Origin of the sequence: Embleya sp. NPDC005971 (assembly GCF_040629175.1) — a bacterium.
Classification (GTDB): domain Bacteria; phylum Actinomycetota; class Actinomycetes; order Streptomycetales; family Streptomycetaceae; genus Embleya.
Genome location: NZ_JBEXUX010000063.1, coordinates 1 through 57,671, shown reverse-complemented (window position 1 = coordinate 57,671; position 57,671 = coordinate 1). Strand labels below are relative to the sequence as shown.

Here is a 57,671-nt window from a genome sequence, read left to right as displayed (position 1 = left end):
CGAGGAGACCGCCGCCCGGCGCGGTCGGTCGACCACGGGCCACTCCCGCGCCCGGGTCAACAACTCCACCGCGCCCGCCGACCAGTCGATGTGCGGCGACGGCTCGTCGGCATGCAGGGTCCGCGGCAGGATGCCCGCGCGGATGGCCATCACCGTCTTGATCACGCCGGCGACACCGGCGGCGGCCTGCGCATGGCCGATGTTGGACTTCAACGAGCCGAGATACAGCGGCTGTTCGTCGCCACGGTCACGGCCGTACGTGGCCAGCAACGCCTGCGCCTCGATCGGGTCGCCGAGCGTGGTACCGGTCCCGTGTGCCTCGACCGCGTCGACGTCGGCGGCCGACAGACCGGCGCTCGTCAGTGCCTGGCGGATCACCCGCTGCTGCGAGGGGCCGTTCGGCGCGGTCAGCCCGTTGCTGGCACCGTCCTGATTCACCGCGGAGCCCCGAACCACGGCAAGGACCCGGTGGCCGTGGCGCTCCGCGTCCGAGAGCCGCTCCACCAGCAGTACACCGACGCCCTCGGACCAGCCCGTGCCGTCCGCGGCGGCGGAGAACGCCTTGCACCGGCCGTCGGGCGACAGACCCCGCTGGCGGCTGAATTCGACGAACATGCCCGGCGTGGACATCACCGTCACGCCGCCGGCCAGCGCCATCGAGCACTCGCCGCCGCGCACGGCCTGCACCGCGAGATGCAGGGCCACCAGGGACGACGAGCACGCCGTGTCCACGGTGACCGCGGGCCCCTCGAAACCGAAGGTGTAGGCGAGGCGTCCGGAGACGACGCTGCCGGTGTTGCCGGTGAGCAGGTAGCCCTCGGAGCCGTTGGCTGCCTCGTCGAGCCGCGCGCCGTAGTCCTGGTTCATCGCGCCGACGAACACACCGGTTCGGCTGCCGCGCAGCTCGGCCGGGTCGATCCCGGCCCGCTCGAACACCTCCCAGGAGGTCTCCAGCAACAACCGCTGTTGCGGATCCATCGCCAACGCCTCACGCGGCGAGATCCCGAAGAACTCGGCGTCGAAGTCGGCGACGCCGTGCAGGAAGCCGCCGTGCCGGGCGTAACTGGTGCCGGCTTTCGCCGAGTCGGGGTCGTAGAGTCCCGCCAGGTCCCAGCCTCGGTCGTCCGGGAACGGCGTGATGGCCTCCCCGCCGGCGGCCACCAGGCGCCACAGATCCTCGGGCGAGGCGATCCCGCCGGGCAGTCGGCAGGCCATGCCGACGATGGCGATCGGGTCGTCGTCGGTCGGTGATCCGGCCGCCTGCTTCGTCCCGCTTCCGGGCGCGGACCCGGCGACGGCGGTCGGGTCGGCCGCCGACTGCCCTCCCGTGGCCTCCGCGATCAGGGCGGTGAGGTGGCGGACGACGGCGACCGGCGTGGGGTGGTCGTAGGCGAGCGTGGTCGGCAGCCGGAGCCCGGTGTCGGTGTTGATGCGATTGCGGAATTCGACGGCGCTCGGCGAGTCCAGGCCCAGTGCCTTGAACGTCTGCTCGGCGTCGGCCGGGCCCAGCGCGCGGCGGCCCAGCACGGTCGCGGCATGGGCGAACGTCAGTTCGCGGATCGCCTGTTCCCGCTCCTCCGGGGGCAATGCCGCCGGCCCGCCGACCGGTGCGGACGGCCGCGACCCGTCGTCGGTGGGCGCGTCGACCGCGGAGCCCAGCCAGTGGCGTTCGCGCTGGAACGCGTAGGTCGGCAGGTCGACCCGGCAGGCCCCGGCGACGAGGGCGGGGTGCCAGTCGACGGCGACCCCGCGGACGTGGGCTTCGCCCAGGGCGGTGCGAAAGCGCTCGGAGCCACCCTGGTTGCGGCGCAACGTGCCGAACGCGGCGGCGTCGGACCCGGTGTCCTCGATCGTCTCCAGGATGCCGGTGGTCAGGACCGGATGGGCGCTGGACTCGATGAAAACGTCGTGGCCCAGGCGCAGGAGCGTGCGCACGGCCTGGTCGAAGCGCACGGTCTTGCGCAGGTTGGTGTACCAGTACCCGGCGTCCAGGGCGGCGGTGTCCAGGAGTTCGCCGGTCACCGACGAGCAGAAGGGGATGTGCGAGGTACGGGGCCGGATCCCGGCCAGGGCCCGCAGCAGGGTTTTCCGGGTTTTGGTGACCTGGGCGGAGTGCGAGGCGTAATCGACCGGTACGCGCCGTGCCCAGGTGCCCTGTGCCTCGCAGATGGCCAGGAATTCGTCCAGGGCGCCCTGCGCGCCCGAGACGATCACCGACGCCGGACTGTTGATCGCGGCGATCGAGAGTCGTTTCTTGAACGGGGCGATCAGTTCGGTGATCCGGTCGGCCGAGACGCCGACCGAGACCATGCCGCCTCGGCCGGACAGGTCGAGGATGGCCTTGCTGCGCAACGCGACGACGGTCGCGCCGTCCTCCAGCGAGAGCGCGCCGGCGACGCACGCGGCGGCGATCTCGCCCTGGGAGTGCCCGACCACGGCGGCGGGGCGCACCCCGAAGGAGGCCCAGAGTCCGGCGAGCGAGACCATCACCGCCCAGAGCACGGGCTGCACGACGTCGACCCGCTCCAGCCAGTCCTCGGAGTCCGAGCGCAGGGTCGCGGTCAACGACCAGTCGACGTGCGGCGCGAGTGCCGCCTCGCAGTCGGCGATCCGCGCGGCGAAAGCCGGTTCGGAGTCGAGCAGATCCGCGGCCATGCCGAGCCACTGCGAGCCCTGGCCGGGGAAGACCAGCACCGGGCGCGCGGTGGATCGGGCCCGGCCGGCCACCACGCCCGGCGCCGGTTCGCCGGCGGCGAGCGCGGTCAGGCCCTCGACCAGGTCGGCCCGGCCGCCGGCGATCACCACGCCGCGGTGGGCGAGCAACGAGCGTGTCGACACCAGCGAATGGGCGAGGTCGGGCAGGTCGAGTTCCGGCCGGTCGGTGACGAAGCGGGCGAGTCGGGCGGCCTGTGCGCGCAGCGCCGAGTCGGTGTGGCCGCAGACGAGCAGGGGCAGGGGGCCCGCCGCGGGACCGGGGGTCGCGCCGGCCGGGGCCGGAGTCCCCTGCTCGACCACGGTGTCGGCGTCGGTGAGCACGACGTGGCAATTCGTCCCGCCCATGCCGAACGAGCTCACTCCGGCGATCCGCGGCCCGGCCGCGGCCGGCCAGGCGATCGGCTCGGTCTGCACCGTCAGGCGCAGTTCGGCCAACGGGATGTCGGGATTGGGCTCCACGTGGTTCAGCGAGGCCGGGATCTCCCGGTGGGAGACCACCAGGGCGGCCTTGACCAGTCCGATCACCCCGGCCGCGGCCTCCAGGTGGCCGACGTTGGTCTTCACCGAGCCGACCGGAAGGGGCCGGTCGGGCTCGCGCGCGGCGCCGAGCACGGCGCCCAGCGCGGCGGCCTCGATCGGGTCCCCGAGCCGGGTGCCGGTTCCGTGCAACTCGACGTAGCCGACCCGGGCCGGGTCCACGTCCGCCTGCCGGTACGCCCGGCGCAGCACGTCCTGTTGTGCGCTCGCGCTGGGTGCGGTGAGCGTCTGGCCGCCGCCGTCGTTGTTGACGGCGCTGCCGCGCAGCAGGCAGTGGATCCGGTCGCCGTCCGCGAGCGCGCGCCGCAGGGGCTTGAGCACCACCACGGCGCCGCCTTCGCCGCGGACGTAGCCGTTGGCCCGGGCATCGAAGGTGTAGCAGCGTCCGTCCGGTGACAGTGCGCCGAAACGTTCCATGCGTTCGGTGGACTGCGGGGTCAGGATCAGGTTCACCCCGCCGGCCAGGGCCGTCTCGGACTCGCCGGAGCGCAGGCTCTCGCAGGCCATGTGCACGGCGACCAGGGAGGAGGACTGGCCGGTGTCCACGGTCAGGCTGGGGCCGCCCGCGCGCAGGAAGTAGGAGACCCGGTTGGCGATGATGCTGCGGTGCAGGCCGGTGGTGCTGTGCGCGGTCACCGCGTCCGGACCGTCGGCCTGGAGCAGCAGCGAGTAGTCGTCGGAGAAGGCGCCGACGAACACGCCGGTGCGGGTGCCCGCCAGCGTGTCGGCCACGGTGCCGGCGTCCTCCAACGCCTCCCAGCTCAGTTCGAGCATCAGCCGCTGGTGCGGGTCCATGGCGGCGGCCTCGCGCCCGGAGATGCCGAAGAAGGCCGGGTCGAAGCCGTCGACGGAGGCGAGGAAGGATCCCCGACCCGATACGCCGCCGATGCCGGCGCGGTCGGCGGCGGGCGGCGCCACGGTGTCGGCGCCCGCGCGCAGGAGCCGCCACAGGTCCGCCGGGCCGTCCACCCCCGGCAGCCGACACGCCATGCCGACGACGGCGATCGGCTCGTGCCGGTCCGGACCGGAACCCCGGTTCGCGGACGAGTCGTTGCCCAGGCGGTCCCCACGTACCATGTCAAGCCCTTCAGTTCTCAGCCGGTTCGCGGTTGTGGCCCGATGGCCGGGCCGGGACTCACTCGGTGAGCTTGACCGCCCCGGACGGGCAGAGCCTGGCCGCCTCGCGGACGGCCTCGTGGCCTGCGTCGGGCGGCTCCGGCAGCAGCAGCACGACCAGGCCCTCCGTTTCGTCCTGGTCGAAAACCTCCGGTGCCTCCAGCGCGCACATCCCGGCGCCGCAGCACAGGTCGCGGTCCACCTCGATCCGCATCGGCCCGCCTACCAGGCGACCGGCATCGAGGCGACGCCGTAGATCAGCATGGTGTCCCGCATCCGGACCTCTTCCGCGGGAACGGCCAGGTGCAGTCCGGGGAATCGCTCGAACAGGGCCTCGAAGCCGATCCGCATCTCGATGCGGGCCAGTTGTTGGCCGATGCACTGGTGGATGCCGTGTCCGAAGGAGAGTTGGCCGCGGCCGCCGCGGGCGAAGTCCAGGCGGTCGGGGTCGGCGTAGTGCTTGGGATCGCGGTTCGCCGCGAACGCGGACAGGGTGACCGTCTCGCCGGCCTTCATCGGACAGCCCTCGAACTCGAAGTCCTCCAGGACGCCGCGGATCGGGCCGTAGTGGTTGACCGTCAGGTAGCGCATCAGTTCCTCGACGGCGCTCTCCATCGTGGTCTCGCCGGCACGCAGCGCGGCGAGCTGATCGGGGTTGGTGAGCAGGGCGTAGGTGCCCAGCGAGAGCATGTTGGCGGTGGTCTCGTGCCCTGCGGCCAACAGCAGGAAGCAGACGTTGGTGACCTCCTCGACGGTGAGTTCCTCGTGCGCGGCCAGGCCGCCGAGGATGTCGTCGGAGGGGTCCGGGCCGCGGCGCCGTTCGACCAGGCCGGCCAGGTACTTCTGCATCGCCTCCAGGGCGGCGTAGGCCTGTTCGATCGGGGTGTTGGTGTCCTGGATGACGGTGGAGTTGTGTTGGAAGACCTCGCGGTCCTCGTAGGGCACGCCGAGCAGTTCGCAGATCACCAGCGACGGGACGGCCAGCGCGAAGGCGGGTACCAGGTCGACCGGCGGGCCGGCCTGTTCCATGGCGTCCAGCGCGTCGGCGGCGATCTCCCGTACACGGTCCCCGAGTTGGTTCATCCGCCGGAGCGTGAACAGGCCGGTGAGCAGGCGACGGTAGCGGGTGTGCTCGGGCGGGTCGGTGTAGACGAAGAAGCCGGGCTTGGCGGCGGTGGGCTCCTGCGATTGGATCGGCGAGCGCAGCAGGTCCTTGCGCGAGCTGAAACGCAGGTCGGCCAGGGCCGCCCGGACCTGGTCGTAGCCGGTGATCAGCCAGCCCTCGCTGCCGTCGGGGTACAACAACCGGTCGACCGGGCAGGCCCGTTGCCGTTCGAGCAGTTCCGGCGGCGGGTCCAGGGGCGTGGTGCGCGTGACGGGCAACGGCTTGGCCTGGGCCGGAACCTCGGTCATGTCGTGATCCTTCCTGTCGGCGGTGTATCGCGGTCTCCGGCGGTGCCGGTGCCAGGCGTGGTCCGCGGCACCGGTGACGCCCGGTGCCGCGCCTGTGGTGGTGCGGTCAGCCGAGCACCCTCATGTCGGTATCGCCCCACAACGCACGGAAGTCGCCCACCAGGCCGTCGTCGCGGAAGCGGACGATCCCGATGATCGAGATCTCGATCCGCTTCGGATAACTGCGTGGGCTCAGTTCGATGGTGGCGGGCAGCACGACGGTCTCGCCGTCGTGGGCGGCGACCGGCGTGCCGGGGCGTTCCCGGGCCCGGTCGTCGACGATGGCCCGGGTGATGTGCGCGCGCAGAGCGTCCCGGCCCACCTGCTCGCCGGAGCCGACCGGATCCTCGAATACCACGTCGGGGGCGAACAGTTCGAGGACGCCCTCGACGTCGCCGGCGTTCATCCTGCGGCAGTACTCCAGTGCCAGGGCCTTACGAGTCACCTCGTCGGGCACGCCGACTCCTTCCGGGCGGGTCAACGGCGAAGGCGCGGGCGCGAAGGCCCGCGCCGGACCGGGAAGCCGGTCTCACACAGGACCCAGTGTTCGATCGCCCTTGCGGACGACACCACCCCTGTTTCCGACCCCTGTCCACCCCGGGGGTCGTCCCCGTGGGCCGCCGACCTGCGTGGGAGCAAAACCGGGCCGGCGCGTTCCGGCGGCCGGGCAACGTCGCCCCATCGGTCGAACCTGCCCGCAAAATCGGCGAGTTCGTCGGTGCGCCGAAGTGTTTCGTGTCACTGCAAGGCCCGCGTCAAGGAGTCTCGAACGTCGCCCGAATCCCTGTTAACGTGATCTGACGGTAACCGTCGACATGCGCAGCGCGACCCCTGGCCAGGGAGTCGGCGGCAGATCGCATGGTCGACGTCCGGAACGTCGGTGCTACAGCGTGGTACCCCTCGACGTTTTCGTGTCCCCATCACTGCTGTGAAGGAAGGTACATGGAGACCATCGTGCGCCCTCATCGTCTGCACACCCCGTCCACGAGACTCGCGCCGCCTCCGTCCCCACACCCACGACATCGCCAGGCACCGACCGGCACCGTCCGTGACGAGACCAAGACGTGAACACTCGGGAGCGTTCACATGCGGCGGCCGTACTGGCCGAACTCCTCGACGGCGCACTCGCGGGAGAAAGCGGAATCGCCGTCGTCGGTGCCTCCGTGGCCATGGGCAAGACCACACTGCTGGCCACGTTCACTCATCGGGTGCGGGCCGCGGGCGGCCTGGTCCTACCAGCCGTGGCGTCCGAGTCGGAGGCGGGCATCCCATTGGGGGTGATCGGCCAACTACTCCAGGAGGCTTCGTTGTCGCCCCCGGTCCGCGATCGGGTGGGCCGACTGCTCGCGACCGGCCGGGCGCAGATGACGGCCGCGCCGCACGGGCCGCCGGGCCGACTGTCCGCGGCGGACGCCGAGATCGTGGAGTCCCTGTGCACGGTCCTGCTCGGCCTGGCCGGGCCTCGACCGCTGGCCATCGTGGTGGACGACGTCCACCATGCCGACCCGGCCTCGCTCGCGTGTCTCGCCTATCTGGCGCGCCGCATGCACAACACACCGCTGCTCGCGGTGTTCACCCACCACGACGCGGCGAACGACCGATGCGCGGACTTCGTCGAGCAGTTGCTCCGGCTGCCGCATGCCCGCGGGGTGCATCTGGCGCCGCTCGACGTGGACCGGGTGCGGGCCGCGGCGGTGGCCAGGCTCGGCGCGGACCGGGCGGAGCAGGTCACGGCCCGGGCGCTGTGGCTGAGCGGCGGCAATCCGCTGCTGCTGGACGGGGTCCTGGACGACTTCCGGCTCGGCGGGCACGCGACGTCCCCGGGCTATGCCCGGGCGCTGCTCTCGTGCGTGCATCGCAGCCCGGCGCCCACGGCGGCGGTGGCCCAGGCACTGGCCGTGCTGGGCACCCCGGAACCGATCGCCCGATTACTGGGACTGGCGTCCGGTACGGTGACGCGGTGCCTGACGGTGCTCGACGCCTCGGGCGTTCTGGACGGGGGTCGCTTCCGCCATCCCGCGGCGGCGGCGGCGATGTTGACGGGCCTCGGCCCCGAGGCCACGGCGGCACTGCACCGGGACGCGGCGGAGTTGACGTACGCGGAGGGCGCCACCACCACCGTCGTCGCCGAGCATCTCCTGGCGGGCCGAGGGGTGCGTACACCCTGGGCGGTACCGGTACTCGACGCGGCGGCCTCGTCGGCGCTGTCCGAGGGCCGGGGCACCAGGACAGTCGACTATCTGCGCCTGGCCTGCACGTTGAGCGCCAACGCGGGTGAACTGGCCCGAACCAGGGCGGCGTTGCTCCAGGCGGAGCGGCGGATGGAACCGGGCATTCCGGAACGACAGATCCCCGATCTCCTCCAGGCGGTGCGCACCGGCTGCCTGGGCAGCGGCGAAACCCTGGCGGTGATCCGGGCGCTGTTGTGGACCGGTCGTTTCGAGGCCGCCACCGAGGCGTTGCGGCATCTGACCGACTCGGGTCGGGCCACGACCCCGGAGACGGCGATGGAGTTGCGCGCCGCCCGGATGTGGATGCGCTGCTCGTACACCCCGTTGCTGGGTCTGTTGCCCAGTGCCGGTGAGGACGAGGGCGAGTTGCCCGGCCTGCCCTCGACGACCGAAAGTCGCCGTCGCTACGACGCGGCGACGGTGCTCGACTCGGTGCTGACCAAGGGCTTTTCCGACCGCGCGGTGCCCAAAGCGGAAAGGATTTTGCACGGCACCCGTCTGCACGGCACCGATCTGGACACGATCGAGTGCGCGTTGCTCGCGTTGACCTACGCGGAGCGCCCCGCGCTGGCGCTGCCGCACTGCGACGAACTGATCGTCACCGCGCAGGAACGCGGCGAACCCGGCAGCGAGGCCCGACTGCACGCGCTGCGGGCTGAGATCTGCATCCGCCTGGGTGATTTGCCCGGGGCCGTCACGCACGCGACCAAGTCCTTCGACGTGGTTCCGATCGGCGAGTGGGGAGCGGCGGTCGGCTTGCCGTTGGCCAGCATGCTGATCGCGCTCACCTCGATGGGGCGTCACGACGAGGCCGCGGAACTGCTCTATCTGCCGATCCCGGACCGCATGCTCCAGAGCCGACCGGGCCTGCACTACCTGCATGCGCGCGGCCGGTACAGCATGGCGGTCCGGGACTGGGACGGGGCGCTGTCGGATTTCCGGGGCTGCGGCGAGCTGATGGCCCGCTGGGGCATGGACGTGCCGGGGCTGATCGCGTGGCGCAACGATGCCGGTGAGGCGTGGTTGCGGATGGGCGAGCGCGATCGGGCCCGGACGATCCTGGAGGAGCAGTTGAGCCGCAGCGAGCACGGCGGTTCACCACGCACCCGCGGGGCGACGCTGCGCCTGCTGGCGGCGACCCACGAACCGCACCGGCGGCTGGCGCTGTTGCGGCAGGCCGTCGACGCGTTGCAGGAGAGCGGGGACCGTTACGAGTTGGCCCGCGCGCTGGCCGACCTCACGGACATGTACAACGCCGTGGGCGAGACGCGGCGGGCCCGGGTGATCGGCTCGCAGGCGAAGATCATCGCGGACAAGTGCCAGGCGGAACCGCTGAGCAGGCTGCTGCCCGCGGACCGTGACCGCCCCGACGCCGAGCCCAAGGGTCCGGCCGCGTTGCTCACCGACGCGGAGCAGCGCGTCGCCGACCTGGTGGCGCTGGGCCATACGAACAGTGAGATCGCCAAACTGCTCTACATCACGGTCAGTACGGTGGAGCAACATCTGACGCGCATGTATCGCAAGGTCGGGGTCAACGACCGGGCGCAACTGGCCTCGGCGCTGTTCACCGGTCCGCACACCCAGGCAATCGGGGCCTGACGAGCGGAGCTTGGACGATCGGGGCCGGGAACGACACGGCACAGCGCACCGCGACAGGCGCCCGGCCGGAATTCGGTCGGGCACCTGGGCGGTGTTCCGTGGGTGTTCCCCGGGCGCTCCGGCGACCGTTGCCCGGCGCCGGTGGGCGGATGCGAGTCAGGCGAGCAGATCGCGGCGACGGAAGGCGGTCACCGCCGCGGCGACGCCGACCAGGGCCAGGGCGCCCATGACGACCAGCGGCGTGGCCGGGACCGCGTTGCCGGGGAGCTTGGGCACGTGGCTGAAGGGCGAGAGGTCCAGGACGTACTGGCTGACCTTCAACTGGGGGCCGACCAGGGTCAGGAAGGCGAACAGGCCCAGCAGTCCCCATCCGGCGGCGGTCCAGCGGGGAACCGCGGCGAACAACAACACGGCGAGTGCCACGATCAGCAGTACGGCCGGGAGTTGCACGAACACGGCGCCGAAGACCCGGCCGAGCGTGGCCGCCACGTCGTGCGCGCCCAGCCCTGCGGACAAACCCATGCCGAATCCCGCGGCGACCAGGATCAGCACCGCACCGAGCACCGCGAACACCAGGTGGCCGAGCAGCCAGCGCGCGCGGCTCGGCGTGCCGGCGAAGACGAGTTCGATCCGGCCGGCGGCCTCCTCCGCCCGGGCCCGGACGATCACGGTGAGCGCGAAGACGGCCGCCATGATCCCGAACACGCCCACCACGGAGGACACATACGCGTCGGCCATGTCCTGTGAGCCGCCCAGATCGGCCATGATCTCGCGTACCCGGTCGCTGTCCGTGAGGACGTCGACGTCGCGGACGAAGGAGCCGAAGACCAGCGCCGCGGTGAGCACGCCGAGCGTCCAGCCGAGCATCGAGACGCGGTGCATGCGCCAGGCGAGGCCGAGGGTGCCGCGGGTGTCGGCACCCCCGTGCGCGGGTCCGGGCCGGGCGGGCAACACCCCGGAGCCGAAGTCCCGCGCGTTCAACAGTCGCAGCGCCACCACGATCAGCACGGTCGCGGCAACCGCGGGCACCGCCAGCACCCACCACCGGTCGCCCGCGTAGGGCCGCACCTCCTCGGTCCAGCCGATCGGCGAGATCCACAACAGCCACTCGGCGCCGTGGCTCATGTCGCCCACCGCACGCACCAGGTAGAACGCGCCGAGCAGGGTCAGCGAGACCGCGTTCGCGGTGCGCGAGGACTCGAAGAGCTGGGCGCAGACCGCCGCGATGCCGGTGAAGGCGATGCCGCAGGCCGCGATCGACAGGCCGAGGGCGAACGCACCGGCCGCCGGCAGGCCGACCAGGGGCAGTACGCCGCCGATGACCACGCCGACGGCGAGATTGACCGAGATCACCAGTTGCAGTGCGGCGACCAGTGGCGCCGCCCGGTCCACGACGCCCGCGGCGACCAGTTCCTGACGGCCCGTCTGTTCCTCCGCCCGGGTGTGCCGGACGACGAGGAGAATGGACATCACCGCGGCCAGGACGGCGCCGAGCACCGCCGAGCGCCACGTGGTGATGGCTCCGGGAGAGGTGTCCAGGATCCGGCCGTAGAGCGCGGCGGCGCCGGACGCGGCCCGGATGCCGTCGACGAACTCTTGCCGCGACGCCTGGTCGGGGAAGAGGCCCTTGATGCTGTAGGCGGTCGAGGCCGCGCTGCCGATCAGGGCGTACGCCCACAGGGGCAGGATGATCCGGTCCCGGCGGGAGGCGAGCTTGGACAACTCGCGCAGGCCGGCGAGCCCGCCGCTCACTGCTTGTCCCCGGAGTAGTAGCGCATGAACAGTTCTTCCAGCGTGGGCGGCCGGCTGGTCAACGACTCCAGGCCCGCGTCGGTGAGCAGGCGCAGCGTCTTCTCCAACGCGTCCGGATCGACCTGGAAGCTCACCGAGCGCCCGTCGACCTGTAGTTCGTGCACACCTCCGATGGCGTCCAGGTTGCCCGGCGACCGGAACACCGTCGCGGTGATGGTGGTGCGCGAGAGGTGGCGCAGGTCGTCGAGCGAGCCGGAGTCGACCCGGCGTCCCTCGCGGATGATCGAGACTCGGTCGCAGAGCTCCTCGACCTCGCTGAGGATGTGGCTGGAGAGCAGGACGGTCGCGCCGCGCTCCTTGGCCTCGGCCACGCACGAGCCGAAGACCGCCTCCATCAGCGGGTCCAGGCCGGAGGTCGGCTCGTCGAGGATGAGCAGTTCGGCCTCGGAGGCCAGGGCGGCGACGAGCGCCACCTTCTGTCGGTTGCCCTTGGAGTAGGCCCGGCCCTTCTTCTTGGGGTCCAGTTCGAACCGCTCCACGAGGGCGTCGCGACGGGCCTTGTCCAGGCCGCCGCGCATCGAGCCGAGCAGGTCGATCGTCTCGCCCCCGCTCAGATTGGGCCACAGGCTCACGTCGCCGGGCACGTAGGCCAGTCTTCGGTGCAGCGCCGTGGCCTCCTGCCAGGGGTCGCCGCCGAACAGGGTGACGGTGCCGCCGTCCCGGCGCAGCAGGCCCAGCAGGATGCGGATCACGGTGGACTTGCCCGCGCCGTTGGGGCCGAGCAGTCCGTGCACCTCGCCCTGGGCCACCTGTAAGTCCAGCCCGTCCAGGGCGACTGCCTGCCCGAACCGTTTCTGCAGCCCTGTGGTGCAGATCACGTCGATTGCGTTCACCCCCCGGATGCTACTGTTACTTCACGTGTTTGTGAAGCTTCATAACGTAATGTATATACGCCCGCAGGCTCCCGCCGAGGGCGACCCACCGACGCGGCGGAGGAGCTGATGGGCGTGGCTGACGGCCGGGACGAGGAGGCCGCGCGGCACTTCATCGAACAGATGGCGATGTTGTTCGCCGACTGGGGTTTCCCCAGGATGAGCGCCCGCGTACTGATCACCTTGATGGCCGCCGAGGAGCGCGGGTTGACCGCCGGCGAGCTGGCCGACCGGCTGGCCGCGAGCCCCGCCGCGATTTCGGGCGCGGTCCGCTACCTCGCCCAGGTCGGACTGGTCACCCGCGAGTCGGTCCTGGGTTCGCGCAGCGATCTGTACCTGCTGCCCGACGACGCCTGGTACACCGGCACCGCGACCAAGCAGGCGCTGTTCGCCCAGCTCATCGCCGCCACCGACAAGGGCATCGGACCGCTCGGCGGCCCCGGCACGAAGGCGGGTGCCCGGATGGCGGAGATGCGGGACTTCTTCGCCTTCGCCCAGCAGGAGATGGCGGGCGTGCTGGAGAAGTGGCAGGCCCTGCGCGGCAAGCCGCCGGCGCGGTCGTGACCCGCTCCCGACTTCGGCCCGCACCGCCGTCTCGTCCCTGCCGGTTCGGCACGGGCAGCGGTCGGAAAATCCGATGAGGGGGGCCGGCGGTCCGCTCTAGGATGATCGCCGCAGTGTCGCCGAGCGGACAGAGACGAAACGAACCATGAACACGCCGACGGGCCTTTCGCGTCAGGTCCTGATCTTCGACGCCGACGACACGTTGTGGGAGAACAACGTCCTGTTCGAGCGGGTCATCGAGGACTGGCTCGACTGGCTCGACCACCCCACGCTCGACCGGACCGAGATCCGCGCGATGCTCAACGACATCGAGGCCGCGAACGCGATCACGCACGGCTACGGCAGCAAGATGTTCCTGCGCAGTCTGGGCGAGACGGTGGCGCGGCTGCACGCGCGGCCGGCCACCGAGGCGGAGCTGCGCCACATCGGGCAACTCGCGGTCGCACTGCTGGAGAACCGGATGGAACTGGTTCCCGGCGTGGTCGAGACGCTCACCACGCTCGGCGCGCGCCACGACCTGATGTTGCTCACCAAGGGCGACACCGAGGAGCAACAGCGCAAGATCGACGCGTCCGCGCTGGCGCACCACTTCCGCAGCGTGCACATCGTGCCGGAGAAGGGCGTCGACGCCTACCTCGATCTCACCCGTGCGCACGGGCTGGTGCCGGAGACGACCTGGATGATCGGCAACTCCCCCAAGTCGGACATCCTTCCCGCGCGCGGCGCGGGGCTGGGCGCGGTGTTCATCCCGAACGCGCACACCTGGGTCCTGGAGCAGAGCGAGTTGGACCCGCACGACGATCGGGTGCTCACGCTGACCGCGTTCCCCGAGTTGCTGAAGCACTTCTGATGGCGACGAACCGGCCGGGCGGCCCGTCCGTGTCCTGTGTGTTCATCTGCCACGACGGGGCCGGGCGGGTGTTGTTGGCGCGTCGCTCGGCGGCGGCCCGGGACGAGGCCGGCACCTGGGACACCGGTGCGGGCGCGTTGGAGTGGGGCGAGACGTTCGAGCGTGCGGTGGCCCGCGAGGTGCGCGAGGAGTACTCGACCGAGGCGTTGTCGATCGAGACGATCGGGGTGCGCAACGTGCTGCGCGGGGACCCGGTCGCCTCGCACTGGGTCGCGGTGGTGTTCGCGGTCGAGGTCGAGCCGGGGCGGGTCGCCATCGGCGAGCCGCACAAGTTCGACGCGCTGGAGTGGTTCGCGCCCGACGCCCTGCCGACCCCGCTGCACTCGCAATGCGCGGCCGGCCTGGCCCTGTTCCGGGATCGGCTCGACCGGACTCGATAGCCGGGTCGGCTCGGGCCGGCACCGTCGCGGCGGGCGGTGCGGGCTCAATGGCCCTGGGGCATGCCGCCCGGGTCGGCGTGCGCGGCCAGGTCCTGTTCGATCATCGCGTCCGGACCGGCCGCGATCCGCGCGGCCAACAGGCGTTCGTTGGACGCCTGTTGCTCGGTTCCGTCGTACGGTGTGCGGTGCTCGAAGTGCAGGCAGCTCCAGGATCGATCGAGCTGCCGGCCGCGGCGCAGCCGGGTGTGCGCGGCGACCTTCGCGAGCAGGTCGACGTCCTCGCCGCCCCAGCCCAGATATCGCGGGCAGTACCCGCCCACCCCGTCGAAGGTCCGGCGGTCCACCAGCATCGCGCCCCACTGGTAGGGCGCGCGCCACAACCGGCTGTGGGGTCCGTAGGGCGCCCGCGCCCGCGGCGGCGGCAACGCCCGCGGGGTGGCGCCCTCCGGTGCCCCGGCCCGCGGCGGATCCCAGACCAGCCGCTCGTCCGGGAACCCGCGCAGCACGCCGTCCGGGTCCTCCCGGACGAAGCAGAACGGGTCCTCGCCCACCGGCACCAGGTCCACCGCGGCCCACCCGACGGGCAGTTCGGCGGCGCCGACGAGCCGGTACATCCACGGCTGGGCCAGCGCCCCGCCGGCCGCCAGCTCCAGCGCGCGGGCCACGAAGTCGCGCCCGAGCGGAGCCACATCGGCATCGGTCAGGTACAGCACCGGCGCCCTGGCCCGAGCCGCCGCCACGTTGCGCAGCAACCCGGCGGCCAGGCTCGTCTCGGGGGCCCGGATCACCCGCACCCGGCGACGCGCGTCCAAATCCGGCGGTACGACCGGCACCGCGTCGCCGGCCGTCGCCAGCACCACCTCGCAGCACACGCTCTGCGCCAGCCACGCCGCCGCGACCGAGGCGAACACCCCGCGCGCCTCGTGGTCGCCGTAGAGCGGGACGACGACGCTCACTTCCGGCATTCCCGATCTCCCCTCACCCGATCGCACGGCACCTCCCCGGATCCGACCCGCACGCCGAGCAGGTGCGCGTCGGCGGCGGCTGGATCCGGGTCGGCACCACGCCCGCGGGGGTTCACGTGCGTGGCGTGCCCGGTCACGAGCCACGGCCTGCACCGGGTCACGGCATCGAGGCGCGGGAGGTCCCCGGCTCGACGAGGCGCGAATCTCCAGAGGATCGGGCGGGCCGTGCTCGACCCGACTGCCAGGTGTACCGGGACGGCGACATCACGGTCAAGAGTCCTCCCGTCACACATGGTGCACATCGACGCCCGGAATCGTTGCCTCCGGGCGAATCGGGCGAATCCCCGGGCCCGGCGCGCCGCGCGTCACTCCATCGCGGGCCCGGAGAACAACAGGCCCGTCAGCGACCGGAAGGTGCCCGCCGGATCGGCTCCCGCCGGGATGCCACCGGACAGGCACAGGGTGGCGTAGCCGTGCGCGAGCGACCACGCGGCGAGCACCGCCTGGTCCGGATCGCCCCGGCGCTCGGCCGGCACCCCCGCGACGCCGCCGCGCAACGACTCACCGGCCCGGGCCCGCTGCCGCAGCAGTTCCGGGTCGGCGCCGTCGACCGCGTGCGGACGGTTCATCACCTCGAAGTGCGCGGGATGCGCGAGCGCGAAGCGCACGTAGCGCACGCCGAGTTCGCGCAGGGCGTCCGCGTCGCCGGGCACGGCCTCGGCGAGCGCGTCGGCGAGCAGGCCGTAGCCCTCGGCGGCGATCGCGGTGAGCAGCCCGGTCTTGTCGCCGAAGTGGTGCGCGGGGGCGGCGTGCGACACGCCCGCGCGGCGGGCCAGATCGCGCAGGCTGATCGCGCCGATGCCGTCCGAGGCCACCACGTCCAGCGCGGCGGCGAGTACGGCGCGGCGCAGATCGCCGTGGTGATAGGGGCGTCCAGTGCTCATGGGTCGATGCTACCCGGGATCTAGGCATTGACAAGTTTGCAGCACGAGAGCAATCTTGTCAGTGACAAGTTGCCCGCCGGGCGAGCCGCTCGGAAGTCGGAAAGAGGACTGCACGACATGAGCACGACGAACGAGACGAACGAAACGAACAAGGCCCTGGACGCCGTGCTGGTCCGCCGGATATGGCAGACCCTGGAGCCGTTGCACGCGCTGCACTACTACTCGCCGAAGATGTTCGAGGAGTTCGCGGCGCTCGGCTACGCGGTGGACGAACGATGGCCGGCCTACTTCGCGATGCGTGCCGCGGCCCTCGGGACGGCCTCCGCCGAGTTGGTCACCTCGACCTTCTACAGCTTCAGCCCGGCAATGGTCGCCCGGTACGTGCCGAGGGTCTGGTCGATCGCCGACCCCGCCGACGTGCTCGCGGCCCGGCTGCGCGCGGTCGACGCCACGCTGCGCTCGGCGCTCGGCGAGCGGGTGCACGCGCCGGAGATCGCCGAGGCCGCCGCGCTGACCCGGCGGGTGGCCGAGGCCGCCGACACCGTCGGTCGCCCGCTGGCCGCCGCGCATGCCGCACTCCCGTGGGCGGACGAGCCGCACCTGGTGTTGTGGCAGGCGATCACCCGGCTGCGTGAACACCGGGGCGACGGGCACATCGCGGCGCTGCTGGCACACCGTCTGGACGGCGTCGAGGCGCTCGTCTCGCACAGCGCCGCCGGTGCCGCTCCGGCCGAGGTGTTCGCAAGCCGACAGTGGAGCGCCGACGAGTGGGACGCGGCGCGCGGGCGCCTGGTCGCCCGGGGGTGGCTGAACGCCGACGGCACGGCCACCGAGGCGGGTCGCAGCGGCCGCGACTCGGTCGAGGCGCTGACCGACGAACTCGCCGCCCGGCCCTGGGAATCGATCGGCGCCGCCGAGGCGGCTCGACTGGCCGACCTGATCCTGCCCGCCGTGCTGGACACGATCGGCACCGGCCTGCTCCCGATGCAGTCCACGCTCGGAATCGGCATGAGCTATCCGCACCAGGGCTGATCGCGGGCCCACGAACGGTCCCGCCGCCGGCCGCCGCGACCGGCGGCGCGGGTGGGATGTGTGGTCAGCGCGGGCCCCTTCGCCCCGGGCCCGGCGTGGATCCGGGCTTGGTCGGCGGCCGGCTGCCCGGCTTGCCGCGGATCGGCCGGCCGACGGGTCGGTCCGCCCGCACCACCGCGGGCCGCGCGGCGTCGGCGGCGGGCTCCGGTACCGCCGGATCGGCCCGTCCGGCTTGCGCCTGTGACACCGCCTGCGCCTGCGCCTCGCGGAGGCCGTGTTCGATCGCGTGCAACGTCGCCCCCAGCCGGGCCGGTTGTGCGGCGGCGGCCGCCGCCCCGTGCGGCAGCTCGGTGCAGCCGACCAGGCGTCCCGAGCCCGCGAACGGGCGCAGTTCCACCTGCCGGGTGCCACCCGGTTCGAACCGAATCGAGGTACCCGCCGCGATGTTCGGCCGCATCCCGAAGGTCGCCGCCCGGTCGAAGACCAGCGTCGGGTCGACCTCGAAGAAGTGGAAGTGCGACCCGACCCGGATCGCGCGGTCGCCGGTGTTGCGCACCGCCACGATCGAGGTGCGGCGATCCGCCGCCGCCTCGGCCGGGTGATCGCGGTAGAGGTAGCGCTGTGGTTGGGCCGTGACCATGGGCTCGGACCTCCTAGGCGACGGGGAACGCGGGCACGGATTCGCGACCGGGCGGGCGGACCGGCGGCCGCGCACGATCCCGCGCGTCCGAGTGGGCGGGCGGCGTTGTGCGCGGGCCGATCCCCGCGAGGCCGTCGTCGCCGTGCACCCGCAGGCGCTCGACCGCCGAGCCGACCCGGGCCGCCAGCACCCCGGCCGCCGCCGGCCTCGACAGCAGCGGGGCCACGCCCGGCACGGCCGGCAACACGAAGGACGCGGCCAGCGCCACGGTCCGGGCCGCGCCCAGTACCCGGCAGCGCTCCAGGGCCCGGCCCAGATCCGGGTCACCGCCGATCAGCGCGACCTCGACGATCCGGTGCGGGCCGTGTTGCCACACCAGGCGCGCGATCCGATACAGCTCGGCGTCCTCGTGCCCGTCCCCCGCCGGCGCCGCCACCAGCAACGCGGCCCGATCCGGCACCCGCGCGGCGGCGGCGCGCAGCCATTGGGTGAGCTGCTCCGTACCGGCGAACGGGCGGCTCAGCAACACCCGGCCCCGCTCCGCCGCCGGCAGCGCGAGCAACGTCCGCGCCGCGGCCCCGGCCAGGCCCGGGTCCCGGCCCAGCGTGACCGGCACCACGCACACCCGCTCCGCGCCCGCCCGCAGCGCCGCGCCCACCGCCCGGTGCAGTTGCCGGCCGCACGCCGCCGAGATCACCTCGGCCCCGAACAGGTCGGGCAACGCGGCGCCGTTCGCGCTCTCGTGCCCGCCGACCACCACCACCGCCACCCGCTCCGACACGACTCAGCCGCCGATCGGGTCGACGCCGGAGCACGGCCCGGTGCCGACCGGCACCGACACCGCGCACTCGTCGATCTCGCCGGGTTCCGCATTCATCGTGGATTCCTTTCTGCGGCGGGTACGACCGAGGGCCCCGACCCCGGCCCCGGGCGTGCGCGGCCCCGAACGGCCGTACCCGGGCCCGACCGACCCGGGTACGGGCGCGCCGAGTCCCGGGCCGCGAACACACCCGCGCCGCGGACCCGGGACGGACGTGCGGGCCCCGACGGGCCCTCGGTCGACGGTTGTCTCGTCCCGGGTATCCACCGAACCGAACCGCCAACCTCACGCATCGGAGTGAAATACGACTATCCGTTCGCGCTCCTCGGGTCGATCCCGTCCGCGAGTTCGTCGACGGCCAGGTCCCCGGTCGGCAGTTGCGGCAACCGGTACACCGCGCGGCCCACCAGGTGGGTCGCCACCGGAACGGTGGTCAGTTGGAAGAACGCCACCATCACCAGCATCCCGATGTCGATCCCGTGCCGCAGCCGCAACCCCAGGCCGAGCGTGACCAGCAGCAGGCCCAGGACCTGCGGCTTGGCCACGGTGTGCATCCGCGACAACGTGTCCGGGAAGCGCAGCAGTCCCACCCCCGCGACGAACGCGAGCGCGCAGCCCACGAGCAGGCACACCGCGGACGCGCCGTCGGCGAACTCGCCGGCCCGCACGTCAGTCGCCCTCGCGCGCCGAGAAGCGCACGATCGACACCGAACCCAGGAAGCCGACCAGGGCCAGGGCGAGCAGTACCGGGACGGTCGTGGTGTGCCGATTCAAGGTGGCCTCCGCGGCGACCGCGGCCAACATCACCGCGAGCAGCATGTCCACCGCGACCGCCCGGTCCAGCGTCGATGGCCCGCGCACGAGCCGGATCAGGGCGAGCACCGCAGCCGCGCCGAGCAGCACGATCACAGTGCCGCCGATGAGCGGATTCATGAACCACCTCCGGGAGTTCCGGTCGAACGGGCACGTTCGGCGCGGGTGCCGAACGCGGCGAGCACACGGGCCTCCAGGCGCACCACCGCCCGCCGCGCCGCTTCGACCGAGGCAGGCGTGTCGGCGCCCAGCGCGTGGATGAACAACACGGTGGGCCGACCCCGGCGAATCTCGATCACGATGCTGCCGGGCATCACGTTCAACGCCAGCACGGTCAGGGTGAGCAACAGGTCCGAACGCGAGGCCAATTCGACCCCCACCACCGAGTTGCGCGGCAACCGCCCCGGCCACAGCGCCTGCCAGGCGACCCGCAGCGAGGACAGCACCAGGTCGAGCACGAACAGCACCACGAACCGGACCAGTCCCCACGGCCGGAAGGCCAACCCGTCGTGCGCCGGCGGCAACGGCAGCAGCACCGACGACAACACCGCGATCACGAGCCCGGTGAGCAGGTTGGCGACGGTCAGGGTGCCCCACAGCGCGACCCACACCGCGATCAACCACCCGACCAGCAGCGGCGAGATCCGTCGGGTCCGAGGCCGGCTCCGGAACCGGCGCACGGTCACCGACCCGACCCTCGGGCGAACCCGCCGGGCAGCGGCACGGCGTCGATATAGACGACCCGATCCACCAGTTCGCTGCCCGTGCGCTCGGTCAGCGCGACGAGCGGCCCGGCCAGCACGGTGAACGCCACGCCCAACGTGACCAGCGCACAGGTCGCCAGCGTCATCGCGCGCGGCAGCACACTGCTGGTGGCCGCGACGTCGCGTCCGCTCAGACTCGCGCCGAAGGAGTACGCGGTCGCCCCCGAGGTGTCCGGCGAACTGCCGAACACCTGCCCCCACACCCGGGCCATCGCGTACAACGTCAACAAACTGGTGGCCACCGCCGCGCCGATCAACAGGTACGACGCCACCGAACCGATCTCCGCACCCGCCCGCAACAACAACCACTTGCCCAGGAAGCCGGACAGCGGCGGGATCCCGCCCAGGTTCATCGCGGGTACGAAGAACAACACCGCGAGCGCCGGCGCCATCCGCGCCAGCCCGCCCAGTCGACCCAGGTCGGTACTGCCACCGCGCCGCTCGATCAGCCCGGTGACCAGGAACAGCGAGGTCTGCACGGTGATGTGGTGGACCGCGTAGAACACCGTGCCGGCCAGGCCCGCCGCGCTCGCCAGCGCGATCCCGAAGACCATGTACCCGATGTGGCTGACCAGTGTGAAGGACAACAGCCGGTTCAGGTCGCTCTGCACGATCGCGCCCAGGATGCCGACGATCATCGTCGCCGCGGCCACCACGAGCAGCAGTTCGCGCAATCGCCCGTCCGGGAACAACAACGTCTGCACCCGGATGATCGCGTACACCCCGACCTTGGTGAGCAGTCCGGCGAACACCGCGGTCACCGGCGCGGGCGCGGTCGGGTACGAGTCGGGCAACCACGCGGACAGCGGGAACACCGCCGCCTTGACCCCGAATCCGATCAACAACATCGACTCCAGGACCAGTTGCACGCCGGGGTCGACCTCGGGCAGCCGCACCGCGAGCTGGGCCAGGTTGACCGTGCCGGTCGCCGCGTACACCATCGCGATCGCGGACAGGAACACCACCGAGGACAGCAGGCCGACCACCACGTAGCCGGCGCCCGCGCGCACCCGGGCGGCGGTGCCGCCGACGGTCAGCAGCACGTAGCTGGCCGCGAGCAACACCTCGAAGCCCACGTAGAGGTTGAACAGGTCGCCCGCCAGGAACGCGTTCGCCACGCCCGCGACCAGGATCAGATAGGTGGGGTGGAACACCGACAGCGGCGTGGCCTCGTCCTCGTCCGCGCGGCCCTGGCCGATCGAATAGACCAGCACGCCGAGGGTGACCGCGCAGGAGACCACCAGCATCAGCGCGGACAACCGGTCCGCCACCAGCACGATCCCGGTCGGCGCGGGCCACCCGGCCATCCGGGCCACCACCGGGCCGTCCCGATCGGCCGCCACCAGCAGGGCGATCGCCACGCCGAGCACGGCGGTCAGCACCCCGACGCTGATCAGCCGCCGGCCGCGCGGCAGTCGGCCGCCGATGGCCGGCATGAGGCCGGCGCCGAACAGCGGCAGCAGGACCGGGAGCGGCACCAGGTGGTTCATCGCGCGGGCCGGTCCCGACCCCGCTCGGGACCGGCGGGTTCTCCGGCACCGCGCGGGAACTCGGTGTCGGGCACCGCGTCCACCACACTGTCCGCGCGGGCCACGGCCGCCCGTTCGGCCCGCGCCTGCCGATTCAACTCGCGCCGCGCCCGCCGGAACCTGGCCCGCAACTCGGCCTGTTGGATCCGGTGTTCGGACTTGATCCCGCGCAGTCGCCGGCGCAGTTCCGCGCGTCGTTCGCGGGCGATCCGCTGCGCCTCCGGTCGACCGCCGTGCCCGTTCCGGTCCACCCCGAGTCGTCGGCACTCGGCGTCGTAGTTGGCCCGGGCCTCGATCCCCAGGCGCCGCACCACCGCCCGGCGATCCGCGGTCTGCCGGCGCAACTCCCGTCGCAGTCGCCGATGTTCGCTGCGCAGGTCACCCCGCTCGGCGCGGCGGGCCACCCGCAGGTCCTCGGTGTCGTCCTGGATCTCGTCGGATCCGGTCAGTTCCCAGTGTCGATGCACCATCGACAACACGAACGCGGTCACCGCGAGCGTGATCACGATCGCGGTCAACACCATCGCCTGGGGCAGCGGGTCGTTCATCGCGAACGGCAGCGTCACCCCCAGCACCGGCGCGCCGCCCGCGCGACCGCCGCCGGCGAGCACGATCAGGTTGGCGCCGTTGCCGATCAGCACCACGCCGAGCAACACCCGGGTCAGACTGCGTTCGAGCACCAGGTAGACCCCGGCACCCACAAGCACGGCGGCGGTCAGTACCAGGATCATGGTCGGGCTCTTCATACGATCACCGTTCGTTCGGCGTCCCGGTCCCGGGTCTGTTCGATGCGTCGGTCCAACTCCGCGCCGAGCGCGCTCAGTACGTCCTGCACGAGGCCGACCACGAGCAGGTAGACGCCGATGTCGAAGAACACGGACGTCGCGATGTGCACGTCGCCGAAGGGCGGCAGCGTGGCGTCCAGCACCGTGCTGCGCAGCACCGAGCCGCCCGCGATCAGGCCGACCAGACCGACGCCCGCGCCGATCACCAGGCCGGTGCCGAGCAGCCGGCCGGGGGGCAGCGGCGCGGCCTCGGCCAGTTCGTACCGCCCGCCCGCGAGATAGCGCACCAGCAGGGCGAGTCCGGCGGTGATGCCGCCCGCGAATCCGCCGCCCGGCGTGGAGTGTCCGCTGAACAGGAAGTACAGGGACAACACCAGGACGGTCGGGAACGCGACGCGCGCGACCACTTCGAAGAGCACCGTGCGCCGCTCGGGGGCGAGCGTGTCGGCGGCGGCCAGCCAGGGCACCCGCGCCGGCGGCGGGGTGGGGGCGGGCGCGGGTACCGCGGGGCGGTAGGCACTGCTTCCGGTGGTACTTCCGGCGGTGCTCCCGGGGCCGCTTCCGCCGGGCTCGGCCGGTTCCGGAGCGCGGTCGCCGAGTCGGGGCAGGCCGCGGTCGCGGCGGACGAAGATCAGACTGGTCACGCCGATCGCGGCGACCGCCAGCACGGAGATCTCGCCCATCGTGTCCCAGGCGCGGATGTCCACCAGCAGCACGCTGACGATCTCCTTGCCGCCCGCCTCCTTCGCGGCGGCGGCGAACACCCGGGACACCGGCGGCCGGGTCCGGGCGGCGAACGCGGAGACGGCGACGCCCGCGAGCACCGAGCCGGTGAGTACGCCCAGGGCGATGTGCACGGCCCTGCGGCCGGGCCGGGTGGTTCGGGCGAACCGGCGCGGGAGTCGGCGCAGCACGAGCAGGAACACCACCACGCTGACCGTCTCGACCAGGCCCTGGGTCAGGGCGAGGTCGGGAGCGCCCTGGAGCACGAACAACGTCGCGCAGCCGTAGCCGGTGACGCCGACCAGGAGCACCGCGGGCAGCCTGTCCCGGGTGCCGGCGGCGATCAGCGCGGTGCCCATGACGAGCAGGCCGACCACGATCTGCGCGGCCGAGTCCGACCAGCGCGGCGAATGCGGGAACGGCAGCGGGAGGTTGCCCAGCGCGGTCGCGGTGGTGATCGCGATCAGGCTGAGCAGGATCACCCCGAGGTAGACCGGCATCGAGCCGCGTTGGGTGGTGCCGGTCAGTTGCAGCGCACCCCGGTCCACACCGTGCACGAGCGCGTCGTACAGGCGCGAGGGTTCGATCCGGGCGGTGGCCGATTGCAGGCGCAGCACCGGTTCGCGGGCCAGGAACAGCCCGATGCCCACGCAGATCGCGACGGCGGACAGGGTCAGCGCGGTACCCGGGCCGTGCCACAGGGCCAGGTGGTAGTCGGATCCGGTGGACGGGAACAGGTCGGCGTACGAGGAGATCCAGTGGTCCAGCGACTGCGCGGCGAATCCCAGGGCCGGGCAACCGACGCCGAGCAGGGCGGCCGGGCCGAGCAGCAGTCCGCCCGGCGGTTCGCATCGGGTGTCGGCCACGTCGGGTTTGCGGGCGAAGGCGCCCCAGACGAAGCGCAGGCTGTAGGCGGCGGTCAGCGCGGACCCGGCGACCAGCACGCCGAGCACGATGGTGTCGGTGCGACCCCGGTGCAGGAACGCCTCGTAGACCGCTTCCTTGGCGACGAATCCGACCATCGGCGGCAGTCCGGCCATGGACAGCGCGGCCACCACCGCGACCAGGCAGGTGATCGGCATGGTCCGGGCCAGGCCGGAGAGTCGGCGCAGGTCCCGGGTGCCTGCCGCGTGGTCGATGACGCCGACCACCAGGAACAGCGTGGCCTTGAACAGGGCGTGGGCGACCAGCATCGCGATCCCGGCGAGCGCCGCGTCCCGGTTGCCCGCGCCGGTGACCACGATCAGCAGGCCGAGTTGGCTGACCGTGCCGTAGGCGAGCACCCGCTTGAGGTCGTCCTCGCGCAACGCCCGCCAACCGGCCAGGAGCAGCGTCGCGCAGCCGGTGATCAGCACGATCGGTCGCCACGGCGCGAGTTCGGCGAATCCGGGGGCCAGCCGGGCGACCAGGTACACGCCGGCCTTGACCATCGCGGCGGCGTGCAGGTAGGCACTGACCGGGGTGGGCGCCGCCATCGCCGCGGGCAGCCAGGAACCGAACGGCACGATCGCCGACTTGGACAGCGCGCCGACCAGGATCAGCACGATCGCGGTGGTGACCACGGTGCCGCCGGGCGGGGCGGCGAGGATCTCGGAGAGCCGGTAGGTGCCCGCCTTCTCGCCGAGCAGGATCAGGCCGACCAGCATCGCCAGGCCGCCGAACGTGGTCATGGTCAGCGCCTGCATCGCGGCCCGGCGCGAGCCGCGGTGTTCGCTGCGATGGCCGATCAGCAGGTAGGAGAAGACCGTGGTCAGCTCCCAGAACACGTACAGCAGGATCAGGTCGTCGGTGGTGACCAGGCCGATCATCGCCCCGGCGAAGGCGACCAGGACGCCGGCGAACGCGCCGAGCCCGGGCTCGTCGGTGGCGAAGTAGCGCGCGCAGTAGACCAGGACCAGAACTCCCACGCCGGCCGCGAGGAAGACCATCAGCAGCGCGAGCGCGTCGCAGCGAAACGCCAGGAAGACGCCGAGTTCGGGAATCCACTCGCGCGATTCGAACTCGGGCCGGCCGTCGAACACCGAGCCGGCCCGGGCGAACGCCCACCCCGTGGTCGCCGCCGGCAGCGCGGCGAGCACGAGGAAGGCGTTTCGCCCGAGGCGGCGGACCAGCCACGGGGCGATGGCCGCGACCACGAAGTACGAGGCCACCGAGAAGATCATGACGTCAAGGTATGCGGCAATACACCCAAATCACCTTAACCAGACAAATGTCTCGCGTTTTCCACCCGCTCCGCCGAGCGCCGACCACATCCTTCGGACCATCGGGCCGCCCGGCTCGGGGCGGCATCGTCAATCCAGAACCGAGCGGACCGCCTCCGGCGTACGGGCCACCACGGCACTGCCGTCGTCGGCGGTGATGATCCGCCGCTGGATCAAAATCGGGTGCTCCGCCAACGCCGCGATCCAGCGCCCCCGTTCACCCGCCTCCCGCGCCCACTCCCGGAGCCCCAACTCCCCCGCAACCGCCTCCCCGGTCCGCACGATGTCCCACGGCTCCAGCCCCAACCGATCCAACACCGCCTCCAACTCGACCACCGTCGGCGGCTCCTCCAAATAGCGCCGCACGGTGTACTCGGCCCCCTCCGCATCCAACATCGACACCGCCGACCGACACTTCGAACAACCAGGATTGATCCAAATCTCCATAACCCCCGACCGTACCCCCCACCCACCACCACCCAACCCAACCCACAACCCCACCCCACACACCCCCACCCCAACCAACCACCGACCCACCCAACGCACGAACCCACCCCAACCCAACCAACCACCAGCCTGGCCAGCGCTTGAGGCCACTCAGGCCGGCCGGCGCTTGAGGCCAACTCAGCCCGGCCGGCGTTTGAGGCCACTCAGCCCCGCCGGCGCATGAGGCGAACCCAGCCCGGCCGGCGCATGAGGCCACCCAGCCCCGCCGGGGCATGAGGCGAACCCAGCCCGGCCGGCGCATGAGGCCAAGCAGCCCCGCCGGCGTTTGAGGCGAACCCAGCCCGGCCGGCGCATGAGGCCAAGCAGCCCCGCCGGCGCATGAGGCCAAAACAGCCCGGCCACGCAACACAACGCATCGGACTGCCCCGACGCGGCCCCGCAAGTCGAAGGACAACCTGAGCCGTCAGACGCCGCCCTCGTCCGGCCCACCGAAGGAGTCGGCCCCGGCAGCGAAGGCACGCGTGTAGGCCGAAGGGCCAAGGCGCTCCCGGGCCGCCGCCACGATCCGCGTCACGTCGCCGAGTTCGCCGGCCGGCAACGGCGCACCGATCGAGGCACGGAGCGCGTCCGCGCGACCCAGCAGGGTGGCCGCCTCCGTGTGCCGACCCGAGATCGCCTCGACCCCGGCCAACCCCTCCCACGCCAGCGCGACCGCACGCGGATCGCCGGACGCCCGAGCCGCCGCGAGCCCCTCGGAGTGCGACGCCCGCGCGCCGACCGCGTCCCCACGCAGTTCGGCCACGAAGCCCAACTCGGCCAGCAGCAGCGTCACCCCGTAGAACGGCACGCCGTAGTCCTCGTGCAGCCGACGATTCCACTCCAGCGCATTGCGCAAGTGCCGCTCGGCCGCCCCCAGGTCGCCCGCCCGGCGCGCCCCCAGCCCGAGCCCGACCTCGGCGAACTCCTCGGCGAACCGGTCCGACTGCTCGACCGCGAGCCGCCGCCCACGCTCGTGGAACTCCTCGGCCCGCACGAAGTCACCGCGCAACAGCGCGATCCGACCGAGCCCGGACCACCGGTACGACACATCCGTCCACAGGCCCAACTCCTCGGCCCCGCGCAGCCCTTCGCGATGCAGCTCGGCGGCGCGGTCGTACTCGCCGGACACCTCGGCCAAATAGGCCAGTTGGTCCGCGGCCTGGACGATGCCCCACCGCTCGCCCAGCGCGGCAAACCGGGCCGCCGCGTCCTCCGCCGCCGTGCCGGCCGCGACCAGATCGGCGCGGAACATCGCCGCCTTCGCCCGGCCGGTCAGCGCGGCGGCGATGCCCCACGCGTCGTCCGCCGCGCGGAAGCCCGCGAGGGCTCGATCGATCAGGGCGCCGCCCGCATCCGCATCGCCCACATGCAGGTGCGCCAGGCCCAGGAACCATTCGGCCCGGGCCCGCCCCGCCGCGATCCCGTCGAAGGCCCGCAGCGCGTCCCGGCTCTGCCGCACCAGGTCGCTGCCGTCCCCGATCAACATCGCGAACCCGGCCCGCCAGGCTCCCGCCGCCGCCCGAACCGGATCCCGCCCACCGGCGCCCGTACCCGCACCGACCGCCAACGCCGCGTCCAACGCCCGCCACGCCTCGCGGTAGCGCCCCCGCAGGAACCGGTACCACGCGGCCCCACCCGCCAGCCGCAGCGCGAGCCCCGCGTCCGCGCGCCGCACCGCGCCGTCCAGCGCGGCACCCAGGTTCGCGCTCTCCGCGTCCAGCCGGATCAGCCACTCACGCTGATCGGGGCCGTACAAACGCGGCCCGGCATCCTCGACGAACTCGGCCAGACAACCGTCGTGCCGTCCCTGTACCGCGTCGAACTCACCCGCCGCGTGCAGGTGTTCCACGCAGTACGCGGCGACGGACTCCAGCAGCCGATACCTCGGCCCGTACCGCCCCTCGACCACCACCACCAACGACCGGTCCACCAAGCGCCCGACCAGATCGAGCACGTCGGCACGCGCCACGTCGGTCCCCGAACAGACCGCCTCCGCCGCCTCCGCCGCACAGCCGTCCACATGGATCGCCAACCGACGCAGCACGATCCGCTCCGCCTCGCCGAGCAGTTCCCAGCTCCAGTCGATCATCGCGCGCAGCGTCTGCTGCCGGGCCGGCACCCCGCGCCGACCCACGCCGAGCACCCGGAACCGGTCGTGCAATCGCGCCGCGAGCCCGTGTACGCCGAGCCCGCGCACCCGGGTCGCAGCCAGTTCCAGGGCCAGCGGGATGCCGTCCAGCCTGCGACAGATCGCCGCGATCGGGTCCGCCGTATGCGCGTCCAGGACGAATCCGGGAGCCGCGGCGGCGGCACGGGCCACGAACAGCCGCACCGCCGTGGACTCGGCCAACGCCGCCGGTCCCGCCCCGGCGGCCGGCAGCATCAACGGCCGCACCACACACAGCACTTCGCCGCCGACGGTCAGCGGCTCCCGACTCGTGGCCAGGATCCGCAGTCGCGGAGCGGCGCGCAGCAGCAGATCGGCGAGTTCCGCGATCGGTTCGATCACGTGTTCGCAGTTGTCCAGGACCAGCAACAGCGCACGGCCACGCAGCGCGTCCGCCAGCCGGGTCCGCGACTGCGCCGCACGATGCCCGGCACCGGCCGCGACCTCGTCCCGGATGCCCAGCGCGGAGGCGATGGCGTCGGCGAGGTCGTCGCCGCTCGGGTCGCGCCGACCGGCGAGTTCGACCAACCACACCCCGTCCGGGAAGGCCGGGTCGTCGACCACCCGGGCCGCACTCTCCAGCGCGAGCCGGGTCTTGCCGACGCCGCCGGAACCGGTCAGGGTCACCAGACGGGCGCTCCGGAGCAGCCCGTCCACCTCGGCCATCGCGTCTTCGCGACCGACCAGTTCGGTCAGCGCGGCGGGCAGGTTGCTCCGCACCCGCGCCGGCACTGCTGTGCCGACGGGCGCTGCAATCGCGCCGGTCGCGCCGATCGCCGCACCGACCTGCCCCCGGGCCGGCGTCACGACCGGAGCCAGGCTCGGATCCTGGGCCAGGATCGCCCGATGCAGCGCGGCCAACTCCGGCCCCGGGTCCAGGCCCAGCTCCTCCGCCAAGCGCTCGCGCAGCTCGGCGTACCCGGCCAACGCCTCCTCCTGGCGCCCGGACCGGTACAGCGCACGCAGGTGCACCGCGCGCAGCCGCTCGCGGACCGGATGCAGCGCGACCTGTTCCCCCAACTCGTCGGCGAGCAGCGTGTGTTCGCCCAGTTCCAGACGCACCTCGGCGTAGTCCTCGACGACCGTCAGCCGCTGCTCGTCCAGCCGGGTGATCGCCGCGCGGGCGAACTCCTCGTCCCGGAAGTCGGCGAACGCCGGCCCCCGCCACAGCGCGAGCGCATCCGCGAACAACCCGGCCCGGACGCGCACATCGACATCGGCCCGCGCCTGCGCGGTCAGCCCGACGAACCGATCCGCGTCGACGGCGTCCGTGTCCACCCGCAGTTGATAGCCGGGAGGGCGGAAGGCGACCAGTTCGCGGCCCCCGGGCTCGGCCGCCTCCAGCGCCCGACGCAGTTGGGAGACCTTGGTCTGCAACGTATTGGCCGGATTGCCGGGCGGGTCCGCACCCCACAGATCCTCCACCAGCAGGTCCGCCGAGACCGGACGACCGCGGTTCACGAGCAGGTCGGCGAGCAGCGCACGCACCTTCGACTCCGGGACCCGAACCGGCCGGCCATCCGCGGTCCACACCGCCAGCGGACCCATCACCCCGAAGCGCATGACGCCACGTTAGCGCAGGTCAGCCGGGCTCTGATGGTCGCCCGCCGGCGCCCGTGCGTGGACCCCCAGCATTCCGTGCGCGGCCGACGGCACTCTCCTGTCATCGAGTTCGGAACGGCCGAACGAGACACACCGAACCGGGAGCCACACCATGTCCGTCACCACCTCCCCCGTCGCCACCGGCCGCGAGATCCGGCTGGCCTCCCGCCCGGTGGGCGCCCCCACCGCCGCCGACTTCGAACTGGTCACCGCCGCGATCCCGGCCCTGGCCGAGGGCCAGATCCTGGTCCGCAATACGTGGATGTCGGTCGACCCGTACATGCGCGGTCGCATGGACGACGTCGAGTCTTACATCCCGCCGTTCGAACTCGGCGCCGTGCTGGACGGCAGCGCGGTCGGCGAGGTGATCGCCTCCCGCGCCGACGCGATCCCGGTCGGCGCGACCGTGTCGCACTTCGCCGGCTGGCGGGAGTACGCGGTCGTGGACGCGGCGACCGCGATCGTGCCGGACATCTCCTCGGTACCCGCCCAGGCGTACCTCGGTGTCCTGGGCACCACCGGCCTGACCGCGTAGCGGCGCTCACCGAGGTGGCCCCGGTCCGCGAGGGCGACACCGTGTTCGTCTCCGGCGCGGCGGGCGCGGTCGGCAGCGTGGCCGGCCGGATCGCCCGCAAGCTGGGCGCGGCCCGGGTGATCGGCTCCGCCGGCGGCCCGGTCAAGGCCGCCCGGTTGCGCGACGGGTTCGGCTACGACGTCGCGCTGGACTATCGGGCCGGCGCGATCGCCGACCAACTCGCCCAGGCGGCGCCCGAGGGCATCGACGTCTACCTCGACCACGTCGGCGGCGACCACCTCGAAGCGGCCATCGCGAACGCCAGGGTCGGCGCCCGGTTCGCCCTGATCGGCGCGATCAGCGGCTACAACGCGACCGAGCCGGTGCCCGGCCCGAACAACCTCTTCCTCGCCTACACCCGGCGCCTGAACCTGCGCGGCCTGTTGGTCACCGACCACTTCGGGCTGTTCCCGGAGTGGACCGAGCGCGCGATCGGCTGGCTCGGCGACGGTTCGCTGCACGCCGAGGAGACCGTGTTCGAGGGCATCGAACAGGCTCCCGCCGCCTTCCTCGGCGTCCTGAACGGCGCCAACACCGGCAAGATGCTCGTCCGCCTGACCGACTGACCCCTCGCCCGTCCCCCGTTTCCACCACCGAAAAAGGCCACGCCATGACCACCGAAGCGCCGCACGCCCTCGTCGTCCACGCCCACCCGCGGGCCGACTCGTTGACCGCCCGGGTCGCCGCCCGGGTCCGGGCCCGGCTGTCGGCCGACGGCCACACCGTGGACGTCCTGGACCTGCACGCCGACGGGTTCGATCCGCGGATGACCGTCGAGGACGAACCCGACTGGGCCGACCGGGACAAGGTCTACAGCGCGGAGGTACGCGCGCACATGGCCCGGATCGAGGCGGCCGACACGATCGTCGTGGTCTTCCCCGTGTGGTGGTTCGGCCTGCCCGCGCTGCTCCAGGGCTGGATCGACCGCGTCTGGAACCACGGCTTCGCCTACGGCCGCAGCCGCCCACGACTGGCCGGCAAGCGCATGTTGTGGCTCGGCCTGACCGGCTACTCGCACGAACACTTCGCCAAGGGCGGCTGGGACGACCTACTCGACCGCCGCCTACGCATCGGCATCTCCGACTTCGCCGGCATCGAAGAAACCCGAGTCCACCTCTTCCACGACACCCTCGCCACCGCGCCCACACCACCCCCCTCCTGACCGCCACCGAATCCGCCCTGACCACCTTCATCCACCCCGCCCGCCCCCAACCCACCCACCCTCAAAGCCGGTTCACCCCCACCGACGCTTGACCAACCTCGACCGAGGCCACCCAGCCCCGCCGGCGTTTGAGGCGAACCAGCCCCGCCGGCGCTTGAGGCGGCCTCGGCCGAAGGCCAGGCAACCCAGCCCCGCCGGCGCCCGAGGCCACCTCAGTCCCGCAACCCCATCATGTCCGCAGGATTCCCCCGCAACGCCACGCGCCCCGGCACGACCGTGGCCACGAACGCCAACCCCGTCGCCGCAACCAACACCGCCGCATACGTCAACGGCGGCGCATACGGAGCCGCACGCGCGGTCATCCCCACGCTGTAGGCCGTCAACGTCGCGTAGGCGACCAGAGACCCCAACACCGCAGCCAACAACAACACCGCCCCGGTCTCCCAGCGAAGCATCCGAAGCACCTGGCGCCGAGTCGTCCCCACCAGTTGCAGCAGCGCGAACTCCCGCCGCCGCGCCGACGTCGCCATCACCAACGTGTTCACCACCGCAATCCCGGTGAACGCGATGATCAGCCCCATCGCCACATAGTTGACCTGGGCCTGGGTGCCCGCCCGGTCCCGACGCGCCTGCTCGACCTCGCCCCGATCCAGCACCCGGACCCCGGGGAACTCGCCCATCGCCCGCTGCAACGACTCCCGCGCCAACGCCGCCGTACCGGAAACGAGCACCGCCTCGGCCGCCGGCCGATCCACGTGCGCCGCCACCACCGCATGAGGCAGCGTCAGATCACCGAACCCCAGGCCGCGTTCGTACACCGCGACCACCTTCAGGGTGACCACGACCCCGTCGCCCATGGTGATCCGCAGATCGTCGCCGACGCCGACCCCCTTGGTCCTGGCCGCGAGTTCGCTCACCGCGACCGTCCCGTCGGCGAGCGCCGCGAACGAGCCGGACCGGGTCTTCGGGTCGAGTGTGCGCTGCACGCCCTGCGGGGTGACTCCCTGAGCCGCGAACTTGTCCCGGCCCGCCCGAACGAGCGTGTGCAGGACCTCGGTGACCACCTCGACCCCGGGCACCGCCCGCGCCGCCTCCGCCGCCCGCCCCGGCACGCCGGGCTTCGCGACCAGCGTGTACGAGGCCAACGTGCCCGCCTTCACCTGCTCCCCCGCGGCATGACTCGCCGTGGTCTGGGTGAACAGGATGGTGGACGCCATCGCCACCGCCAGGCTCAACGGGGTCACCACCGCGGCCACCCGTTCGGCCGCGGCCCGTGCGTTGCGCGCCGCCAGGAACCCGCTGATCGGCGACAGCCGCCCGACCACCAGGCCCAGTACCGCCGTTGCCGCCCGGGCGAGCAGCGGTCCGAGCAGCGCGATCGCCACGGCGGCCAGGATCACCGTCAGGAAGGTGACCGGCGTGGACTTGGGTTCGGTGTCCAGCGTGCTCAACACCAGCAGGAGTACGCCGTAGCCCAGCGCCGCGAGCACCCCGCCGATCGTGCGCGCGACACCGAGCCCGGGCCGCTCGATCGCCGCGTCCGCCAACGCCTCGGTCGGTCGCACCCGCGCGGCCCGCCGTACCGACACCCGCGCCGCCGTCCAGGCCGCGAGCAGCGTCAGCAGTACCGCGCCGATCAGCGGGATCGGGCTCAGCTTCAGGGCGAGCGTGTCCGGCATCGCGCCGAACGCGACGAACCGTCCGTGCAGCCAACGGGCCAGCCCCAGCCCGGCGAACGCACCGAGCGCGCCCGCGATCAGACCCACCACCAGTGCCTCGCGGCCCACCATCCGGCGGATCTGCCGAGGCGTCGCACCGATCGCGCGCAACAGCGCGATCTCGCGCCGGCGTTGCTGGATGGACAGCGCGAACGTGCCCACCACGACCAGGATCGCGACCAGCAGCGAGGTGCCGCCGAGCGCGCCGCCCAGACTGACCAGGGTCACCCGCGCCTTGGCCGCGGCGGGGAACTCGGCCGGCCCACGATCGGTACCGGTCCGCACCTGCGCGCCGGTGCCCGCCAGGGCCTTCCGGGCCGCCGCGCGCACCGTGCCCGGGTCCGCGCCGGGCGCGGCGAACAGGCCCACCGAGGCGACCTGTCCGGGGTGTCCGGCCAGCCGTCGGGCGTCCACGTCGGCGAAGAACACACTGGCCTGCCGGGCCAGCGCGTCCCGACCCGGCGGTGCCGCGATGCCCACCACGCGGTAGCCGCCCGGGGCTCGGCCCGCCTGCACGGTGACCGTGCCGCCGACCCGGACGTCTGCCCGGCGGGCCAGATCCGCGTCCAGCACGACCTCGCCGGCCGCCGTCGGCGCCCGCCCCTCGCGCAGCGCGAACGGGGTCAGCCGGGCCGACTCCCAGGCGTGGCCCCACGCGTTGCCGTCGGTGTCCAGGGACCGGCCGCCGGCGGTGAGTACGTGGGCGGAGAAGGTCAGTTCCGGGACCACCTCGGCACCGGGGATCGCGCGCAGCGTGTCCACGGCGGTCGCGTCCAGCCACGCCCGCTCGGTCAGCGGCTTCGACTTGGTCTTGGTCTTGCCCTTCTTGTGCTTGGTCCAGTGCAGGTTCTGGTCGGCGGTGACCACGGTGTCGGTACCGGCGTAGCGCTCGATCCGGATGTCGCCGCGCAGGCCGGTCTCCAACAGCGCGCCGCACGCGGTCACCAGCGCGGCCGCGCACACCAGCGCGACGAAAGCGCCGGCGAAGCCGCCCTTGCGGGCGCGCAGGGTTCGCAGGGCGAGGAAGAGCATCAGGCCCACGCGCCCAGGTGCGTCATCCGGTCCGCGATCCGGTCCGCGCCGGCCCCGGTCAGCGTGTCGGTGATGCGTCCGTCGGCGAGGAAGAGCACCTCGTCGGCGTAGGACGCGGCGACCGGGTCGTGGGTGACCATGACCACGGTCTGGCCCATCGCGTCCACGGTGTCGCGCAGCAGCACCAGCACCTCCTTGGCGGTGACCGTGTCCAGCGCGCCGGTGGGTTCGTCGGCGAAGACCACCTCGGGCCGGGTGACCAGCGCGCGGGCGATCGCGACCCGCTGCTGCTGGCCGCCGGACAGCTCGGCCGGCCGGTGTTCGGTACGCCCGGTCAGGCCCACCCGCTGGACGATCTCGGCCAGCCAGGTCCGATCCGCCTTGCGGCCCGCCAGCCGCAGCGGCAGCGTGATGTTCTCCAGCACGGTCAGCGAGGGCATCAGGTTGAACGCCTGGAAGACGAAGCCGATCCGCTCGCGCCGCAGTTCGGTCAGGCCGGTCTCGGACAGCCCGGACAGGTCGGTCTCGCCGAGCCGCACACTGCCGCTGGTCGGCCGGTCCAGCCCGGCGGCGCACTGGAGAAACGTGCTCTTCCCGGAGCCCGAGGGCCCCATGACCGCGGTGAAGCTGCCGCGCCGGATGCCGACGGTGACGTCGTGCAGGGCGGTGACCGCTGCGGTGCCCTTGCCGTGGATGCGCCCGACGCCGGTCAGCGACACGGCATCGGGTATCTGGTCGTGCGTACTCATGGTGCGGTGCCGCCCTTGTCGTCTCTTCGGATGGGGATCGATGCCAAGCCGAACGCATGCCGGAGTCGCCGAACCGTGCACCGGCGCATGGCGCATCGACGGCTCGGTGCCAAAGGTTCGGTAGCCGGGATTCGGTGCCCGGGTCGGGGTGCAGCGCTCGCGTCTCGAATTTCCGGGTCGATGCCAGGGCCGCGGCCTCGGCATCGGTGGCTCAGGGCCGGACGGTTCCGGGCCCACCGCCGTCCGGCTCGGCGCCCGCCGCTGCCGCGCCGTCGCGCACGTCGTCGTCCCGTTCGTCGTCCCGCCCACCGGTCGTGGTCGGGAACGCCAGGAAGCGCGTCTGCACCGGGCGCGCCTCGGCCGGCAGCGGTCCGGCCCGCTTGTACCGGTTGAGGAGCGCGATGTACTCCTCGAAGAACTCGCCCAATTCGGCCGGCGTGACGTGGATGGTCCCGCGCGAGTACGGCATGTCCATCCCCTCTTCGGTCGCGGTCTGCGCCTTGCGGTACTCCTCCAGGTCGGCCGCGAAGGCCAGGCGGTTCATCTCGTCGACGACCGGCCGGATCTCCTCGCTCTGCTCACTGCGCGGCGGAAACCGCAGGTCCCGCTGCACGGCGCGCCACCACCGCTCGCGGCCGTGCGCGTGCGGATCCACGAAGTCCTCGACGAACCCGTGTCGGGCCAGCTCCCGGAGGTGGTAGCTGGTCGCGCCGGTGTTCAATGTCAGCGCCCGGGCCAGCGACGCGGACGTCGCGGGCCCACCCGCCTCCAGTTCCCGCAGGATCCGTTGTCGCCGGGGGTGCGCCAAAGCCTTCAGCGCTTCGAGTTCGCTGACATCTCGGCGTTCCGGTGACACGGCCACCCATGCACAATAATCTGTGCACAGGAAATTGTGCAATGGTTTCGAGCCCGGTCGCCCCGGTCTCACCCCGCCATGGCGAGCAGCTTGGTCACCGTGTTCCAGTTGCGGACGGTGGCCGTGTCGCCGAGCTTGCGGGCCAGGATCGGCGACAACCGCGCCCGACCCAGGCCGTCCGGGAAGTACATATACAACTCGCGTTCGCCCAGCCGCAGTTCGTCCGGCGCGTAGGTGGCCGGATCGACCGCGCCGAGCACCGCCGGATCCGCGGCCGGGCTCAGGAACGCCACCGCGAGCTTGGCCGGATCGACCACCTCCAGCGGATTCGCCGCGACCACTGCGCGCAGTTCCGCGCCGCTGCGCACCATCACGTCCACCGCGAACCCGAATTCGCCGAGCAGCCCGGCCTCGATCGCCGCGACCAGATCGGCGGCCGGCTGCTCGGCCGCCTCGAACACCGCGTTCCCGCTCTGCAACAGCGTCTTGACCTCGGTGTATCCCAACTCGGTCAGGACCCGACGCAGATCCGCCATCGGCACCCGCCGGTGGCCACCCACATTGATGCCGCGCAACAGCGCCACGTACTTCGTCACCACGCACCTCGCCTTCCCGACGGCCGGGACCACCCGTACGGCGGCCGCCGACCGCTCCCGCGCACCATGATCGAACCGATCGCCGCCGATTCCACCGCATCGCGCGAAGACGCGCCGAAGCGGGTCCGGTCGCCATGGACCTCGCGGCGGGCGCGCAGGCCCGGTCCACCCGGCCCGGGTCCGCCGAGCCGGTTCGGTCGGGCCGGTTCGGTCGGGCCGACTCAGTTGGGTCGGGTCAGTCCGGCCGCGTCAATCGGGCCAGTTCATCAGCGCCACGTGCAGCGCCTCCACCGCCCGATCGAAGGACTCGCTCGGCCTGCGCACGTGCCCGAACCCGCCGTTGCCCTCCAGCACCGCGAAGCCGTGGAAGACGCTGCGCAACAGCCGTCCCGCATCCGTCAGGTCCGGTTCGTCCAGGCCGTAGGCGCGCAACATCGCGTAGGTGCTCTCGATGTTGCGCCGGTAGCCCTCGGAGGTGGCCAGCAGCGCCGGGTCGATCCGCGCCTGGGTCGCCGCGTAGCGGCCGGGGCGCTCCAACGCGAACTCCCGGTACGCCCGGGCGAAGGCGATCAGCGCGTCCTTGCCCGCCCGACCCGCGACCGCCGCGCCGATGCGATCGGCCAGTTCGCCGGCGGCCAGCATCGCGATCCCCAGCCGCAGTTCCTGGAGGTTCTTCACGTGCGAGTACAGGCTCGCGTCCTTGACCCCGAAGCCGCGCGCCAGCGCGGTCAGGGTGATGTTCTCGAACCCCACCTCGTCCGCCAGGTCCGCCGCCGCGCGGGTCACCCGTTCCGCCGTCAGTCCCGCCCGAGCCACTCGCCGGCCTTTCTTCGAGACGCCGTCAGCGCGCCGTCCGCGCTTCCTAGAGCCTCTAGGTATTTGCCTAGGATACCTAGGCACTGTTAGTTTCCGCCGCATGGACCCACTCACCGAGCAGGTAATCCGTACGTCGTTCGTCAATTGTTCCAAGGGAGCGGCCCAGCGCCTGCCCATGCCCCGTGACCTGGCCGAACGCCCGTGGGCCGACCTGGATTTCCTGGGCTGGGGCGATCCGGGGGCCCCTGATCGCACCTATCTGGTCACCGAATACCAGGGTCGGCTCGTCGGCCTCGCCCTGCGCTTTCCCGCCCAGCAGCGAGGCTACCTGCACCGCAGCATGTGCTCGTTGTGCCTGACCACGCACCCGGGCCGCGGCGTCTCGCTGATGAGCGCCCGCAAGACCGGACAGGCCGGCCGGGACGGCAACTCGTTCGGCATGTACATCTGCACCGACCTCGCGTGCTCCCTGTATGTACGCGGCCTGAAGGCGCCGGCGCCCGGCGGTCGGTTCGAGGAGTCGCTGACCCTGGCCGAGCAGATCGAACGCACCCGGGGCAACCTGGCGGCGTTCCTGGCCAAGGTCATCGAGTAGGTCGCTCCCGCCGCCCGCGGGCCGAACACCTTGACCTCACGTCCACTGGAGGTTGCAGGATCGTCCGAGGAGGCGGGACCCACCGCCTTCGTCGGGACACGAGGGGCTGCACATGATTCTGGTGACCGGGGCGACCGGAAACGTCGGCCGGCAGGTGGTCGGGCGACTCCTGGCCGCGGGAGTCGAGGTACGGGCGTTGGCGCGCCGTCCCGAGGCGGCCGGATTGCCCGCCGAGGTCGAGGTGGTGGGCGGCGACCTGGCCCGGCCGGACACCCTCGCGCCGGCCCTGATCGGGGTCGACGCGGTGTTCCTGGTCTGGCCCTTCCTCACCACCGACGGCGCGCCCGCCGTGCTGGACGCGGTGACCGCGCACACGGGCCGCGTCGTCTACCTCTCCTCCGCGCGGGTACGCGACGACGTCGACCGCCAGGCCGACCCGATCAGCGGGCTGCACGCCGAGCTGGAACGGGTGATCGCCGAATCGACCACCGAGTGGACCTTCCTGCGCGCGGAGACCATCGCGAGCAACACACTCGGATGGGCCGGGCAGATCCGCGCCTCCGGCGCCGTCGGCGGCCCGGATCTGGCCGCCAAGCCGGTCGTGCACGAAGGCGACATCGCCGCGTCGGCGGTCCGGGTGCTCACCGAGGACGCCCACACCGGTGTCACCTACGTCCTGACCGGTCCGGAGGTCCTCAGCCGAGCCGACCAGGTCCGGCTGATCGGCGCCGCGATCGAGCGCCCGCTGCGCTTCGAGCCGATCCCGGTGGCCGCCGCGCGGGAACGCATGCTCGCCGACGGCCGCCCGCCGGCCCTCGTCGACGCGCTGCTCGCGGGCGCCGACGCAGCACCCGAGACGCCGCTGATCACCACCGCGGTCCGAGACCTGACCGGCGCCCCTGCCCGCACCTTCGGAGCCTGGGCCCGGGAGCACCGCGGCGACTTCGGCTGATCCGCCGGCACCGGACCCGCGGGCACCGAACACCGCGTCCCCGCCCGGGATCCGGGCGGGGACGGGGGCGGGGCCGGCCCCGGGCCGTCCGGGTCAGCCGCCGATCGCCCGGAAGACCGCCGCCGCCGGCCGGGTGTTCTCCGGGGCCGCGCCGCCCGGATGGCCGAAGCGGCGGCGGGTGTAGGCGTAGGCGGTGCCGGACCGAGGGTCGGCGAAGGCCAGTGCGCCGGACGCGCCGCTGTGGCCGAACGCGTCGTCGCCCAGGAAGTCGTAGCGCAGGCCCAACGCCTCGAAGCCCAGCGCGAAGTGGTCGTGCTCGCCGGTCACCAGGTCGGTACCGCCCCAGTGCACGTGCGCGAACTCGGCGACGGTGCCCGGTTCGAGCAGCGCCGGGCGACCGTCGAGCCCGGAGATCGCGGCCGCGTACATCCCGGCCGACCCGCGTGCGTTGCCGACGCCGCCCGAGGAGGCCGGACCCAGTGCGCGCACCTCACGGGTGTTGACGAAGCCGACCAGGTCGGTGGGCGGTTCGGCGTTGAGGTTGAAGGCGACCCCGGTGCGGCCGAATCGGTCGGGCGCGTGGGCGGCCGACCGGGCCTGCTGCTCCGGGGTGGGCAACATCGGCAACATGTCGAGCGTGCGGGCCTCCATCGCGACCGGCAGGCCGAGGTACATGTCCAGGTCGTGGGGCGCGCGCACGCGCTCCTCGTAGATCTCCTGGAGCGAACGCCCGGTGGCCCGGCGCACCACCTCGCCGGTGAGCGCGCCGATCACGAAGGCGTGGTAGCCGTACGCCGTGCCCGGCTCCCAGAACGGCCGGTGGGCGGCCAGGCGTTCGGCGAGCAGTCGGTCGTCGGCCAGTTCGGCGACGGTGAAGCCGCCGTCCACCCCGATCGCGCCGGAGCGGTGCGCGAGCAGCTCGCGCAGGGTGTCCCGCCCTTGCCGTGCGCGGCGAACTCCGGCCGGTAGTGCGCGACGGCCCGGTCCGGATCCAGCACACCGTCCTGCACGAGCAACGCCACCACCAGATGCGCGGCGCCCTTGGTGGTCGAGAAGACCGGGGCCAGCGTGTCCCCCGTGACCTCGTCCCCCGCCCACAGGTCGACCACACGACGACCGTCGCGATACACCGCGAGCCGCACCCCCGGCGCGTCCGGCAATTCGGCCCGGGCGGCGGCGAGTTCGGTCCGAACCTGCTCGAATCCCGCCGCGACGCTGCCCGATACCGCGATCCCACTCGACATGCTTCCCCCATGATCTTGAACCTTCACCGACGCCAAACCCGACGGGCACCGCCGAATTCCGGCCGCACCCTGGACGTCGACTACCCGCAGTCGTATATTCGGTGACGAGTAATCGGAATTCCCCGGAGGCGGCCGTGGCCAGACGCAGGGTCGGCAACACACTGGCACTCGCCGTGCTGGCGCTGGTCGCCGAGCAGCCGCGCCACCCGTACGAAATCGCCCAGGTGTTGCGCAGTCGGGGCAAGGAAAACAGCATCAAGATCAACTACGGCTCGCTGTACACCGTGGTCCGCAACCTGGAGAAACACGGTCTGATCACCGCCACCGGGGTCGACCGCGAGGGCCGCCGGCCGGAGCGCACCACCTACGCGGTGACCGAGGCCGGCGATGCCGAGATGCGCGAGTGGCTGGGCGAGTTGTTGTCGGTCCGGGTGCACGAGTTCCCGCGCTTCGAGGGCGCCCTGTCCCTGATGGGCGTGCTCGACCCGGACCAGGTGAGCACGCTGCTCGAACGTCGGGTCGAGGCCATCGACGCCCACGTCGCCCGCGGGCGCGCCGAGTTGGCCGAACTCACCGGCCGGCTGCCCAGGGTGTTCCTGGTCGAGAACGAGTACGAACTGGCCATGGCCGAGGCCGAGGCGCGGTGGGTGCGCGGTCTGCTCGACGAGATCGCGGACGACAGCCTCTCCGGCGTCGCCGAGTGGCGCCACTTCCGAGCCACCGGCGAGGCCCCGGCGGCCTGGGTCGACATGGACGCCGCGGACCGGGAGCTCGCACCCACCGAAGCCGCCGAACACGATCAGGAGGCCACCACCGACGACCCCACCGGGTAGATCCACGATCCCGGACCGAAAAAGGCCCCCGGGCGGTGCTCGAACACCGCTCCCGAGGGCCGGGAACCTCGCACCGAAACCCTGTGGCAACAGGGACCGGCACATACGAGGCGCACCGAACCCATCGTATCCCCGGTCCTCTTGTCGCAGGTCGGCGAGCCACTCGGCATCGCCGTACCGCATGTCGACCGGAGGGATCCACTCCACCATGAAGCACACCGAGCGGACGGCGGCTACCGTCCACGACGGTCGCACGCCCGGACACACCGGCCCCGCCGGCACCGGCGCGCCCGCGATCGAGGCGCACGACCTCGTCAAGACCTATCCCGTCAAGGGCCGCCCGCAAGGTGTCCGGGCACTGGCCGGGCTGAGCCTGAGCGTGGCACCCGGCACCGTCTTCGGCCTGCTCGGGCCCAACGGCGCGGGCAAGTCCACCACCGTCAAGATCCTCACCACGCTGGCCGCCGCCGACTCCGGCACGGCCCGGGTCGCGGGCCACGACGTGACCCGGGACCCGGCTCGGGTCCGCCGGGCCATCGGCGTGGTCGCCCAGCGCTCCGGCGCCGATCCGGCCGCCACCGCTCGGGAGAACCTGATCCTCACCGGGCACCTGTTCGGCCTGCGCGGTCGCGAGCCCGGCCGGCGCGCCGATCACCTGCTGGATCGCTTCGGCCTGACCGAGGCCGCACACCGCCCGGTGCGCACCTACTCCGGCGGCATGCAGCGCCGACTGGATGTGGCACTGGGCCTGGTCCACCACCCCGAGGTGCTCTTCCTGGACGAACCCACCACCGGCCTGGACCCCGAGGCCCGCGCCGACATGTGGGAGGAGATCGGCCGGCTGGCCGGCGAGGGCCTGAGCATCCTGCTCACCACGCACTACCTCGACGAGGCCGACCGGCTCGCCGCGCGGCTGGCCATCGTGGACCACGGCCGGGTGGTCGCCGAAGGCGCTCCCGAACAGCTCAAGTCCCGATTGCACGGCGACGCGGTGCACGTGGACCTGCTCGACCCGGCCGGGCCCGAGGTGCGCGAGGCGCTGGCCCGGGTGCCGGGCATTCGGGAGATCACCGTCGAGGCCCGCGCGGTGCACGCCCGGGCGGACCACGGGGCCGCCGCGGTGCCCGAGGTGTTGGCCGCCCTCGACCACGTCGGTGCCCGGGTCGGCGCGGTCACGGTGGCCCGCCCCTCGCTCGACGACGTCTACCTGCGGCACGCCGGTCGCCGCTTCGACGCGACGAACCCGGCCGAGGCGGGCGGCGACGCCGCGCCCGTCGAGGACGCCGAGGTCGCCGACGCTTCCGACACCCGCGAAGGAGAGACGCGATGACGACCGCGACCACCGCGACGGGCACCACTCGTGTCCCGAGCCCGCCGAGCGTGCCGATCCTGCGCGAGACGATCACCCACACCTGGTACATGACCGCCCGTCAGTTCCGGGTCTTCCTGCGGCAGCCCGTCTACCTGGTGATCACCCTGATCCAGCCGGTGATCTGGCTGTTCCTCTTCGGTCAACTCTTCCGCGACATAGCCGAATTGCCCGGCTTCGGCGCCGGGACCTACCTCGACTACCTGATCCCGGGCGTCGTGGTGATGAACGCGGTGTCGGCCAACATGTGGGCCGGCATGGGCATCCTGGAGGAGATCGAACGCGGCACGCTCAACCGCTTCCTGGTCACCCCGCTCCGGCGCAGCGCGCTGGTCAACGCGAACGTGGTGGCCCAGGGCTGCTCGACCGCGTTCCAGTCGCTGGTGATGGTCGGGCTGGGCAAACTGGCGGGCGCGCACTATCCGGGCGGCTTCGCCGGGGTCCTGGTCCTGATCGTGGTGGCCTCGGTGCTGGGCACGGTCTTCGGCGCCTTCTCCAACGCGGTGGGCATGGTGGCACGCGAACGCGAGACGGTGATCGCGCTGAACACCTTCCTGCTGCTGCCGCTCACCTTCATGTCCTCGGCGTTCATGCCCCCGTCCCGGATGCCGGATTGGATGCGGGAGGTCGCACGCTTCAATCCGCTCGACTGGGCACTGACGGCGACCCGTTCGGCCATGCGTGCCGACCCCGACTGGGCCCTGGTCGCCGAACGCGGCGCGGCCCTGGTCGGGTTGGCCGCGTTCGCGGTGTGGTTGTCGATGCGCACGTTCCGCGCGTACCGCAAGTCGGTGTAGGCCGGCGGGGGTACGCCGCGGTGTCGCCTCGGCTCGGCTCGGTCGGCGGCCGGCCGAGCCGGGGTCGGCGCACGTCGAAGGCCGGCCGAGCCGGGGTCGACGTGCGTCGTCGAAGGTCGGCGGCCACCGGCTAATCTCACCGACATGATCAGCACCGACACGCATGTACGAGTCGCCCGCCCCTCGCGCGACCTGGCCGCCGCCGAACGCTTCTACGTCGAGGGCCTGGGCCTGGAGGTCCTGTGGCGCACCACCGAGCGCGTCTCGGGCGAGTGGGATCTGGTCATGGTCGGTCTCCCGGGCGGCAATTGGCACTTCGAGCTGACCATCGACCCGGAGCATCCGCTGCCGCCCACGCCCACGGTCGAGGACCTGTTCGTGCTCTACCTGGGCGAGCCGATCGACCCCGCGCTGATCGACCGGCTGGTCGCGGCGGGCGGCACCCGAACCGCCGCGCACAACCCGTACTGGGACACGTACGGCGTCACCATCGTCGATCCGGACGGCTACCACCTGGTGTTGTCCACCCGGAACTGGACTGTCTAGGGCCTGACTTCGGCCGGCTGTGTGTGCGCGGGCACCGGTCGGCCGGCGGCGAGTGCGCGGCCGAGCGGGTAGGCGAGCGCGTTCGGCGGCAGTGTGCCGGGGCGTCCGCTGAGGGTGACCTCGATCGTGCCGGGCGGCGCGTCCGGGTCCTCGGTCAGGCCCAGCCGGCGCAGCGTCTGCCGGGCGACCGCCTCGGCGCTGTCGTACAACCCCACCCCGGCGGGCAGCGCGGCGGCGATCCGGTCGGCGACGAGGGGGTAGTGCGTACAGCCCAGCACCACGCCGGCGCAGTGTGCGGGGGTGCGCCGCGCGGCGTCGGCGATGGCGGCCTCGACGGCCGGTCGATCGGCCCGGTCGATCGCCTCGGCCAGGCCGGGGCAGGCCACCCGCTCCACGGTGTGCCCGGCGGCGAACTCCTCGATCAGGCGGGCCTGGTACGCACTCGCGGTGGTGGCGACGGTGGCCCACACCGCGAACGGGGCACCGGACCCGGCGGCGGGCTTGATCGCCGGCACGGTGCCCACCACCGGTACGGCGGGCTCGCAACGGGCCCGCAGCGTGTCCAGGGCGGTCACGGTGGCGGTGTTGCACGGCACCACGATGCCCTCGGCGCCGCGCTCGGCGGCCAGCTCCGCGGCGGCCAGCACCCGTCGGGTGATGGTCGCCTCGCCGCGGTCGCCCCACGGCATGTGGTCGGGGTCCATGCACAGCAGCAGGTCGAGGTCCGGCCGCAACCGTCGCAGCCACCCCGCCGTTGGCAACAGTCCCGTCCCGGAATCGATCAACGCCACAAGCATGCCGTCCAACCTAGCCGCCCCGGCGCACGGGCCCGAACAGGGGCGCGATCGTGGGCGTGGTGCACACCGCCCACCGGCTCGGGCCGGCCGTCGCGACCCGGCACCCGGTCCCGACCGGCGGATCCGTGCCCGCCACCGGCCGCCCGCTCACCCGACCGGCGGTCCGCCGGCCTCCGGAGCCGCCACGACGCGCGGCACGACCGGTTCGACGTCACCACGCGGCACATCGCTCGCGAAGTCGTCGTACGACGCGGCTTCGGTGTCGACGATCGCCGACGCCGCGCCGCGGTCGACGGCGGTGGCACACACCGCAGCGGCCGGCTCCACCCGCGGCGACGTGCCGACCACCGAGAGGAAGTCCGCCGCCCGCACCGCGTCGGCGGCCCGCCCGTACACGTCGCCGTCGGGGGCGCCGAACGGCACCATGTCCGGCCGCAGGACCCCCGTGGCGCATGCCGGACCCGCCGGTTCGGCGGCACCCGCCCGGACCGCCCGGAGCGTGTCGTCCATCGGCGCGGGGCGCCGGCGCCGCATGCAGCGGGCCCGGGTGATCGTGCCGTGCGGTTCGTGCACCCGATCGGCCGGGCTTCCCACCGCCGGGTGCGGCCCGTCGATGCTCCGCGTGACGACATGTGCCCGCGCCCGCGCCGCGGTCACCCGGCGAGGCCCTCCTCGGCGAGGCGGGCGGTGAGGGCCTCCAGGTCGGCGCCGAACCACACGTGCCGGCCCCGGTTGCATTCGCGGACGAAGTCGGTCAGCGGCTCGCTCGCGGCGGTGTACTCGGTGATGTCGCCCAGGATGGCCACCCGCATCCGGTAGTCGGCGAACTTCTGCAGCACGTCGCCGGCCACGCCGGTGCGCAGCCGGAAGAAGTCCGGGTCCAGGCGCGCCGCCGGCAGGACGACCCAGCTCGCGCCCCGGTAGCCGGCCTCGCCGATCAGATCGAGTGTGTCGCGTACCGTACGGATCGGCGTGCCTTCGGCGGCGCAGATCCACACCGAGGTGTCGTGCAGGGTTTCCATGGCGTCCGGCCTGTCGGGCATGTCGAGCGATGTCCTTCCGGGTTCCGTGCCGCGCTTGTGTGTTGCGCCGCCTGCCTTCGAGTCTGGTCCTCGGCCCGCCCCGACGCATCCGAAATTCCGGCCGTCGAGCCACCGGACCCGACCGAAAGGCCCTGCCCCGGTCGCGGACGGCACCCGCCCGGACCGCCCGCCTCAGCGGACCCGGAACACCGGCCCGCGTGCCGTGAACGGCAGCCGGGCGCCGGCCGGGACCAGGAAGGCGTGTTCGCGCCGCACTCGCAGCACGTCGCACTGCCCGTCGGTGACCACCAGGATCGGACCGTCCGCAGGAAAGTCCGCCGCGCCCTCCAACAGCCGGATCCCCGGCTGCAACACCGTGCCGCCGCGCCCGCGCACCCGCACCTTGCGCGCGATGTCCTCGACCGGCAGATAGCCCGCGTCGTAGGCGGCGGCGTCGCAATACACCACCCGCGCGGCCGGCACGTCACGCGCGGTGGCGTACGAGGCGATCGCGCCCAGCGCCTTGCCGAGCAGCACCGGATCCATCGACCCGGAGGTGTCCAACACCACGCCGAACGTACACAGCCGGTCCACGTCCAAGGGCCGGATCCGCCCGGGCCGAGGGATGTCGGGCGTCGACGCCTGACGGCGGCTCGCCCGGGTGTAGCTGCGCACCGACTCCGGCCGACGCACGTGCTCGTCGAACCAGCGGGCCAGTCGTACGTCCCAGGCCGGCGGCGGTTGTTCCAGCGTGCGGATCTCCTCGATCAGTCCGGCGGGCAACAGCCCTCGGTCGAGATCGTGGTAGGCCAACCCGGCGGAGAGCGCGCGTCGATAGAACGCGTCCAGGTCGACGAACGAACCACCGGACCGACCCGCGCCCGGGAGCGGCCCCGACCCCGTCCGCCGGCTCGAACGCCGGGCCGCGGCGGCCGGTTCGGAGAGCCAGTCGCCCAGGATGTCGCCGTGCTCGCGCGAGCCGGGGGTGCGCAGCTTGCGGGCCCGGCGCAGGTCGGTGGTCAACGTGTCGTACACCGACTCGGCCGACAACCCGGCCAACCGCGCGTCGTACAGCAGCCCGTCCGGCAGCACCCCGACACCCATCTCCACCAGCCACCCGTTGATCACGTAGTCGCAGGCCACGTTGAACAGGTGGGCGTCCCGGTGCTCGCGCCGGCGGTCGTGGCGCAGCGCGGCGTGCAACATCTCGTGGGCGAGCACGAAGCGCCACTCCTCGATGCTCAGGCCGGCGTGCGGGTTGACGTAGATCTCGCCGTGCTCGGCGTCGACGGCGGCGATGGTGATGTCCCAGGAGCGGGCCAGTTCGGCGTCGGCGACCAGGGTGAGGCCGGCGGCGAGGGCGCCCAGGAGGGGATAGGAGGAGACGAACCAGGACAGTGCCCGGTCCCAGGGGCCGTCGGGGCGCGCGGTCCGGCGGCCGTGCTCGCCGGCGGCGGAGTCGAGCGAGGCGGCGACCATCCGAACCAGGCCGCGGGCCAGCACTGCGGGCCAGTCCGGGCGTGTCGCGGTGGTCGGGTCGACGGACGGTGAGCGGCGGATGCACGGGGAGGTGCCGTTGGTGCCGATCCGGCGCAGCGCCTCGGGGACGCCTTCGCGGCGCCAACGCTCGGTGAGTTCGCGCTCGTTGCCGACGGGCAGGTCGGGCAGTTCGGCCAGGGGCGTGCCGATGCCCAGGCCCAGGCCCTCGGCGAAGCGGTGCACCGCGACACAACACGCGGTGTTGTAGGCGGCGTCGATCTCGGCGTCCGGATCGCCCAGGCCGACCTCGGCGAGGGCGTCCTGGTCCAGGTGGCCCATCGCCAGGTGCATCAGCAGGTGGGTGTAGACGCGGGACCAGGTCAGGGGCGGCACGTAGCGGTGTCGGTCGACCACGAGGGTGCCATATTCGGTGACGTGTCCCAGCGCGCCCGCGTCGTGTGCGGCGTAGGTGTGGCGGACCTGTCGCGCGACGATGTCCAGGGGTGCGACGCAGGCCGCCCGCCAACCGGCTTCGCGTGCTTTTCGGGCCCGTTCCTCGTGGTCTGCGGCGGGGTTGCGGGCCCGGCGGGCGGACATCGGCGCGGCCGATTCAGCGCCGCGCGCCGACCAGGCGCGGCAGGTCGCGGGCGGTCTCGACGAGGAACCACGCGGGCAGCGGGGCGCCGCCGGCGGTGTCCTCGGCGATCACGAGTTGGGCCATCTCCAGCGATATCTCGGCGAGTTCGACCAGGAGGGCCTTGGCCCGGAAGGCGAATTCGCGCAGTGCGGGCGAGACGTGCCGACGGTCCGCGGGCAGATCCTTGGCCAGTCGGGCGCGGAAGCTCTCCACGAGGAAGAACAGCAGGTCGCGGTCGGCGGGCGCGGCCGGCCAGCGGGCGTCGCCCTTGACGATGGCGTCCAGCCCGTACGCGTTGCGCACGGTCTTGAGAAAGCCCAGGAACGCGGCGGCATGGGTGGGGGTGAGCGTGCCGTGCGCGAGCAGCCGCACGTGCTCGTCGGTGACGTCCGGACCGAAGGAGTACAACCCGTCGGAGAGCATGTGCCACGCGCGCGGTGTGGAGAACGCCTCCTCGGTCTTGGGCGGCAGGCTCCACAGGTGGTCCGGTCGGGCCCGCACGTGGTCCAGGATCCACGGGTGGATGCCGTTCCCGAGGGCCCACGTCAACCAGTCGTCGACCGAGGCGCGCAGGTGGATGTGCACCAGGCGGTTGATCAGCGCCGAGGACATCGGCCGGGCCAGCGCGTTGTCGCTCGCCCGGTTGCCCGCGCCGATCACCACGGAGCCGGCCGGGAGCGTGTAGGAGCCGATCCGGCGGTCCAGGATCAGTGAATAGAACGCCTTCTGCACGTCGGGTGAGGCAGCGTTGAGTTCGTCGAGGAACAGGCAGTACGGCTCGTCCCGGGCGATCTGCTCGGGCGGACAGAACCGGCTGCGCCCGTCGACGATCTGCGGTACGCCGATCAGGTCCTCGGGAGCCAGTTGGGTGCCCAGCAACGACACACACTCCAGCCCGAGGGACTGCGCGAAGTCCCGTACCAACGAGGACTTCCCGATCCCGGGCGCTCCCCACACGAACACGGGCCGCACCAGCGCGGTATGCAACAGGACTTCGGGCAGGGCAGCGGGGGTGATCGTATGGGCGGCCTGCACGGCAACCTTTCGGCCATGACACGGAAACGGAGGTCGGACCGGCAAACACCACCGAAGGGAACAGCGGCGGCCGGCTCCCGAATGATGCCGTTGAACGCGGAACCTGTCGCCCAGTTTTCGGCTCCGGCCGAGGCGCGGACGGGCGGGAGCGGGGCCTGCGGGTGGGGCCTGCGGGTGGGGGCGGATCCGCCCGTGACCCGCCCACGATTCGAAGCGCGGGGTCCGCATCGCGGTCCCGGGAACGCGCCCCCTCCGTCGGAGAGTCGGCGAAACGTCTCCGGTCGACGAAACGCCTCGGCGGCGACCACCCCGGTCCGGACGCATGCTCGGGCATCGGCATGATGAGGGGCAGCCGACCTACCCGGCGGCACGCACACAACGTCCGGCATCGCGTGCACCGCGCACACACCGCGCACACCGCGCACGCATCGTGCACGCACCGGGCATCACAGCACGGAGACACGGTGGACCACGACCGCGCCGAAACCTACCTCGCCCTCATCGACGCCGCTCGCCCCGCGCGTCCCGACGCGGCGGCCCTGGCCGACCTCCAGTGGCGGCACCTGCTCGCGGTGCCGTTCGAGAACCTCGACATCCACCTCGGCCGGCCCGTCGAACTCGCCGAAGAGGCGCTCCTGGCCAAGCTCCTGGACCGCCGACGCGGCGGCTTCTGCTACGAACTCGGCGGCGCGTTCGCCGCGTTGCTGCGGTCCCTCGGCTACCGGGTCACCCTGCTCGCGGCGCGCACCTACGACGACAAGGGTCGCCTGGGCATCCCGTTCGACCATCTCGCGCTGCGCGTGGACCTGGACGAACCATGGCTCGTCGACGTCGGCTTCGGCCGGTTCACCCACCACCCGATCCGCCTGGACCTGCACACCGACCAGCACGACCCCGGCGGGGTGTTCCGCATCGTCGAGGGCGAGTACGGCGAACTCGACGTCCTACAGGACGGCCGACCCCAATACCGCCTGGAGCCACGACCACGCGACCTGCGCGACTTCGCGGCCGGCTGCTGGTGGCATCAGACCTCGCCCACATCACACTTCACCCGCGCCCCCCTGTGCTCCCGCCCGACCCCCGACGGCCGCATCACCATCACCAACCGCACCCTCATCCACACCACCGGCACCAACCGCCACGAGGAACCCCTCCCCGACGACAAGGCCCTCCTGTCCGCCTACCAAACCCACTTCGCCATCACCCTCCCCCACCCCCCAACCCGCCCCACCCAAATCCCAACCACCGCCCCCTGACCGGGGCCGGGGCGGGGGCCGGGCCGACAACGACACTGCCGCCAAACGCCCAGGTCCCGGAATGCCCAGAGGCCCGGGTCGGCCTGGCGGGGGTCAAAGCGCAGCCGACGCAGAGGCGGGCCGGCCCGGAGCGCTGCACGACATGGCATGGGGCGAAAAGCGGCACAGGCGGGGTATGGCCCCCGTGCGGGGCGCCGGGGGCCGGCAATGGCGAGGTGGGTGGGTGGCCCGGTGAGGTTCGCCGGGGCCTTGTCGAGTGGGTCGGGTGATTTGTGGCAGGCGGTCACGTTTTGGTGGGCAGCGGATGGCTCAGTGCTAAACGGTCGGCGTGGGCTGGTGGAGATCGGCCCGGTCCCACGGTCACCGGCGGCCGGGAAGCCCGGACTCCCCGGCGAGATGAGCGCGTTGCTCGCCGGAAAGGCGCTGGCAACGGCGCAGCGGGAGGGTGCTTTCGTCGGGTTCGCCGGGGAGCCTTTCCGAGTGGGCCGGGCGCTTTCGGCCGACGGTCGCACCTTGGTCGGCAGCGGGTGGCTTTGTGCTAAACGGTCGGCGTGGACCGGCGGAGATCGACCCGGTCCCACGGTCACCGGCGGTCAGGAGCCCTGGGCACCCCGGCGAGACACGGGCGTTGCTCGCCGGAAAGGCGCTGGCAACGGCGCAGCGGGAGGGTGCTTTCGTCGGGTTCGCCGGGGAGCCTTCCCGAGTGGGTCGGGTGGTTTGTGGCCGGCGGTCGCGTCTTGGTCGGCAGCGGGTGGCTCAGTGCTAAACGGTCGGCGTGGACCGGCGGAGATCGACCCGGCCCCACGGTCACCGGCGGCCGGGAGCCCCGGACTCCCCGGCGAGACACGGGCGTTGCTCGCCGGAAAGGCGCTGGCAACGGCGCAGCGGGAGTGCGCTTTCGTCGGGTTCGCCGGGGAGCCTTCCCGAGTGGGTCGGGTGGTTTGCGGCCGGCGGTCGCGTCTTGGTCGGCAGCGGGTGGCTCAGTGCTAAACGGTCGGCGTGGACCGGCGGAGATCGACCCGGCCCCACGGTCACCGGCGGCCGGGAGCCCCGGACTCCCCGGCGAGACAAGGGCGTTGCTCGCCGGAAAGGCGCTGGCAACGGCGCAGCGGGAGGGTGCTTTCGTCGGGTTCGCCGGGGAGCCTTCCCGAGGGGGCCGGGCGTTCGCGGCGGGCGGATGCGTCTTGGTCGGGTTGGGCGCGGGTGGCCTTGTGCTAAACGGTCGGCGTGGGCCGGTGGAGATCAGCCCGGTCCCACCGTCACCGGTGGCCGGGAGCCCTGGACTCCCCGGCGAGACGCGCGCGTTGCCTGCGGGGAAAGGCGCTGGCAACGGCGGAGCGGGAGGGCGCTTTTGTCGGGTTCGCCGGGGAGCTGAGGTTTCCCCCTGATGATGGACACCCCGACACTTGGATCGTGGGGTCCAGGAAGGGAATGTTCAGGTGGGACGTCCGAGGAAGTTCACGGATGAGTTCAAGCGGGATGCGATCGCGACGTGTCGTGCGGAGGGGGAGGGCCGCTCGTTCGACGTGATCGGTGTCGAGTTGGGGGTCAACGGGGAGACCCTGCGCGGCTGGGTGCGTCAGGCGGAGGCCGACGAGGGCGAGCGCGCCGACCGGCTGACCACGGTCGAGCGCGCGGAGCTCGCCCGGCTGCGCAGGGCCGAGCGCGAGTGGCAGCTCGAGCGGGACATCCTGCGCAGGGCCGCCGCGTATTTCGCACGGGAGATGAAGTGAGACGCCTCCGCTGGGCCTTCATCTCCGCCCACCGCGCCGAGTTCGGCGTCCAGCGGTTGTGCCGGGTGCTGGGCGTGTCCCGCAGCTCCTACTACGCGTGGTCGGCCGGGGACACCGCCCGCCGGGCACGGGTCGCGGCCGACGTCGAGGCCGTCGAACGGATCCGCGTCGTCCACACCGCCTCCCGCCACACCTACGGCGTCCCCCGGATCACCGCCGAGTTGCGCGCGAGCGGACACACGATCAACCGCAAGCGTGTCGCCCGTCTGATGCGCGAGGCCGGGATCGTGGGCCGTCACCTGCGCAGACGCGTGCGCACCACCGTGGTCGACCGGTCCGCGAGAGCGGCCCCGGACCTGGTCCGCCGCGACTTCACCGCGAAGGCTCCCGACACGAAATGGGTCGGCGACATCACCCACCTGCCGGTCGGCGACGGGTGGCTCTACCTCGCCACCGTGATCGATCTGCACTCCCGGCGGTTGATCGGTTGGTCGATCGCCGACCACACGCGGGCGGGACTGGTCGTGGACGCGTTGGAGGCGGCCGTCGGCACCCGGGGCGGGAACGTGGCCGGGGTGGTCTTCCACTCCGACCGCGGATCGCAATACACCTCCGCCGACTTCGCGGCCGCCTGCGAACGCCACGGCGTCCGCAGATCGATGGGACGGGTCGGATCCAGCTACGACAACGCAGCCGCCGAGAGCTTCTTCGCGACGTGCAAACGCGAAGTTCTCCACGGCAGGAAATGGGCGGACGAACAGCAGGCCCGGATCGACGTGTTCCGCTGGATCGCCTTCTACAACCACCACCGACGCCACAGCACACTCGGCCACCTCAGCCCCATCGCCTTCGAGCAACGACCTCGAACCGACGAGACCGCCACGGTGACACTCGCGGCATGAAAACCGGTGTCCATAATTCAGGGGAAACCTCAGAGCCTTCCCGAGTGGGTCGGGTGGTTTGTGGCCGGCGGTCGCGTCTTGGTGGGCAGCGGGTGGCTCAGTGCTAAACGGTCGGCGTGGACCGGCGGAGATCGACCCGGTCCCACGGTCACCGGCGGTCAGGAGCCTTGGGTTTCCCGGCGAGACACGGGCGTTGCTCGCCGGAAAGGCGCTGGCAACGGCGGAGCGGGAGGGGAGCCCGGTCAGGTCCGCCGGGGAGCCTTCCCGAGTGGGCCGGGCCGTTTCGGCGGGCGTTTCGGGGTGAGTGGAAGGGCCTGCGGTGGGTGGGGCAGGTCTCGATCCGGATCGCGGGACGCCTTCGGGCCCGCTGTTTCGCACTGACCTGCGGTTTTGTGGGACCGGCCGGTGAGAGTGCGTGCCGAGGGCCGGGTTGCGCACCCCAGTGGCGGATTTCACGCGGGTCATGGCTCTCGGTGGGCGTTTCGGGTCGGCACCGCCGGGCGGAAAGCCGTCCGCGAGCCCGGCAGGGTCACGACCCGGTCTCCGAAACGCCTTCCCGCACCCATGGCCACCCCTGACCTGCGATTTTGCCCGACAGACCGGCAACAGCAGGTGCCGAAGGCCGGGTTGCGCACCCCGGCGGCGGATTCCACGCGGGCCGTGACCCTCGGTGGGCATTTCCGGTCGGCACCGCCGGGCGGAAAGCCGTCCGCAAGCCCGGCAGGGTCACGACCCGGACCCCGAGACGGCTTCCCGGACCCGGGCGTCCACTGACCTGGGGTTTTACGTGACCGGGCCGCGAGAGCACGTGTCGGGGGGCCGGATTCCGCACTCCGGCAACCGGAACCGCCCACTCACGACCCGCTCTTCTCCTCCTCTCCCCGCCACCACACACCCCCACCGCCCGCCGAAACGGCCCGACCCACCCGGAAAGGTTCCCCGGCGGACCTCACCGGGCTCCCCTCCCGCTGCGCCGTTGCCAGCGCCTTTCCCGCCGAGCAACACCCGCGTCTCGCCGGGGAGTCCGGGGCTCCTGACCGCCGGCGACCGTGGGACCGGGCCGATCTCCGCCGATCCACGCCGACCGTTTAGCACTGAGCCACCCGCTGCCCACCAAGACGCGACCGCCGGCCACAAACGCCCGACCCACCCGGGAAGGCACCCCGGCGAACCCGACGCAAGCACCCACCCGCTCCGCCGTTGCCGGCGCCTTTCCCGGCAAGCAACACCCACCTCTCGCCGGGAAACCCAAGGCTCCCGGCCACCGGCGACCACGGGACCGGGCCGACCTCCACCAGCCCACGCCGACCATTCAGCACAAAGCCACCCGCTGCCCACCAAGACGCGACCGCCGGCCGCAAATCACCCGACCCACCCGGGAAGGCTCCCCGGCGGACCCAACCGGGCTCCCCTCCCGCTCCGCCGTTGCCGGTGCCTTTCCGGCGAGCAACACCCCACTCTCGCCGGGAAACCCAAGGCTCCCGACCGCCGGCGACCACGGGACCGGGCCCGGCCCACCGGGTGCGCATCGCCGCCGCTGCGAACCGAACGCACGCCGCGTTGGCGTTGTGAGCCGTCGGCACTCCCCACCGCCTGAAGTTTGTGCTGCAAACCTGTTTGCAGACCGCCCGCACGCCCGTAGAGTTTGTCTCACAAACCAGTTTGGGGGAGGATCATGATGGATCGTAAGAGCCTCGAAGCGGCGGCGGCGGATTACTCGTATCTCAAAGGGCTGCTCTCGATTCCGACCGGCGTTCTGTTCATCATCGCCGGGGTGACCAACATGCGGTGGGGGCCGTTGGACCACGCCTGGGTCACCTGGGCTGCCGGGGGGTTGATGATCGTCGCCGGGGCGGTCTACCTGTGGGTGACCCGCTACTACGCCGAGAACTACGGGCGCATCACCCCGTCGAGCCGCGCTCGCACCAGGGCCGGGACCGGCGCCGCCGTGGGGGCGGCGCTGGTGGCCGGGGCGGTGAATCTGGATTGGCGGGTCGTGCTGCCGCTCAGCGCCACCACCGTCGTGTTCGCGCTGGTGATGTACGTGTCCTACGCCATCGGTATGCGGCCGAGGCCGCATCACGTGGCCGTCTGGGGCACCCTCGCGGTGGCCGGCGTGTTGCCGATCTGGGGCGATGTGGGGGCGACGGGAAGGATCAACGTAGGTCTTATGCTCGTCGGCGTGGCAACGATAGTGACCGGGCTCCTCGATCATGCGGCACTCCAGCGCGCCTTCGGCCCGACCCAGGGTCCGGACCTCGGCGGCGGCGATGTCGGCGCCTAGCGACGGGCCGATCCTCGATCGGCTGATCCACGAGCCGGGCCGGCTGGCTCTCATGACGGTGCTCTCCACCGTGGAGTCCGCCGACTTCGTGTTCCTCCAGCGCGCGACGGGGCTGACCAAGGGCAACCTCTCCAGCCACCTGACCAAGCTCGCCGAAGCCGAACTGGTCACGATCGAGAAGCGGTTCGTGCACCGGAAGCCCAACACGAACGTCGCGCTGACCACGACCGGCCGAGAGCGCATCGCCCAGCACTGGGAACAGTTGGACAGCCTGCGCAACTTCTCGGCGCGGCCCCGCTCGGAATAGCCACGACACAGCGCGCCGCAGCGCCGTGCTCACGCCCCCGGAGTGTCCGCCAGGTACGGCGGGGCCGGCTCGTACTGGATGTAGCGGCGTACCGCGCGGGCGTGTTCGACTCCGTGCAGTCGACCGACCAGCCACAGGGCCATGTCGATGCCGGCGGACACCCCCTGACTGGTGACCAGGTTGCCGTCCACGACGTAGCGGGCATCGCGGACCACGGTGATGTCACCACGGGCCGCGAGGGCGTCCTCGAACGTGTAGTGGGTGGCCACTCGGCGCCCCCGCGCGGGGCCCGCCTCGTGCAGCAACAGCGCTCCGGTACACACGCTCGTCACCCACGCGGCGTCCCGCGCCGTACGCGTGATCCACCCGATCAACGCCTCGTTGTCCACCTCGGTCCGAACCCCCGCGCCGCCCGGCACCAACAACACGTCCAGGCGCGGGTGTTCGGCGAAGGTGTGCTCCGGGATCAAGCGCAATCCCTTGGCGCAGCGCACCGGTTCGACATCGGCCGCGATCGTGGTGACGGTGTCCGCGCCCTCGCGCAACATCGCGGATGTGGTGAACACCTCCCAGGGGCCGACCAGGTCGAGTTCTTCGAGTCCGTCGAACATCAGCAGTCCGTAGCCGGTCACAACGTCACAGCCTCCTTCGTCGTCCCGGACACCGGGCCCGTGGACCGAAATCGTTCCGGATAGTCATTGGGTGTGACGCCCAGATGCCGATGGAACGTGCGCCGCAAAGTCTCGCCGGTGCCGAATCCGCACCGGCGCGCGATCGCCTCGACCGGATCCACGCCCTCGGCCAACGCCGGCCAGCCGCCTCGCCCCGTACCCGTTCCACATGTCCGGCGGGGCCGACGCCCATCTCGGCGGTGGATCGCCGCTGGAAGTGCCGCTCGCTCATCCCGGCGCAACAGGCCAGGTCCGCCACCGAGTGCCGTGCGCCGGGGTCGGCCGTCACCGCGTCCACCACGCCGCGCAGCGGATCACCGACCGAGCGGGTCCCCCACAGCGGCACGCCGAGCTGGGACCGGCCGCCGGGCCGGCGCAGGAACAACACCAGTTCGCGGGCCACCCCCAGCGCCACCTCGCGGCCCGCGTCGTCCTCGACCAGGGCCCGCGCCAGGTCCATCCCCGCGCTCACCCCGGCCGATGTCCACAGTCGCCCGTCCCGAACGAAGATCGGATCCACGTCCACGAGGGCACCCGGGTACTCGCGCTCCAACCGGGCGGCGCCCCGCCAATGCGTGGTCACCCGACGCCCGTCGAGCACCCCGGCAGCACCCAGCAGGAACACCCCGCTGCACACCGGCGTGACCCGCCGCACCGAGGCCGCCGTCGCCGCCACCCAGGCCACCAGCTCGCGGTCGGCACAGGCCACCGCCACGCCGGCCCCGCCGACCACGACGAGCGTGTCCACCGTCTGTGAGGCCGCGTCCGCGATTCCGAAGCCGGCGGACACCGGCAACGCGCTGTGCGAGTCGACCATCCCGGCACGCCGCGCCAACACGGAACACCGATATCCGCCGGCATTGGCGAACACCTCGTAAGGGCCGACCAGGTCCAACGACTGGAACCCGTCGAAGACGACGAAAACAAGCTCGCGCTCGGTCACCCCTCCAGCGTCGCGCCCGTCGCCCGTGGCGTCCACGACACGTACCCCACGAACTACGCCATCGCGTCGTCAGTGCCCGCGCGCTCGCAGGACCCGTGCAATCGCCTCGGCCACCGTGTCGCCATCGGGCGTCGCCGGCAGTTCCAGCGGCTCGGCCCAGCGCACCGCAGCAGCTTCCACCGTGCCGTACACGTGCGGAAACAGGTCCCCACCCCGCGACGGCTCCCAGCGCAACGTCGGCCCCAGCGCACCCGGATCCACCGCGACCAGCGTCAACGCATCACGCCCGGCGAAGTGCCGACGCGCCGTCTCGGCCACCTGCGCCCCCGTGGACAGATGCACGTATCCGTCCACCAGATCGATCCCGGCCCCTTCGAACGCCCCGCGCCGCATCGCGGCCGCCCACTCGTCGGTGCCCACCAGCTTGTAAACGGTCTCGTCGCTCATCCCTCGACCCTAAAACCCACCCACGCCCCCACCGACCAACCGACCCTCAGGAGCGCTCGACCCACGTCTCGTGCAGATGCCGCCACCGCAACCCGTGCACCGCCGAGGCATCCCGAACGAACACCACCGTCGCGGCCCGCACATCCCCACTGCCGTCCGCCCGCACCTGCACCTCGCGATACGAAGCCACCACAAACCCACCCGCCGAGGCCACCACCCGCACATCCTCGATGCCGATCCGCAACCCCGGCACCACCCCGCGCGCCCCGTCGACCATCGCCAACACGTCCGACCGCGACAACACACCGCCGCCAGGCTCGACCATGCCGAACTCCGCCACATGCGCAAGGGCAAACCCAGCCAAATCATCACCGGTACCGGTAAGCAACCCCTCGATCACCTCATGCAGCCGCACAATCTCCGCCCGACAAGCACCCGCATCGTCCCCCGCCACAACAGACATCGCACTCCCCCTTCGAACCGCCGACCAGTTCACCCATCTCCCACACAACGTATCCGCCACCCCCGAATCACCCACCCCAACACCCCCACCCGCCCACCCCCCGGCGCGTCAGCGCCCCCGACCCAGCCCCACCCCGGTGATCGACGCGCGCAGCGCGGAGAGCGGCGGAGCCGCAAAACAAAGACTTCGTGGCCCGG

General features: G+C 72.4%; 48 protein-coding genes and 2 pseudogenes (1 of these 50 running past the window's edge). 17 read left to right on the top strand and 33 right to left on the bottom strand.

Annotated elements, in window-relative coordinates; all coding sequences use genetic code 11:
• The 4 genes from ABZ374_RS38090 to ABZ374_RS38075 form a co-directional block, all read right to left on the bottom strand.
• On the bottom strand, positions 1-4,329 hold part of the coding region annotated (locus ABZ374_RS38090) for a type I polyketide synthase (RefSeq protein WP_360320469.1) (this coding region is incomplete at its 3' end). The annotated region extends 601 nt beyond the left edge of the window; 4,329 of 4,930 annotated nt are visible.
• A gap of 58 nt (positions 4,330-4,387) precedes the next feature.
• Complete coding sequence (locus ABZ374_RS38085; protein ID WP_360320466.1) at positions 4,388-4,582, bottom strand: ferredoxin; 195 nt, start codon at positions 4,580-4,582, stop codon at positions 4,388-4,390.
• An 8-nt stretch (positions 4,583-4,590) separates the two neighbouring features.
• Positions 4,591-5,781 (bottom strand): cytochrome P450, encoded by a 1,191-nt coding sequence (locus tag ABZ374_RS38080; protein WP_360320463.1) that lies wholly within the window; start codon positions 5,779-5,781, stop codon positions 4,591-4,593.
• A 106-nt stretch (positions 5,782-5,887) separates the two neighbouring features.
• Positions 5,888-6,277, bottom strand: a complete 390-nt coding sequence (locus ABZ374_RS38075) for a nuclear transport factor 2 family protein (protein WP_360320460.1) — start codon at positions 6,275-6,277, stop codon at positions 5,888-5,890.
• A gap of 607 nt (positions 6,278-6,884) precedes the next feature.
• Here ABZ374_RS38075 and ABZ374_RS38070 point away from each other — a divergent pair.
• Positions 6,885-9,650, top strand: a complete 2,766-nt coding sequence (locus tag ABZ374_RS38070) for an AAA family ATPase (protein WP_360320457.1) — start codon at positions 6,885-6,887, stop codon at positions 9,648-9,650.
• 156 nt (positions 9,651-9,806) lie between these two features.
• Here the strand turns inward: ABZ374_RS38070 and ABZ374_RS38065 are convergent, their stop codons facing one another.
• Both ABZ374_RS38065 and ABZ374_RS38060 read right to left on the bottom strand, forming a co-directional pair.
• Complete coding sequence (locus tag ABZ374_RS38065; protein WP_360320454.1) at positions 9,807-11,402, bottom strand: ABC transporter permease; 1,596 nt, start codon at positions 11,400-11,402, stop codon at positions 9,807-9,809.
• On the bottom strand, positions 11,399-12,295 hold the full coding sequence (locus tag ABZ374_RS38060; protein WP_360320451.1) for an ABC transporter ATP-binding protein: 897 nt from the start codon (positions 12,293-12,295) through the stop codon (positions 11,399-11,401). Before ABZ374_RS38060 ends, ABZ374_RS38065 begins: the two co-directional genes overlap by 4 nt.
• A 114-nt stretch (positions 12,296-12,409) precedes the next feature.
• Here ABZ374_RS38060 and ABZ374_RS38055 point away from each other — a divergent pair, with 114 nt between their 5' ends.
• The 3 genes from ABZ374_RS38055 to ABZ374_RS38045 all read left to right on the top strand — a co-directional run bounded on the left by ABZ374_RS38055 (position 12,410) and on the right by ABZ374_RS38045 (position 14,188).
• Entirely contained in the window at positions 12,410-12,898 is a 489-nt protein-coding gene (locus ABZ374_RS38055; RefSeq protein ID WP_360320448.1) for a MarR family transcriptional regulator, read from the top strand.
• Between the two features lie 145 nt (positions 12,899-13,043).
• A complete protein-coding gene (locus ABZ374_RS38050; protein ID WP_360320445.1) occupies positions 13,044-13,748 on the top strand; it encodes an HAD family hydrolase in 705 nt (234 codons plus the stop codon).
• Positions 13,748-14,188, top strand: a complete 441-nt coding sequence (locus ABZ374_RS38045) for an NUDIX domain-containing protein (RefSeq protein WP_360320442.1) — start codon at positions 13,748-13,750, stop codon at positions 14,186-14,188. The genes ABZ374_RS38050 and ABZ374_RS38045 overlap by 1 nt, the downstream gene beginning before the upstream one ends.
• A 44-nt stretch (positions 14,189-14,232) precedes the next feature.
• Here the strand turns inward: ABZ374_RS38045 and ABZ374_RS38040 are convergent, their stop codons facing one another.
• Both ABZ374_RS38040 and ABZ374_RS38035 read right to left on the bottom strand, forming a co-directional pair.
• Positions 14,233-15,153, bottom strand: coding sequence for a galactosyltransferase-related protein (locus ABZ374_RS38040; protein WP_360320439.1), 921 nt, complete (start codon positions 15,151-15,153; stop codon positions 14,233-14,235).
• A gap of 365 nt (positions 15,154-15,518) precedes the next feature.
• Entirely contained in the window at positions 15,519-16,097 is a 579-nt protein-coding gene (locus ABZ374_RS38035) for a TetR/AcrR family transcriptional regulator (protein ID WP_360320436.1), read from the bottom strand.
• Positions 16,098-16,214: 117 nt separating this feature from the next.
• Here ABZ374_RS38035 and ABZ374_RS38030 point away from each other — a divergent pair, with 117 nt between their 5' ends.
• Positions 16,215-17,129, top strand: coding sequence for a hypothetical protein (locus tag ABZ374_RS38030; protein ID WP_360320433.1), 915 nt, complete (start codon positions 16,215-16,217; stop codon positions 17,127-17,129).
• Between the two features lie 64 nt (positions 17,130-17,193).
• Here the strand turns inward: ABZ374_RS38030 and ureB are convergent, their stop codons facing one another.
• From ureB to ABZ374_RS37980, 10 genes are all read right to left on the bottom strand, one after another.
• On the bottom strand, positions 17,194-17,769 hold the full coding sequence (ureB, locus tag ABZ374_RS38025) for an urease subunit beta (protein ID WP_360320430.1): 576 nt from the start codon (positions 17,767-17,769) through the stop codon (positions 17,194-17,196).
• Positions 17,770-17,782: 13 nt separating this feature from the next.
• Positions 17,783-18,550, bottom strand: a complete 768-nt coding sequence (locus ABZ374_RS38020; protein ID WP_360320427.1) for a cobalamin biosynthesis protein CbiX — start codon at positions 18,548-18,550, stop codon at positions 17,783-17,785.
• 347 nt (positions 18,551-18,897) lie between these two features.
• Positions 18,898-19,257 (bottom strand): monovalent cation/H(+) antiporter subunit G, encoded by a 360-nt coding sequence (gene mnhG / locus ABZ374_RS38015; protein WP_360320424.1) that lies wholly within the window; start codon positions 19,255-19,257, stop codon positions 18,898-18,900.
• Position 19,258: 1 nt separating this feature from the next.
• A complete protein-coding gene (locus tag ABZ374_RS38010; RefSeq protein WP_360320421.1) occupies positions 19,259-19,522 on the bottom strand; it encodes a monovalent cation/H+ antiporter complex subunit F in 264 nt (87 codons plus the stop codon).
• A complete protein-coding gene (locus ABZ374_RS38005) occupies positions 19,519-20,088 on the bottom strand; it encodes a Na+/H+ antiporter subunit E (protein ID WP_360320418.1) in 570 nt (189 codons plus the stop codon). Before ABZ374_RS38005 ends, ABZ374_RS38010 begins: the two co-directional genes overlap by 4 nt.
• Complete coding sequence (locus ABZ374_RS38000) at positions 20,085-21,656, bottom strand: Na+/H+ antiporter subunit D (protein ID WP_360320415.1); 1,572 nt, start codon at positions 21,654-21,656, stop codon at positions 20,085-20,087. Before ABZ374_RS38000 ends, ABZ374_RS38005 begins: the two co-directional genes overlap by 4 nt.
• Positions 21,653-22,441, bottom strand: a complete 789-nt coding sequence (locus tag ABZ374_RS37995) for a Na(+)/H(+) antiporter subunit C (protein ID WP_360320412.1) — start codon at positions 22,439-22,441, stop codon at positions 21,653-21,655. The genes ABZ374_RS38000 and ABZ374_RS37995 overlap by 4 nt, the downstream gene beginning before the upstream one ends.
• A complete protein-coding gene (locus ABZ374_RS37990; RefSeq protein ID WP_360320409.1) occupies positions 22,438-25,365 on the bottom strand; it encodes a Na+/H+ antiporter subunit A in 2,928 nt (975 codons plus the stop codon). Before ABZ374_RS37990 ends, ABZ374_RS37995 begins: the two co-directional genes overlap by 4 nt.
• Positions 25,366-25,494: 129 nt before the next feature.
• Positions 25,495-25,851 (bottom strand): ArsC/Spx/MgsR family protein, encoded by a 357-nt coding sequence (locus tag ABZ374_RS37985; protein ID WP_360320406.1) that lies wholly within the window; start codon positions 25,849-25,851, stop codon positions 25,495-25,497.
• Positions 25,852-26,314: 463 nt separating this feature from the next.
• On the bottom strand, positions 26,315-29,620 hold the full coding sequence (locus tag ABZ374_RS37980; RefSeq protein WP_360320403.1) for a BTAD domain-containing putative transcriptional regulator: 3,306 nt from the start codon (positions 29,618-29,620) through the stop codon (positions 26,315-26,317).
• Between the two features lie 151 nt (positions 29,621-29,771).
• Between ABZ374_RS37980 and ABZ374_RS37975 the strand changes: the two are divergent.
• Both ABZ374_RS37975 and ABZ374_RS37970 read left to right on the top strand, forming a co-directional pair.
• A pseudogene (locus ABZ374_RS37975) lies at positions 29,772-30,799 on the top strand (NADP-dependent oxidoreductase).
• 44 nt (positions 30,800-30,843) lie between these two features.
• Entirely contained in the window at positions 30,844-31,395 is a 552-nt protein-coding gene (locus ABZ374_RS37970) for an NAD(P)H oxidoreductase (protein WP_360320400.1), read from the top strand.
• A gap of 212 nt (positions 31,396-31,607) precedes the next feature.
• On the opposite strand, the gene ABZ374_RS37965 is transcribed toward ABZ374_RS37970, so the two are convergent.
• The 5 genes from ABZ374_RS37965 to ABZ374_RS37945 all read right to left on the bottom strand — a co-directional run bounded on the left by ABZ374_RS37965 (position 31,608) and on the right by ABZ374_RS37945 (position 37,162).
• Positions 31,608-34,145 (bottom strand): FtsX-like permease family protein, encoded by a 2,538-nt coding sequence (locus ABZ374_RS37965; protein WP_360320475.1) that lies wholly within the window; start codon positions 34,143-34,145, stop codon positions 31,608-31,610.
• Complete coding sequence (locus tag ABZ374_RS37960; protein ID WP_360320397.1) at positions 34,145-34,894, bottom strand: ABC transporter ATP-binding protein; 750 nt, start codon at positions 34,892-34,894, stop codon at positions 34,145-34,147. The genes ABZ374_RS37965 and ABZ374_RS37960 overlap by 1 nt, the downstream gene beginning before the upstream one ends.
• A gap of 211 nt (positions 34,895-35,105) precedes the next feature.
• Positions 35,106-35,756, bottom strand: coding sequence for a helix-turn-helix domain-containing protein (locus tag ABZ374_RS37955; protein WP_360320394.1), 651 nt, complete (start codon positions 35,754-35,756; stop codon positions 35,106-35,108).
• Positions 35,757-35,818: 62 nt separating this feature from the next.
• Positions 35,819-36,349, bottom strand: a complete 531-nt coding sequence (locus ABZ374_RS37950) for a DUF1697 domain-containing protein (protein WP_360320391.1) — start codon at positions 36,347-36,349, stop codon at positions 35,819-35,821.
• A 246-nt stretch (positions 36,350-36,595) separates the two neighbouring features.
• Positions 36,596-37,162 (bottom strand): WHG domain-containing protein, encoded by a 567-nt coding sequence (locus ABZ374_RS37945; protein ID WP_360320388.1) that lies wholly within the window; start codon positions 37,160-37,162, stop codon positions 36,596-36,598.
• 100 nt (positions 37,163-37,262) lie between these two features.
• Between ABZ374_RS37945 and ABZ374_RS37940 the strand changes: the two genes are divergently transcribed.
• A complete protein-coding gene (locus ABZ374_RS37940; RefSeq protein WP_360320385.1) occupies positions 37,263-37,757 on the top strand; it encodes an FBP domain-containing protein in 495 nt (164 codons plus the stop codon).
• 112 nt (positions 37,758-37,869) lie between these two features.
• Positions 37,870-38,709 carry an NAD(P)H-binding protein gene (locus ABZ374_RS37935; protein ID WP_360320382.1) on the top strand — a complete coding sequence of 280 codons (840 nt, stop codon included), beginning with the start codon at positions 37,870-37,872 and terminating at the stop codon, positions 38,707-38,709.
• Between the two features lie 93 nt (positions 38,710-38,802).
• Here the strand turns inward: ABZ374_RS37935 and ABZ374_RS37930 are convergent.
• Positions 38,803-39,953 (bottom strand): annotated as a pseudogene (locus ABZ374_RS37930) (serine hydrolase domain-containing protein).
• Positions 39,954-40,087: 134 nt separating this feature from the next.
• Here ABZ374_RS37930 and ABZ374_RS37925 point away from each other — a divergent pair.
• From ABZ374_RS37925 to ABZ374_RS37910, 4 genes are all read left to right on the top strand, one after another.
• The gene (locus ABZ374_RS37925) at positions 40,088-40,786 is read left to right on the top strand and encodes a PadR family transcriptional regulator (protein ID WP_360320379.1); all 699 of its coding nucleotides are present in this window, start codon (positions 40,088-40,090) and stop codon (positions 40,784-40,786) included.
• A 208-nt stretch (positions 40,787-40,994) separates the two neighbouring features.
• Positions 40,995-42,116: an ATP-binding cassette domain-containing protein gene (locus ABZ374_RS37920; RefSeq protein ID WP_360320376.1), complete on the top strand. Its 1,122-nt coding sequence runs from the start codon at positions 40,995-40,997 to the stop codon at positions 42,114-42,116.
• Positions 42,117-42,175: 59 nt separating this feature from the next.
• The gene (locus tag ABZ374_RS37915; RefSeq protein WP_360320472.1) at positions 42,176-42,952 is read left to right on the top strand and encodes an ABC transporter permease; all 777 of its coding nucleotides are present in this window, start codon (positions 42,176-42,178) and stop codon (positions 42,950-42,952) included.
• A gap of 144 nt (positions 42,953-43,096) precedes the next feature.
• On the top strand, positions 43,097-43,498 hold the full coding sequence (locus tag ABZ374_RS37910) for a VOC family protein (RefSeq protein WP_360320373.1): 402 nt from the start codon (positions 43,097-43,099) through the stop codon (positions 43,496-43,498).
• Here the strand turns inward: ABZ374_RS37910 and ABZ374_RS37905 are convergent.
• The 5 genes from ABZ374_RS37905 to ABZ374_RS37885 form a co-directional block, all read right to left on the bottom strand.
• Positions 43,495-44,295 carry an aspartate/glutamate racemase family protein gene (locus ABZ374_RS37905; protein WP_360320370.1) on the bottom strand — a complete coding sequence of 267 codons (801 nt, stop codon included), beginning with the start codon at positions 44,293-44,295 and terminating at the stop codon, positions 43,495-43,497. The genes ABZ374_RS37910 and ABZ374_RS37905 overlap by 4 nt on opposite strands.
• A gap of 147 nt (positions 44,296-44,442) precedes the next feature.
• On the bottom strand, positions 44,443-44,952 hold the full coding sequence (locus tag ABZ374_RS37900; protein WP_360320367.1) for a Sir2 family NAD-dependent protein deacetylase: 510 nt from the start codon (positions 44,950-44,952) through the stop codon (positions 44,443-44,445).
• On the bottom strand, positions 44,949-45,338 hold the full coding sequence (locus ABZ374_RS37895) for a DUF4180 domain-containing protein (protein WP_360320364.1): 390 nt from the start codon (positions 45,336-45,338) through the stop codon (positions 44,949-44,951). The genes ABZ374_RS37900 and ABZ374_RS37895 overlap by 4 nt, the downstream gene beginning before the upstream one ends.
• Positions 45,339-45,509: 171 nt before the next feature.
• On the bottom strand, positions 45,510-47,393 hold the full coding sequence (locus ABZ374_RS37890) for a hypothetical protein (protein WP_360320361.1): 1,884 nt from the start codon (positions 47,391-47,393) through the stop codon (positions 45,510-45,512).
• Between the two features lie 13 nt (positions 47,394-47,406).
• The gene (locus tag ABZ374_RS37885) at positions 47,407-48,468 is read right to left on the bottom strand and encodes a MoxR family ATPase (protein WP_360320358.1); all 1,062 of its coding nucleotides are present in this window, start codon (positions 48,466-48,468) and stop codon (positions 47,407-47,409) included.
• Between the two features lie 464 nt (positions 48,469-48,932).
• Here ABZ374_RS37885 and ABZ374_RS37880 point away from each other — a divergent pair, with 464 nt between their 5' ends.
• The 4 genes from ABZ374_RS37880 (at position 48,933) to ABZ374_RS37865 (ending at position 54,950) form a co-directional block, all read left to right on the top strand.
• Positions 48,933-49,724, top strand: coding sequence for an arylamine N-acetyltransferase (locus ABZ374_RS37880; RefSeq protein ID WP_360320355.1), 792 nt, complete (start codon positions 48,933-48,935; stop codon positions 49,722-49,724).
• A gap of 1,439 nt (positions 49,725-51,163) precedes the next feature.
• Positions 51,164-52,359, top strand: a protein-coding gene (locus ABZ374_RS37875) for an IS3 family transposase (RefSeq protein WP_360320352.1) whose coding sequence is annotated in 2 segments (ribosomal slippage) — positions 51,164-51,392 and positions 51,392-52,359 — 1,197 coding nt in all. Because the reading frame shifts where the segments join, the coding sequence is not laid out codon by codon here.
• A 1,675-nt stretch (positions 52,360-54,034) separates the two neighbouring features.
• Entirely contained in the window at positions 54,035-54,643 is a 609-nt protein-coding gene (locus ABZ374_RS37870; protein ID WP_360320349.1) for a hypothetical protein, read from the top strand.
• Positions 54,630-54,950 (top strand): transcriptional regulator, encoded by a 321-nt coding sequence (locus ABZ374_RS37865; protein WP_360320346.1) that lies wholly within the window; start codon positions 54,630-54,632, stop codon positions 54,948-54,950. Before ABZ374_RS37870 ends, ABZ374_RS37865 begins: the two co-directional genes overlap by 14 nt.
• Positions 54,951-54,979: 29 nt before the next feature.
• Here the strand turns inward: ABZ374_RS37865 and ABZ374_RS37860 are convergent, their stop codons facing one another.
• From ABZ374_RS37860 to ABZ374_RS37845, 4 genes are all read right to left on the bottom strand, one after another.
• On the bottom strand, positions 54,980-55,582 hold the full coding sequence (locus ABZ374_RS37860) for a DJ-1/PfpI family protein (RefSeq protein ID WP_360320343.1): 603 nt from the start codon (positions 55,580-55,582) through the stop codon (positions 54,980-54,982).
• A gap of 4 nt (positions 55,583-55,586) precedes the next feature.
• A complete protein-coding gene (locus ABZ374_RS37855; RefSeq protein ID WP_360320340.1) occupies positions 55,587-56,564 on the bottom strand; it encodes a DJ-1/PfpI family protein in 978 nt (325 codons plus the stop codon).
• 69 nt (positions 56,565-56,633) lie between these two features.
• On the bottom strand, positions 56,634-57,011 hold the full coding sequence (locus ABZ374_RS37850) for a DUF952 domain-containing protein (RefSeq protein ID WP_360320337.1): 378 nt from the start codon (positions 57,009-57,011) through the stop codon (positions 56,634-56,636).
• A 46-nt stretch (positions 57,012-57,057) separates the two neighbouring features.
• Positions 57,058-57,474: a hypothetical protein gene (locus ABZ374_RS37845; protein ID WP_360320334.1), complete on the bottom strand. Its 417-nt coding sequence runs from the start codon at positions 57,472-57,474 to the stop codon at positions 57,058-57,060.
• Positions 57,475-57,671: the final 197 nt, after the last annotated feature.

Excerpts from the sequence above, each read along its gene's own strand:
- ABZ374_RS38085 (WP_360320466.1), bottom strand. The coding sequence starts at position 4,582 with ATGCGGATCGAGGTGGACCGCGACCTGTGCTGCGGCGCCGGGATGTGC.
- ABZ374_RS38080 (WP_360320463.1), bottom strand. The coding sequence starts at position 5,781 with ATGACCGAGGTTCCGGCCCAGGCCAAGCCGTTGCCCGTCACGCGCACC.
- ABZ374_RS38050 (WP_360320445.1), top strand. The coding sequence starts at position 13,044 with ATGAACACGCCGACGGGCCTTTCGCGTCAGGTCCTGATCTTCGACGCC.
- ABZ374_RS38045 (WP_360320442.1), top strand. The coding sequence starts at position 13,748 with ATGGCGACGAACCGGCCGGGCGGCCCGTCCGTGTCCTGTGTGTTCATC.
- ABZ374_RS38040 (WP_360320439.1), bottom strand. The coding sequence starts at position 15,153 with ATGCCGGAAGTGAGCGTCGTCGTCCCGCTCTACGGCGACCACGAGGCG.
- ABZ374_RS38035 (WP_360320436.1), bottom strand. The coding sequence starts at position 16,097 with ATGAGCACTGGACGCCCCTATCACCACGGCGATCTGCGCCGCGCCGTA.
- ABZ374_RS38030 (WP_360320433.1), top strand. The coding sequence starts at position 16,215 with ATGAGCACGACGAACGAGACGAACGAAACGAACAAGGCCCTGGACGCC.
- ureB (WP_360320430.1), bottom strand. The coding sequence starts at position 17,769 with ATGGTCACGGCCCAACCACAGCGCTACCTCTACCGCGATCACCCGGCC.
- ABZ374_RS38010 (WP_360320421.1), bottom strand. The coding sequence starts at position 19,522 with ATGAATCCGCTCATCGGCGGCACTGTGATCGTGCTGCTCGGCGCGGCT.
- ABZ374_RS38000 (WP_360320415.1), bottom strand. The coding sequence starts at position 21,656 with ATGAACCACCTGGTGCCGCTCCCGGTCCTGCTGCCGCTGTTCGGCGCC.
- ABZ374_RS37995 (WP_360320412.1), bottom strand. The coding sequence starts at position 22,441 with ATGAAGAGCCCGACCATGATCCTGGTACTGACCGCCGCCGTGCTTGTG.
- ABZ374_RS37990 (WP_360320409.1), bottom strand. The coding sequence starts at position 25,365 with ATGATCTTCTCGGTGGCCTCGTACTTCGTGGTCGCGGCCATCGCCCCG.
- ABZ374_RS37985 (WP_360320406.1), bottom strand. The coding sequence starts at position 25,851 with ATGGAGATTTGGATCAATCCTGGTTGTTCGAAGTGTCGGTCGGCGGTG.
- ABZ374_RS37980 (WP_360320403.1), bottom strand. The coding sequence starts at position 29,620 with ATGCGCTTCGGGGTGATGGGTCCGCTGGCGGTGTGGACCGCGGATGGC.
- ABZ374_RS37970 (WP_360320400.1), top strand. The coding sequence starts at position 30,844 with ATGACCACCGAAGCGCCGCACGCCCTCGTCGTCCACGCCCACCCGCGG.
- ABZ374_RS37965 (WP_360320475.1), bottom strand. The coding sequence starts at position 34,145 with ATGCTCTTCCTCGCCCTGCGAACCCTGCGCGCCCGCAAGGGCGGCTTC.
- ABZ374_RS37960 (WP_360320397.1), bottom strand. The coding sequence starts at position 34,894 with ATGAGTACGCACGACCAGATACCCGATGCCGTGTCGCTGACCGGCGTC.
- ABZ374_RS37940 (WP_360320385.1), top strand. The coding sequence starts at position 37,263 with ATGGACCCACTCACCGAGCAGGTAATCCGTACGTCGTTCGTCAATTGT.
- ABZ374_RS37935 (WP_360320382.1), top strand. The coding sequence starts at position 37,870 with ATGATTCTGGTGACCGGGGCGACCGGAAACGTCGGCCGGCAGGTGGTC.
- ABZ374_RS37920 (WP_360320376.1), top strand. The coding sequence starts at position 40,995 with ATGAAGCACACCGAGCGGACGGCGGCTACCGTCCACGACGGTCGCACG.
- ABZ374_RS37910 (WP_360320373.1), top strand. The coding sequence starts at position 43,097 with ATGATCAGCACCGACACGCATGTACGAGTCGCCCGCCCCTCGCGCGAC.
- ABZ374_RS37905 (WP_360320370.1), bottom strand. The coding sequence starts at position 44,295 with ATGCTTGTGGCGTTGATCGATTCCGGGACGGGACTGTTGCCAACGGCG.
- ABZ374_RS37895 (WP_360320364.1), bottom strand. The coding sequence starts at position 45,338 with ATGCCCGACAGGCCGGACGCCATGGAAACCCTGCACGACACCTCGGTG.
- ABZ374_RS37890 (WP_360320361.1), bottom strand. The coding sequence starts at position 47,393 with ATGTCCGCCCGCCGGGCCCGCAACCCCGCCGCAGACCACGAGGAACGG.
- ABZ374_RS37870 (WP_360320349.1), top strand. The coding sequence starts at position 54,035 with ATGATGGATCGTAAGAGCCTCGAAGCGGCGGCGGCGGATTACTCGTAT.
- ABZ374_RS37865 (WP_360320346.1), top strand. The coding sequence starts at position 54,630 with ATGTCGGCGCCTAGCGACGGGCCGATCCTCGATCGGCTGATCCACGAG.
- ABZ374_RS37850 (WP_360320337.1), bottom strand. The coding sequence starts at position 57,011 with ATGAGCGACGAGACCGTTTACAAGCTGGTGGGCACCGACGAGTGGGCG.
- ABZ374_RS37845 (WP_360320334.1), bottom strand. The coding sequence starts at position 57,474 with ATGTCTGTTGTGGCGGGGGACGATGCGGGTGCTTGTCGGGCGGAGATT.